Here is a 57,671-nt window from a genome sequence, read left to right as displayed (position 1 = left end):
CGCCTACTTTGGTGCAGAATCCGGGGTACTAGGGTAGTTGAGGAGTTTTAAGTTGAGGAGTTGAAGGCTGCCGCAGCGGCTTGGAAGTAAACATTGTCCAAGTCACTGCGGTAGCCCTCAACTCCTCAACTTAAAACTCCTCAACTCCTCAACCTTATTCTTTAAACTCCACCTCTATCCCCATCATATCCACTCCAGCTAATCGCATTTTTTGTTTGCCATGCACCTGATATCCTTTCCCCGGTAAATATTCTAATTCCTGCCAGGTGCTGGCCATGATACTTTTCAAACGGTTCTCAATGGCGATTTGTGCCACCTGGTTTTGATCAAAAGAAATGGCAATTTTTCGGGTTTTGAGCTGATCATCCAGGGCTTTATAGGTAATCGAACGGATTTCATTCCCTTCTTTAAGCGTATCCGCGCTGTATTTTTCCCGCCAGGATAATTTGTTGATGTCGGAATGGACGAATACGGCTAGTTCCTTTTCGTAGTCCAGTTTTTGATTGGATAAGACATCCTCTTTTTTGTTGTACTTGACCGTTTTGTTGGCTTTGGTTTGGGCACTGTTGAGTTGTTTGATTTCTGCGTTAAAGAACCCGGCGAGATCGAAAAAGTAAGGATCTTCCTTGGTGCCAGGCTTTTTTGTTGTTTCGGTGTTGTTGCAGCTCCAGATCAGGGCCAGGGCGAAAAAGAGAAGGATGTATTTTGGCATGAGTCGTTTTTTTTCACATAAACACTATTAGGTGTGTACTGGGTTTTGCCTGATGTCAACTAGTTTGTATTTAAGGTAGACCTTGGCACTGTAAAGACGCACGGCCGTGCGTCTCTACAGTGCCAAGGTTTGTAGCCTTGTCTTAAGGCGTTATCGCTCAACCAATACCTCACCCGTCATCTCCGCCGGAGCAGGAACGCCCATCAGGTTGAGGATAGTCGGGGCGATATCGCCCAATTTCCCAGCTTTCACCTTAGCACCAGCCGCTTGAGCACTGACATAAATGATCGGTACCGGGTTTTTGGTATGCGCCGTATTGGGCGTTCCATCATCGTTGATCATGTAATCGGAATTTCCGTGATCAGCGATGATGATGCAGTCATAATCGTAATCCAGGGCAGTATTGACCAACTTGTTCATGCAGGAATCAACCGTTTCTACTGCTTTCATCGCCGCAGAAAACACCCCGGTATGCCCCACCATGTCGGCGTTGGCGTAGTTGAGGCAAATGAAATCGGGCTGGTTTTGCACGATGTCGGTCACAATCGCGTCCGTTATGCCTACTGCACTCATTTCGGGCTGGAGGTCATAAGTAGCGACTTTGGGCGAAGGCACCAATAGGCGACGTTCACCTTCAAATGGCTCTTCCCGACCACCGTTGAAGAAAAAGGTAACGTGAGGGTATTTTTCAGTCTCAGCAATCCGCACCTGGGTTTTGCCCGCTTTGGACAATACTTCACCCAGGGTATTGCGCAGGTTGTCGTTTTGGAAAATGACGTCCACGTTTTGGTAGGTTTCATCATAACTCGTCATGGTGACGTAGTGTAGATTCAATTTGTGCATCCCAAACTCGGGGAAATCGGTTTGAGTCAACACCTGGGAGATTTCCCGTGGGCGGTCGGTGCGGAAATTGAAACACAGCAAAGAGTCTCCATCCTGAATTTTGGCCAAAGCCTGTCCTTGCGCATCCGTACACAAGATGGGTTTGATGAATTCATCCGTTTCGTTTACCGCGTAGCGCGCTTCGAAGGTTTTGATCACATCCGTCGTGGCTTCACCTACTCCATTGACCATCAAGTCATAAGCCAGTTTAACCCGCTCCCAACGTTTATCCCGGTCCATGGCGAAATACCGCCCAACCACCGAAGCCAACTTCGTCGCTTTATTGGCCGTGTAGTCAACAATTTCTTGCAAAAAGCCAAGCCCGCTCTTGGGATCACAATCGCGCCCATCGGTAAAGGCGTGGATAAATGCCTGTTTGAGGCCCTGCTCTTCCACAATGTCGATGATGGCCTTCAAATGGTTGATGTGTGAATGCACGCCACCGTCAGATACTAACCCTATAATGTGGAAAGGTTTGTTATTGTCTTTCGCGTATTGAATGGCCTTGAGCAAGGTGGGGTTTTGGTGGAGTTCCCGTTCCCGTACCGCTTTGTTGATACGCGCCAATTCCTGGTACACGACCCGGCCTGCTCCAATGTTGAGGTGGCCTACTTCCGAATTGCCCATTTGCCCATCGGGCAAACCCACCAATTCGCTATGGGTCACGAGGGTGGCATGGGGGTATTGTTGATATAAAGCATCTACAAAGGGAGTATTGGCTTGTGCAATAGCATCAGCGAAGGGTACTTGTCCTAAGCCCCATCCATCCATAATGACCAGAAGAACTTTTTTTGTGCTCATGTTTGGTTTATCGTGTAGTTGAATACCTATAAAAAGGATTTCGCGCCGAAATTAACACAAGCAACTGATAGTTAAAGCGCAGAAAGCCTTTTTCTCTCATAAAAACAATGCAAAGGATAAAAAAGGCGTTCTGTATTTGACTGTTCAAAAAAAAATTGTTACTATCACCCGACGATTGCGTCAAAAATGGGAAAACAAGCAGAAGTGCAAGCTTTCAAGATTTGCAACCAAAAGTGGAACAAATCAAAAAGCTCAAAACACTTCTAGCTGCAACCAAATGTGAAGGAGGTAAATCATGATGATGAAACTCTACTTTTTCAAGGTCGATCGTTCTCTTTAAAACTAACCGGTCGGCCTCAACCCATAAAAGGACGACTATGAAAAGCATGTTCATATTGCTGGTAACCCTGATGATCTGGGACCAGCAGCTCGCTCTCGACAGTATTACCAAAGCCATCAGCACGGGTAACGTGACTGCTTTGGAACCATACCTGGACAAATCGGTAGAAATTGCCATTTTGGAGCAGGAGAATGTGTACGGCAAAACTGAAGCCATACAAATTCTGAAAAACTTCTTTGGCAAAAACAAACCACAGACCTTCAGCCAAATGCACACGGGTCAATCCAAAGGTAAAGAAGCCCAATACAGCATTGGTAACCTGACCACTTCTGCTGGTACCTTCCGCGTATACATCTACGCAAGGGTGGAAGCGGATAAGTATTATGTGCAGGAACTGAGGTTTGATAAAGAATAAGTTGAGGAGTTGAGGAGTTTAGAAGTTGAGGCTACCGCAAGAAGCATTGACAATGTCTCTTGCGGTAGCCTCAACTTCTAAACTCCTCAACTCCTCAACTTTTACCTAAACTCCCAATTGTATTGATCCAACTGCTGCAAAGCCACAATTAGCAAGTCAGTACAATTTTGAATATCTGTCTTATTCGCCATTTCAATCGTTTGGTGGATGTGCCGCAAAGGGATTGAAATCGCTCCCGCAATTGCTCCTTTTTTTCCATAACGTTGTACTCCGGCCGTATCGGTGCCGCCCGCTGGCAAAATCTCGGGTTGCCAGGGGATGTTGTGTTGATCGGCAATTTCTTTCAGGTAGCGCACCATGCGGTAATCCGAAATCACACTTCCATCCAGAATTTTGATGCCGGCACCTTTGCCCAATTTGGTCACCGCTTCCTGTGCCTGAGCACCAGGGGTGTCAAAAGCAATGGTTACATCCAATCCAAATCCAAAGTCAGGATCAATACCATGAGCAGCGGAGATGGCCCCACGCAATCCTACCTCTTCCTGAACGGTAAAGACACCGTAAATGTCGTAAGGGACTTCTTTGCCTTTTAAGGCGCGCAGGGTTTCGAGCAGTATGAATACCGAAACCCGGTTGTCCAGCGACTTGCTGTTGACACAATCGCCCATCTCAATCAGCTCCCGTTCACGGGTCACCGGGTCACCAATCGAAACAATTTTCAGCACTTCCTCTTTGCGCATGCCCAAATCAATGTAGTAATCGGTAATAGGCACCACTTTGCTGCGCTCTTCGGGTTTCATCAGGTGGATGGGTTTGGAGCCCATTACCCCGATGACGTCTTTTTTGCCGTGTACAATTACCCGTTGGGAAGTCAGGGTTTTGGGGTCAAAACCACCGAGGGGATGAAAAAAAAGAAAACCTTCTTCATCAATGTGATTGACGATGAAGCCAATTTCATCGAGGTGGGCAGCAATCATCGCGCGTTTGCGTTCTTTCCCTCTTTTGACAGCAACGACGTTGCCCATGTTGTCGATGCTCACTTCGTCGGCCAAATCCTGGAGTTCTTTCAGCACCAATTGGCGGATGCGGTGTTCAAAACCCGGTGCACCGGGGGTTTCACAAATGCGTTTAAGCAATTGAACGTTAATCATAGTAATGTTTGTGTTATCCTCTCAATACTGCATAATGGTATTGAAAACAAGTTTTCTATCAAGTGAATACGTTTCAGATGGGACTATTTCAATACCGGGAAGAGAAAAGTGTCTATAGTAAGGATCAGTACTTATTTATGAACGAGAAAAAACGCTTCGAGCGCGTAAATTTAACCAAATTTGCGCGAGTTGTATAAGAACGGTAAAAAATCAATAAAGTTGAAAATAGCCATCAATGCCCGCTTTCTACAGACGGGTAACCTGGAAGGAATCGGCTGGTATACTTACGAACTGTGCAAACGTTGGGTGCAAAATCACCCCGAAGGTCAGTTTATTTTGATTTACGATCGTCCGCAGACCGAATGGCTAATCACCGGAAAAAATGTAAAAACGGTAGTGATTGGGCCCAAGGCCCGGCATTTTTTCTCCTTTTGGTACTGGTTTGATGTACAGGTTCCCAAAATATTGCGGCAGGAGCAAGTGGATGTTTTTTTTTCACCTGATAATTTTTTGAGCCTCCAAACCACCGTCCCTACGGTGTTGACCACCCACGACATTGCCCATTTTCATTACCCCCGGCAAGTTGCCTGGATGCATCGACCTTATTACCGCTTGTTTATCCCGAGATTTTTAAAAAAAGCCACCCATATCGTTTGTGTGGCTGAACACGGTAAAACAGACCTGGTTGCACATTATCAGGTTCCAGCAGAGAAAATTACCGTGGTTCCAAACGGCACCCGTGCCATTTTTCAACCCTTGAGCGAAGCAGAAAAAAAACAGGTGAAATCACGGTTTAGCGGGGGAGTCGATTATTTTTTCTTCCTGGGTGCCATCCATCCACGCAAAAACCTGCTGGGATTGCTGCGAGCCTATGAGTTGTTTCGGGAGAAAAGTGAGGCACCTGTAAAGCTTTTGATCGCAGGGAAGTTGGCCTGGCAAGTGCAGGAAATCACCGCTGCACATGCAGCCTCTACCTACCGGGATGACATCCTCTTTCTAGGTTACCTCCCCGAAGAAACAGCAGCAGAACTAATGGCTTCCGCCCTGGCTTTGACTTATCTTTCCTTTTTTGAAGGATTTGGCTTGCCTGTTTTGGAAGCCCTCTGCACTGACACTCCGGTGATTACCTCCAATACTTCTTCCTTGCCGGAAGTAGCTGGTGAGGCGGCTCTATTGGTTGATCCCTATGATGTAGAGGAGATTGCTGCGGCGATGTTGCGCATTTGGGATGAACCGGACCTACGGGAGGATTTGGTCAAAAAAGGCCAGCTGCAACGGCAACAGTTCTCCTGGGATAAAGCAGCAGTTGACATTTATAACATCTTGCAAGCAGTAAAAATGTAAAAACCATTCCACCGAAGGTGGGGTGCTAAACTCACAAAAAAATAACACCATGAATTTGCGGATCAAATACTTCCTTTTGATTCTCGTTTTGCACGGGGTGATCATATACCTGGCCTTCCGGGTGCTGTATGAAAACAAAGTTGTCTTCATCGCCTCCGAGCTTTTGGTGTTGGTATCGCTGTATTTTTCTTATGCCATATTCCGGGACGTACACCGCCCGTTCCAGTATATTTTATCGGGCATTGAGGCCATTCGTGATCAGGATTTTTCCATCACCTTTCGGCCCACGGGCAACCGCGAAGTGGACGAACTCATCGCCGTGTACAACAGCATGATCGAACAACTACGCGTCGAACGTACCCAATTGGCAGAGCAACATTATTTTTTGGAAAAACTGATCAAAGCCTCGCCTATTGCCATTTTGATCCTGGATTTTGACGACCATTTGAGTGAAATCAACCCTAAAGCTCAGGATTTATTGGGCTTGTCGCCTCTGGATCAGAGTTGGCACAATCGGCCACTGGCAACCTTGGCCCATCCACTTACGCCGCACCTGATCCCCTTAAAAAACGGCGACCACCAAACCATTGCCATCAACGGCATCGAAACCTACAAAGTACAGCGCTCCTTTTTTATGGATCGGGGTTTTCAGCGCCCCTTCATCATGGTGGAAGAGCTCAGCGAAGAGCTGCTTGCTTCCGAAAAAAAGGCCTACGGCAAAGTTATCCGCATGATGGCCCACGAGGTCAACAATACCGTGGGAGCCATCAATTCTATCATCGACAGCACAAAACGCTACCTGATAAAGCAGGAAGAAAATCAATTCTCCGCCGCGCTGGCCGTCGCCTATTCCCGTAATGAACGCCTCAATTTGTTCATGCGCCGCTTTGCTGATGTGGTCCGCCTGCCGCAGCCGCAGTTGGAGTACCGGGATTTTAATGGGGTCTTGCAAGATGCTATCACATTGCACCAACCACTGTTTGTGGAAAAAGGGGTGCAGCTGAGTTTTACATCTTCGCCACTACCTGTCCGCATCAAGGTGGATGTACAACAAATGGAGCAGGTACTGATCAACATCCTGAAAAATGCGCTGGAGGCTTGTATAGCTGGGCAACAGGTGGAAGTGGTTTTGGCAGCAAACAGTTTGAACATTCGCAACAATGGCGCTCCAATTCCCAAGGATCATGAGCACCTTTTATTTACCCCTTTTTTTAGCAATAAGACGGAGGGCCAGGGCATTGGGCTAACCTTGATTCGGGATATTTTGATGGGGCATGGGTGGAAGTTTTCGCTGAGGATGGAGGAGGATGGCTGGACTTGGTTTCGGATTTGGTGGGGGTAGCATTATTTATTTTTTATCCTTATCTTTATTGGCCATAATAGTGGGGCAAAAATAAATGTTCATTTTTCCTAAGCCATAGGATTAGATAAGACACTTAAATTGAACCGTTTACTCATCTAATCCTATGGCAAAATGAGCATTTATTTTTTTATCGCCCCATAAACGCTTCATTCATGACCATCAGAGAAGAAATCATCGAATCGATTGTGCCAGACTATGAAGCTGAAATTGAAAAGCCAAGTGGAAAAAATCATGCCCACATTCAAAGCCGCTTGATCATTGAGCTCGCTCAATTCGAGCATCTGTATGACGCATTGCCCGAGCTCGACCTGGAACTACCTGGTCGCGCCCGACCTGACATTTGTATTTACCCCAACCTCTCCTATGATTGGTGGGCCGAAGAACACAAAGTCAAAGAAACGCCCATCACCACCATCGAAATTCTTTCCTATCAACAAGGGGTAGAAGACCTGATTGACAAAGCCAAAAATATTTATTTCCCGGCGGGAGTGAAGTCTGCCTGGTTTGTGGAGCCTGCTTTTGGGATCATTCATGTGGTGATGGCGGATCGGGAGACGTTGACTTTTACGCGGAAGGAGACTTTGGAAGATCCGATGACGGGGGTGAGGATTGAGTTGGGGAAGGTGTTTAAGTGAGAGGAAATATTAGCACTTTGGAACTTGTGGGTAATGAAATTTGTACTTATATATTGATAGTAAGTTGTCTTTTTCTAAAAGCGGGATGGTTTTAAGTGTTTTGAGTCAACCGACCAAAATGCAACTAAGAATACCCCCCTAATAGAATAACAATATAAAAATAAAACAATTCAAGAATGATTGGCAAAGTACTTGTTCATAATATCGAGAAATATTTTCTTCCGAAATTCTCGGAAGCAAAGCAAGAGTTGGCCCAAAAAGATACTGCGAAGGCATCTAATGAAATTCTTCAAATTCAAAAACAAGGATTAGTAGTAGAAAAAGACATTTTATCTCGATTTGAAAAACTTCAAATATCTAACCAAATCAGCATTGATACATTTGAATCGATTAAAAAAGATATTGGGAATTTAAACGAAAGTTTCAAAATTTTTGCGATTAAGTCATTTGATGAACTTCAAGAGATAAACAGAAATGTTAAACATGGATTAAATGATATTAATTCAAGCGTTTTGCTTGTAAATAATTCTATTGTAAATTCGAGTAATCGAATTATTTCCCAAATTACATTACTCCAAAAAGAACTGTTATATGTACTTTCCAACCCTGGAGAAGTAATTTCAGGAGAAAAAAGAAAGAAAGCTCGGGAGCAAATGGAACAAGCCTACTCATCTGTCAAATTCAAGGAGGAGAATTTGGCAGAAGCAATTGCTCTTTATGTTAGTTCGCTTAAACATGAAATAGGCAGGTACGATGGATTAGCATGGTTAGAGTTGGGTTTTGCATACAGTTTTGTAAATGAAATTGATTATGCTAAAATTGCTTTTACAAACGCTATACGATACAGTGAGATCGGACGCAAAAACATTCTTTTAAAGATTGATGCATTAATCAATTTGATCGAAATTAATATATTCCAAAAAGAATTTGAGGAGGGGTATAAAAATGTGAAGGAGGCATTATCTCATGACCCACAAAACGCATCATTGTTGGTGCAAAAAGGAATTCTCGAAGTATGCTTGGATTTGAAAGAGCCCGCCATTAAATCTTTTCGATTAGCTTTAAATCTAAATCCTGAGTCCTTCCATAAAATCCTTAATACTGACGACAATCTAATACCAGGTGATTTTATTGAAAAGCTTACTCGAGTAATTAAAACTGAAGAAAGAATTAAACTAAAAGAAGAATATTTGAATTTTTTAAAATTAAAAAAAGCATTTGAAAGTATTTGGACTAAAGATAGCACAAATGAATTAATTCAAATAGTCAATAAGATAAATAAAGTAATGGAATTGCAAAATAATGCAGACATTTCAAGTATTATTGACCTGAAAGGCTGGAATTTTGAAGCTAATGCACTATTATCTAACCTAACAGATAAAACTGAAGAAATATTAAAAAATGAGTCTAGTCAAAATGAAAAAAACATTCAAGATAAGAAGGGAGAAATCGAAAAACTCGAGTATTTAGAAGCTGACGAAATTAGAAGGGAAAATAAGGATGCTGTATATCAGCTAGAAATGGCAAAAAAAAACAAGTACCTTAGACCAAGGTATTCAGAATACATTGAAAAATTTAACGACTTAAAAAAAGTATTTCCAATACTTTTAGTAGCAGTATGGTTTGTTTATATAGTTACAGAAACTGAACCTGAAGAATTATTTTTTGCCAAAGTTGTTGGTTTAATAATATTGGGAGGCATTGTGTATCTTCTTGGTCTGGGAGTTAGCCACATATTAAAATGGATTATCCCATTATATTTCTACTTCTATGATTTTTATATAAATGAAGCTGAAACAAAAAAAGCATTTGAGATGGACATTAAAGAACAAATAAAATCTCTTAAAACCCAAATCGAGAACAGGGAAAAAGATATAAAAGCTAAGCGAATAAATGAAAGGAAGCGACTCAGTTCAGAGTTAACTTCTCTTAGTCAAGAACGTGACATTCTAAATCAAATGAAAAGGCAAATGGATGAAATTAGAAAAAGAGAATGAGGGTTAACGCTAATGTGCACGAAGCCAATATTCCTTTTTTAATCTTCAAGACAATATACATCCAAAATTAGTTAATGATGTCATACCTCTATGGTTAAAATTGAAGCAGTTTTTCGACTTTCCTTCCCTATCTTTACCCCAAATCCAAACAATGACGCTCACTACACACAACACTTTCCCCACCGTAGCTGAACTGACCAGCACCTTTGCCGATTGGCTCGGTGAGTTGGTCGCTTCCAAAGACAGCTTCTCCATCGCACTCTCCGGCGGCCGTACCCCCATCTTCATTTTCGACTATTTGGTGGCCAACTACCGCGACAAAATTGAATGGCAAAAAATCAAGTTTTACTGGGGCGACGAGCGTTGTGTGTCTCCTGAAGATGAAGAAAGCAACTACCGCGCGGCCATGGAGCACCTTTTGTTGCCCCTCGGTATTCCCGCTGCCAACATCTTCCGCATCCAGGGAGAGGATGACCCGGCCGAAGAAGCGCTACGCTACGCACAAGTCCTGCGCGACACCCTGCCTATTGTAAATGGTGTGCCCAAACTGGATTTGGTGCTCTTAGGCATGGGCGCTGACGGCCATACCGCCTCCATTTTCCCCAATCGCCTGGATTTATTGGCTTCTGCGCGGGTATGTGAGGCAGTTACCCACCCTGAATCCGGCCAGTCCCGGGTGACCATCACCATGCAGGTCATCAACCGTGCCGAGCGGGTCGTTTTTTTGGTCACCGGTGCCGACAAAACCGAAAAAGTAAAACTCATTACCGGAGGCAAACAAAACGCCAAACTTTTCCCCGCCACCTACGTGAACCCATCCAGCGGACAATTATATTGGCTTTTTGACCAGGCAGCCAATCCAAAACCATAGCTTATTTGGCAAAAAACAAAAAACAGTATTTTTCTTAAGTTTGGATGATTATTTCCAAACAAGGTTGCTATATTGGGTCGGTTTCTAAAATTTATACAAACAATAAGCATTGCGACCTACAGACATAACCGATCCTGAATATTTCCACAAAGTTGTGGATTGTCAGTATGCCTGCCCAGCGCATACACCCGTACCGGAGTATATCCGATTGATCGCGGCGGAACGTTATACCGAAGCCTACATGGTCAATTGGGAGTCGAACGTTTTTCCTGGTGTATTGGGACGTACCTGCGACAGGCCTTGTGAACCCGCATGCCGCCGTGGCCGGGTTGATGAAGAACCCGTGGCAATTTGCCGCCTCAAACGGGTAGCTGCCGATAATAAAGGCGATGTGCAAGCCTGGCTGCCAGAAATTCCACTGATCAAAAACGGCAAAAAAATTGCCTTGATCGGGGGTGGCCCAGCTTCCTTGACCGTTGCCCGTGACCTCGCCCCGCAAGGTTACGAAATCCACCTTTTCGACGAACAAATCGCTGGAGGAGGCATGATGCGCAGCCAGATTCCAAGTTTTCGCTTGCCCGAAACGGTGCTCAACGAGGAGGTAAATTTCGTCCTCGACATGGGCATTCATACCCATTTCAAAACCTACGTTTCCAGTTTACGCGAAGTGCTCAACCAGGGCTACGATGCCGTGTTTGTAGGTACGGGTGCCCCCAAAGGCCGCGACCTCAACATCCCCGGCCGCGAAGAAGGCAAAGCCAACATCCACATCGGAATCGAATGGTTGGCCAGCGTAGCTTTTGAACACACCAATAAAATAGGCAAAAAAGTCATCGTACTCGGTGGTGGCAACACCGCTATGGACTGTTGCCGCACTTCCCGCCGCCTCGGTGGTGAGGAGGTAAGAGTAGTGGTGCGTAGCCCCTTCGCGGAGATGAAAGCTTCGCCCTGGGAGAAAGAAGACGCACTGCATGAAGACATTCCAATTTTGGACAACCACGTACCCAAGGAATTTGTGGTAGAAAATGGTCGCCTGGTTGGCATGCGTTTTGAAAAAGTCAAGGCCGTTTACGACGAAAAAGGCAAACGCTCTCTGGTACCAACGGGTGAACCCCTGGTATACATCGAAGCGGATGACGTGTTGATTGCCATTGGTCAGGAAAATACTTTCCCCTGGATTGAACGCGACCTGGGTCTGGAGTTCGACAATTGGGGAATGCCCGTAGTTTCCCGCAAAACCTTCCAGTCTACCCTGGATCAGGTGTTCTTTGGCGGCGATGCCGCTTTTGGCCCTGAAAACGTAATCACGGCGGTAGCACAGGGTCACCACGCTGCGGTGTCGATCGACCTGTATTGCCAGGGCAAGGATGTACAAGTGCGCCCTTCGCCGCTGACCAATTTGGTGAGCCAAAAAATGGGGATCCACGAGTGGATTTACGATAGTGTAGTAGTCAACGACGACCGCTACAAAGTTCCTCATGCGGAAAAGCAGAAGACCCTCAAAGATCGCAAGGTGGAGGTGGAATTGGGTTTCGCCAAGGATACGGGTTTTAAAGAAGCCCAGCGTTGTTTGAACTGCGATGCACAAACCGTATTTTACACCAATCGCTGCATAGAATGTGACGCTTGTGTAGACATTTGCCCTACTTCCTGCATTACGTTCACCACGAACGGGGAAGAAGCAGACCTGCGCACGCGGCTCAACGCCCCCGCCCTCAATCTTTCCCAGGACTTGTACGTTTCCGACCTTTTGCCCCAAACCCAAAGGGTGATGGTCAAGGACGAAGACGTCTGTTTGCACTGTGGTCTTTGTGCAGAGCGCTGCCCTACCGCAGCTTGGGACATGCAGAAATTTTTATATTCAACGAGTAAAGCCAGTAATGTATGCGGAGTGTTGCAGCTGTAAACGACTTTGTAGTACGTTTCGCCAATGTCAATGGCACCGGTTCGGCGAGTGCCAATAACATGTTTGCCAAGGCAGTGTTCCGCATGGGCTTGCCTTTTTCGGCCAAAAACATCTTTCCTTCCAATATTCAGGGTTTGCCTACCTGGTACGAAGTACGCATCAGTGAAAAGGGCTACCTGGGACGCCGCGACGGCATCGATTTGATGGTGTGTATCAACCCTCAAAGTTTGCCGCAGGACGTCAAATCGGTCAGCTCGGGAGGTTATTTTGTGTATGACAGTACCAAAATCCTGCACCCGGAGTTTGTCCGTGAAGACATCACCTACATCGGTATCCCGATGATGGAAATTTGCTTGCGCGAATACACCGATCCACGGCAGCGGCAATTGTTCAAAAACATGATCTACGTTGGCGCACTGTCGATGTTGTTGGACATGGATTTTGAAGTCTTCAAAGGCATCATTGCCGATGAATTCAAAAAGAAGGAAAAACTGATCGCCCCCAACATCCATGCCATGGAACTAGGGCGCAACTATGTGGCTGAGCATTACGAATACCCCTTGCCTATTCGGATGGAAACCCGCGACCTAGTGGGCGATAGCATTGTGATGGACGGCAACTCGGCCTGCGGGCTGGGAGCGGTATACGGTGGCGCTACGGTAGCCGCCTGGTACCCGATCACTCCTTCTACTTCGCTGGTACAGGCTTTTGAAAAATACGCCAACCGCTTGCGGATTGATAAGGAAACAGGTAAAAAGAAATTTGCGGTAGTCCAGGCGGAAGACGAACTGGCAGCCATTGGGGTTGCCATCGGCGCCAACTGGAATGGTGCACGCTCTTTTACTGCTACCAGCGGCCCTGGGGTATCCTTGATGAATGAGTTTCTGGGTTTGGCTTATTTTGCTGAAATCCCGGTGGTGTTGACCGACGTACAACGTTCCGGGCCTTCCACGGGGATGCCTACCCGCACCCAACAATCGGATATTCTGCTGGCCGCCTATGCTTCGCATGGGGATACGAAACATATCCTTTTGTTTCCAGCCAATCCTAAAGAGTGTTTTGAAATCCAGGCCTTGTCCTTCGATTTGGCGGATCGTTTACAAACACCCATCCTGGTCATGATTGACCTGGATTTGGGCATGAATGAACACCTTTCTCCACCTCTGAAGTGGGACGACAGCCGCAAATACGACTGGGGGAAAGTATACGATGCCGAAGACCTGGAGCGCATTGGTCAATTTGGCCGTTACCTCGATTCCGATGGCGACGGTATCACCTACCGAACCATTCCGGGAACACACCCCACCAAGGGTTCGTTTTTCACCCGGGGTACTTCACGCGATGAATACGCCCGGTACACCGAAGATGGATCGGTCTATGTGCGCAACATGAACCGCCTGCTCAAAAAATGGGATACTGCCAAAGAAATCATCCCACAGCCGGAGTTTTACCAGCAGGGCAACCAAAATAAAGAGGGAGTCATCTTCTTTGGCACCACCACCGATTCGGCGCTGGAAGCTCTGGATTTGCTGCGTGAAGATGGAATTGAACTGGACGCCATGCGCCTCTTGTCCTTTCCTTTCTCCAAACAAGTCGAAGACTTTGTACAGGCACACGAACGCATTTACGTCATTGAGCAAAACCGCGATGCGCAAATGCGTAGCTTGTTGATCAATGAATTAGAGGTGAATCCGGATAAGCTGATTCGCGTCCTGAATTTTGACGGCATGCCGATTACGGCGGCGTATATTCAGGGGGAAATAAAAGAGAAGTTGAGAGGTTGAGAAGTTGAGGAGTTGAGGCTACCGCAGCAACTTAGACGCGTTCTTGCCTAAGTCGCTGTGGTAGCCTCAACTCCTCAACTCCTCAACTCCTCAACTCCTCAACTTTTCAACTTACTCAACTTCTCAACTCTTTCATCATATGACTTACGTAAAACCTTCATTCCGCCACCCCGATCTGCCCAAAAACGATTTGGGCTTTACGAAAAAAGACTACGAGGGCGCCATTTCGACCCTCTGTGGCGGTTGTGGTCACGACTCCATTAGTGGTGCCATTACGCAGGCCTGTTTTGAAATGTCAATTGCGCCACATCGTTTGGCCAAGTTGTCGGGTATTGGTTGTTCTTCTAAAACACCCACCTACTTCCTGGGCAATTCGCACGGCTTCAACTCCGTACACGGGCGCATGCCCTCGGTGGCAACGGGCGCGAACCTGGCCAACCGTGATTTGATCTACATGGGGGTCTCCGGCGACGGCGATACAGCCAGCATCGGCATGGGGCAGTTCGTACATGCGATACGCCGCAACCTGAACGTGGTATACATCGTGATGAACAATGGCTGTTACGGGCTAACCAAAGGGCAAGACTCGGCGACAGCTGATGTGGGTTCGATCAGCAAAAATGGCATGAACCATTTCCAGGCCATCGACTTACCTGCTCTGGCACTGGAGTTGGGCGCTACCTTTGTGGCCCGCAGTTTTTCGGGGGATAAAACTCAGTTGATTCCATTGATCAAAGCGGCGGTTTCCCACCATGGTTTCGCCCTGATCGATGTCATTTCGCCTTGTGTTACCTTCAACAACAATATGGGTTCCACCAAGTCCTACGATTACGTTCGTGAACACATCACCACTGCCGATGTGGTTGACTATGTACCGCCGGGCGAAGAGATCACCATGGATTATGCCGAAGGTACTTCTGCTGATTTGACCCTGCACGATGGTTCCATGCTGCAACTGACCAAATTGGCGCCCAACTGGGACCCACGCGATAAAATGGCAGCAATGCAACGCATTTATATGTCTCGGGCCAATCAGGAAATTCTCACAGGTTTGTTGTACATCGATCCGAACACCCAGGATTTGCATGACATCATCGGTACGGTAGCCACTCCGCTGAATGAGTTGCTGGAGGAGGATTTGTGCCCGGGAAGTTCGGTGTTGGAGGAGATCAATCGGGGATTACGGTAAGTGACTCCCAACTCTTTGAAGTACACCAAAGCGACATAGTAGCACAAAGGACACAAAGGGGGCACAAAGGACACAAAGTTAGGCGTTGACGACCTTTGTGCCCTTTGTGCCCCCTTTGTGTCCTTTGTGCTACAAAATGTCCCATGGAGAAAAATACTTGGAGTCCTTTTTTTCGTTTTGCTTAAACATTGGGAAGCACACTACGTTTTACCTTGGTTGTACAACCTTCGCTACCCTTTTCACCCATGCAATTCGACTTCACACCAAAGAGCGGCCTCCTGCTCATTTTCTTCGTCCATGGCCTGGTTTTTTGCTTTTTGCTCCTCAAAAAAGGCTGGCAGCACCAGGACAAGGCCAGTCTGTGGCTAAGCCTGTTTGTTTTTTTGTGCGCGATGTACATTGCCCCATTTATGCTGGGCTATGCGGGCTGGTACTCCCGGGAGTTTAGCCGCAACATCATGTTTTATGTCCCCTTCCAACAATTGCTGCTCATCGGGCCGGTGATCTATTTTTACACCCAAAGTTTGTTGAACAAGTCTTTTAAACTCAGCAAAAAAGACTTTTGGCACTTCTTCCCCGCCCTGGCTTATTTTGTGTACACCCTTATCGTATTTGTCACCGATAAAATCATCCTGCATCAATACTACTTTTATGCCGATCAACAGGACAAGGACCTGGATCCCTGGTACCAAGTAGCGGGTTTGGTGTCGATGCTGGTGTATTTGTACCTGAGTTTGCGCTATTACGCGGTGTACAAGAAGCTGGCTTTTGAAGTGGTCAGCTTTGCCGATTCGATTTTGTTCAATTGGGTTCAACGGTACCTCCTCGCCTTGTTGCTGATTTCATTGTTGAGGGTCTTGTTTTTTATTTTGAACCCGGAATGGGGAGAATTTGGCAGTAAATTCTGGTACTACCTCTGTTTTTCCATTTTGTTCTACTACATCACCATCAGCGGCTACGCCAATTCGGTGCAATCGGTGATTGCCGTGGAGGCGGCACTATCCGATCAGGAAGCACCTGTTCAGGTGCAAGAAAAGGAGATCAAAGAACCTAGCGAATTGGTCAATTTACCAGAGTGGAAGGAAAAAGTTGTGCAAATGATGCAAACGGAGCGGCTGTTTGAAAACCCCAACCTCACCCTCACTGATGTTGCGGACAAACTCAAGACCAACCCCAAGCAGGTGTCGCAAATCGTGAATCAAGGCTTCCAACTCAACTTCAACGACTTCGTCAATCAATACCGTACCGAGGCCATCCTTGAAAAATTTCAAAAGGGGGAACAGCGCCAAAAAACCCTCCTGGCCCTCGCCCTGGAATGTGGTTTCAATTCCAAATCCACGTTTAATCGCGCTTTTAAAAAAAGTACCGGCCTCTCTCCACAGCACTACCTGAAAAATCAGGGCTAAAATGGGTGCCAAATCTGGATTTGAAGCGCCGGAGAAACTGTTCTGCCTGATTTTTGGGGCTTGAATTACAAAAACAGGATCATGAAAAGTTTTTTCTTCACCCTTTTTTTATTGCTGGCACCTTTCACCCGTGGTATTGCCCAAAACATCGACGTTGCCAAAAATGATCAATTGCTGGAATCCAAAATCAAGGCTGGCGCACCGGGTTTGGCGCTGGGCATTGTTAAAAATGGCACCATCGTGTACGAGCGATACCTGGGTCTGGCCAATTTGCAACACAAAATGCCTGTTGATTCCCAAACCCGCTTCAACCTGGCTTCGGTAGCCAAACAGTTCACGGCCTTGTGCGTACTAAAACTGGTTTTGGAAAACAAACTCTCCCTCGAAGCCGACATCCGCCAATACTTGCCGCAAATGTATCCCCAGCTCAAAGCCGCCATCCCGCTCAAAACCCTGCTCAATCATTCCAGTGGCGTCCGGGATTTTTATGACTTACTTAGCATCAGCGGGAAGCCCTGGTGGCGACAGGAAGGCCTGGACAATGAGGATGCGCTGGCTTTGTTGCTGAAGCAAAAAGAGCTCAATTTCGCGCCAGATACCGAGCATTGGTACAGCAACTCCAACTATACCCTGCTGGCGGAAATTGTCACCAAAGTGAGCGGAACCCCCTTTCCAAAATTTGCCAAACAGTTTTTTGAAGACTTAGGTATGCCCAATACCCAATTTTGCACGAATTACATGGCAGTAATTCCTTTTCAGGCGCTGCCCTACAACGACTGGGGTGACGGCAGCTGGCAGCAATATCCCATGATGACCAATCTTTATGCGGATGGCTTTTTATACACCACGTTGAAGGATCAATTGGTGTTTGAACAAGCCGTTCAAAATGCTGCAGCCAAAGCCAATTCATTGTTGAACCTGAGCCAAAAACCAATCCCCAACACCCGAATTCAAAGTTATGGCTATGGCCTGGAATTCAGTCCGATCAATGGCTATCCTGCAGTGCATCACTCCGGGAGCACGGGCTCGTACAATGCCCAAACCCTACGTTTCCCGGGCGAAAAATTGAGCATCATTGTCCTGAGCAACAATGGCAACTTGTGGAGTGGAGGGATTGCCCGGGAAGTGGCTGCCCAAATTTTGGGGCGTAAAACAGTCGAAATCCCTTACCCCACCCGACCAGCACAAGTACAAACGGCATCAACACCCAGCGATTTAGTCGGTCAATACCGCAGCTCAGAAAACAACATCATTCGGATTCAGCTCAAAGAAGGTCAATTGTACTGGCAGATGGACAACAACAACCCGCGCAAACTGATTCAGGAGGAAGGCAATTTATACCACTGGGACATTGATGAAGACTGGAAAATTGCCTTCAACAACCGGCCTGATTCGACGAGTACTATGGTGCTCTATACCAAGTCGGATCAGCCCGAGGTGTTTAAAAAACTTCCTCCTTTCGCTCCTTCAGATGCTTATTTGCAAGCTTGTGTCGGCAAGTATTTTAGTGCTGAGCTGGACCTGGCGTTTAGCATCAAAATGTCAGCAGAAAAGGGTTTGATTTTTAAAAGGGAGGGGGCAAAAAATGAAATCAAAATCGAGGTAGTACAAAAAGGAGAGCTCCTGGCATCGGATTACAAAATGAGGCTGGAAACCGGGGCCAATGGACGGGTGATGGCGATTTTGCTGACCTATAATCGGGTGAGGAGTTTGCGTTTTGAGAAAGTGGAATGATTCGTTTGTCCAGGATGACTGTTTTTTGAATCTCAAATAATTTCCGTTATTTGCGATTCTAACCATTGTACCTTAAGCATGCAAAAGTTCCTACTCATCCTAATATTTTGTGGCCTCTTCGCTTGCCAAAGCAAAACCCAGCAGGCTACTGAACCGGCCATTTCGCCCAACGCTGAGCGCTTTTTCGACCAGCACCCTGCGTACCGGGTCAGTGGTCTCGAAACCCGTCGCTTCAAATTGGAAGACATTGAGCCGATGATCAAGGCGCTGCCAGAACCTTTTAAGGTGAAGCTGGCGGGAAAATCCTTCCAGGACCGCAACATCTACCACATCAGCATCGGCACCGGGCCAGTTAAAGTGCTGATGTGGTCGCAGATGCATGGCGATGAATCAACGGCGACCATGGCGCTGATGGACTTGTTTCAGTTCCTACAAAAAAAGGATGAACTGGATTCGGTAAGGCAATTGCTTTTGTCAAAGTTGACCCTGCATTTTATCCCCATGCTCAACCCCGATGGGGCCAACCGCTTCACCCGGCGCAACATGCAGGGGATCGACATCAACCGGGACGCCATGCGCCTGCAAACGCCCGAAGGTCGCATCCTCAAAAAGGTGCGGGATGAAACCAAAGCCGATTGGGGCTTCAACCTCCACGATCAAAACATCTATCTCGGTGCCGGCGTCGGCCCCTATCCAGCTTCAATCTCGGTATTGGCACCAGCCTACAATTATGAAAAACAAATCAATGAAACCCGGGGCGACGCCATGCGCCTGATTGGGGTAATGAACCAATTGTTGCAACGCCACATCCCGAAACAAGTCGGCCGCTATGACGATGCCTTTGAACCCCGCGCCTTTGGCGACAATATCCAAAAATGGGGCACCCGTACCATACTGATCGAGAGTGGAGGTTTGAAAGGCGACCCCGAAAACCAGATGCTCCGCCGCCTCAATTTTTCCATCTTTCTGACTGCCTTGGAAGCCATTGCCAACGGACGGCATAAGGATTGGGATTACAGCGCCTATGAGGGTTTGCCCGAAAATCAGCCCAGCGGCATGCAGGACCTGATCGTGCGCAAAATTCAGGTTACTCGTACCGACAAAACCTACAAGGTGGATTTGGCTTTCCGCCGCGAAGAAGTGAATTATGACAACAGCCGCAAGTTTTTCTACCGCTCCAACATTTCTGAGATGGGAGACTTGCAGAACACTTTCGGGTATGATGAAATTGACTTGGAGGGTTATCAAGCTGTTCCTGGCAATATTCGACCCGGAGTAATTACCTGGCAAGAGGCGCAAAAGCTGGATCACCTGGCCTTGCTTCGCGAAGGCTTTACAGATGTGCAGGTGAGCAGCTGGCCGGAGAGTTTGGAATTGAGTAAGTTGCCCGTTTTGTTGATTCGCCCCAAGAGCAATCCGGCAAGTCCTGGAAATTCGGGCTCGATTAACTTGGGCTCAAGTGGTTCGATTTTATTGCAAAAAGATGGAAAAACAGAGTATGCAGTGGTGAATGGTTTTTTGCATAAGGTGTTGTGATTCAAACCTAATAGTTATATTATTTTTCTTTTGAACCACCTTAGGCACCTTAGAACACCTTAGAGGAAAACTTTTTCCCCTAAGGTGTTCTAAGGTGCCTAAGGTGGTTCAAATTAATCCGCTGCGAAGCTGTAAAAGCATTTAAATCCTGAAAGTGGTTCAACTTACCACCTCAAAGTACCCCACCGGCACCTCCTCCACCAACCAAACCCCATTATCTGATTGGTAAAAGTTATGGCCGATGGCATGCATTTTGCCCGCAAATACTTTAAGCACAACGACCCGGCCATGTCGTTCGCCCACTTTTTCTGCGGTTTCAATATCCAGGGAGAGGTGCACCTGATGGCGTTTTCCTTTGATGATGCCCACATTGAGGATGGCGGGTAAAAAGCGGTCGGCCGTACCATGGTACAAAATGTCCGGGGGCACTTGTGGGCTGTAGCCCAGGTCAACATCGATAGAATGGCCCTGACTAGCCCGAATTTTCAAGCCATCAGGACTAAAAGCAAAACGTTGTTTATCGTTTTCCTGAACTACTTCGAGTAGGGCGTCGATGGAAAGATCCTGGCCTTTTTTGGCAAAGGCATCCAAAAGTTCAGCTATGCTGCACCAGCCATTTTCATCGAGGTGCAAGCCATAAAGCTCGGGTTGGTGCCGCAGCAACAGCGAAAGTTTTTTGCTGAGCCGCGTTTGTACTTGGGTGTTCATTTTATATGATTCACTAGCTAGGTAATATACCACACTCGGGAGGGGCAGGCGATTTTTGTCTCTTTATTTTTTTGGCCTGCTGCGTTGCAAATGCTCGCCGTAGCTTTGGCTACGTCTGCGCTTTGCGCCTTGCATGCCAAAAAAATAAATTTGTCAAAATTTCACCTGCCCCTCCCGAGTGTGGTAACTAAAAAACGATCAAAAACTGGATTAAGTTCCTTGTCTGGTTTTGATTTTTGGCTTAAGCTGTTTGAACCAGCTCAAAAACTTTCTGGGCAAAACGCTGAATTGAGGCATCCTCCCAGGCCAATAGCTCTTCAATTGGGATCCAACGAAAGGATTTTTCATCAAATTTAGCGGGTAAAATCAATTTAAACAAGTAGCGCAGATCGTGGTGCGGGTGCGCTGGAAAATCAGCCCGTGCCGGAATCAGGTGCACATCTACATCAATTGGCTCCCCTTCACCAAAAACGCTAATTGCCGTTACACTCAAACCCGTTTCCTCCATCAGCTCCCGAATAGCTGCCTGTAAGGTATTGAAGTCCTGATCTGGCTCCACATGGCCTCCGAACTGCAACCAACGATCCAATTTTTGATGGTAATGAAAAAGGATGTCCTGCTGTTTCTGATCCATTAAGATGGCAGAAACCGTAATGTGGCCAGCGGGGAGTTGGGGATAAAAGGGGTTATCCTGGCTTTGAATGAAGGCCATCACTTCCTGTACATGGGCCCGCTCAACCTCATTTGCAGGATGATAAGCCTTTAAAAAATCCAGGGTAAATTGTTTTTGCTGTTCCACCCGCATCATACGTTACAAGTTTTTTATCTTTCTGATGTAAAATAAGGATAAAAATTCAGCCTCCGTTTAAACCATAGCCACAAATCCGAGTCAAATCTTTCAAACCAACAAAATCTGATGCCGCAGGCCAAAACCAGTGACGACGAAATCCTGGGACTCATGCGAAACCCTAAAACCCTGGAACGTGGGTTTCGGCTACTGATGGAAACCCATCAAGAGCGGCTGTATTGGCAAGTGAGGCGCCTGTTGAACGACCACGACGATGCCAACGATGTCTTACAAAACGCCTTGGTGAAAGTGTTTCGCAACATCGGGCAGTTTGAAGGAAAATCGGGCCTGTATACCTGGTTGTACCGCATCGTAACCAATGAGGCCATCACCTTCCTCAACCAGCGCAAGCGGCGGAGTTCGACCTCAATTGACGATGCCAACATCAACCTGGCCAATCGTTTGCAGGCCGACTCGTTTTTTGATGGAGACGAGGCCCAGATTCGCTTGAAACAAGCCCTAGAAACCCTGCCAGACCGCCAGAAGGAAGTATTCAACTTGCGGTACTACGAGGAAATGGGCTATGAAGAAATGTCTCAATTGCTCAATACTTCGGTGGGGGCGCTCAAGGCATCTTTTCACCACGCGGTCAAAAAGGTAGAACAGTTTTTTGCAACATAGGGGTAGTTAAAATACATCCGTTTTTTGCCCCACTGCATTAGTTTATTCAAGCTCAATAGATTTTATGTCCAAACTAGCTTGTGTACATAAAGTCTAACCAAAACAACAAAGAATGAAACGCCCTGATGAGGATATCCGTAAAGAGTTGGAGGAACTGTCGCCTCACTTACTCAAGCTGAAGGAGCAAGGGGATGGTTTTCGCCTACCGGAAGACTATTTCCAGCGCATGCAAAAAGAGGTACTGGAAAAAGTACAAGGCAATTCTCAAATTGCTCCTGACAAAAATATTGGCTGGCTGGACCGTTTTTTTGAGCCCCTCCAGCTTTTGTTCCAACCCCGTTGGGCACTTGGTTTTGCAACTATTGCCCTGCTCATCACCTTGGGTGCCGTTTGGTTGTATCAAAGTCAACCAGTGGCAGAATCTGAACTAAGTGCGGAATTGGCCAAACTGGACCCCGAATCACTGAATGCCTATATTCAGGCGAATTTCCACGAATTTGACACCGAAACCCTGCTGGAATTCGCTTCCAATCAGGAGAATCAGCCCAGCTTTGAAGATTTAACGCCCGAGGACCTGGATCAATACCTGGATGATGTCATTCAGGAAATGGATGCTGAGGCCCTTAAGGAATTACTCTAACCCGGAAAAAGATCACAGCAACATGAAAAAATGGATCGTAGCGTCGGTTTTGTTTGGGGCTTTTCTGCTGGCTTTGCCCCAAAAGGCCCAGGCACAGGACCGGATTCGCGCCCTTAAAGTGGCGTTCATCACGGATAAATTGAAACTCACTCCCGAAGAATCGGAGAAGTTTTGGCCAGTATACAACCAATACGAAGCGGAACAAAAAAGGATTCGCCAAAAATACCGCTCCGAGCAAGACCTCAACACTTTGAGCGACCAAGAGGTAGAACGTGCCGTACTGGATCGTTTTGAGATGGAAGAAGAGCTCATCAAACTCAAACGCGACTATTTTCAACGCATGAAGGGTTTTATGGCCGTTCGGAAGATTGCCCTTTTGCAACGCAGTGAACAAGAGTTCAATAAGGAATTATTGCGGCGAGTCCAGGAAGCAAGAGGGAAAAAGTAGTGAAGTAGTCCTCCGCACCACCCCCCGGCACTTCGGCTACGCTCAGTGACCGGTGCGCGGTGCAGAGGACTACTTCACTACTTTTATTCGCAAAAAAATAATACACAAATATTTTAATAAGTCTGGCCTTTGGCATTTTTTTTGTTCGTATATGTCAAAAGATAAATAATTCAAAACAATAAACTATTAAAGGACAAAGACTTAGACCTATTTTACCGTTCCCTCAAAAACAGCTACCGTTCCATTAATGGTCTTCACTTACTCGGACTAAAGTTCGGAGATGTCAATGCCTTTTCGTTATCTTTAGCAACAATCTGCTTAAAGACTACAATTGTACCTTATGAGTAATCAGGCGCTGATCGATTTAGTTACCGAGTATGAAGCCATGTTGGAACAAGGAGAGTCCCTTTTTTTGGACCAAGATGCTTACCGACATTTGATTGATCACTACCTCAGCGAAGAGATTTTTGATCGGGCAATGGAAGTCGTCGAACGTGCCATTGACAGTCATAGCTATACCGTTGAGTTTTTGCTGCGCAAAGCAGAAGTTCTCATTCAAGCCAACCAGGAATACCTAGCATTGGACGTGCTGACCCAGGCAGAAATTTTGGCCCCCAACGAACCTGAAATACTGCTGCTGCGGGCACAGGCACTCACTTATCTGGGCGACCATCAAGCTGCCCATGAGCAATTGGGGCATCTACCCGATGAGCTCGACCCCAACATCCTGGCTGAATCGCATTTCGTGCGGGCTTTGATTTACGAACACCAACATGAATACGAAGCCATGTACCTGGCGCTGAAAGCAGCGGTAATCCACGACTCAGAAATGCGGCACGGCCTCGAAAAAATCATGACTGCCGTACAGCACGTCCGCAACTACGAGGAATGTGTGACCCTGCACGAGCAAATCATCGACGAGAATCCCTACTCCTCTGTAGCCTGGTACAATCTAGGGCTTTGCCATACGCATCTGGGCAACTACGAGGATGCCCTCGAAGCACTCGAATTCTCCTACCTGGCCGACGATACCTACGAACTCGCCTACCGCGAAAGGGCTGACCTGGCTTTTGAACTGCAGCGTTACCCCTTGACCTTTGATATTTGTGAAGAGATTCAGGACAACTTTGGTGCCGACGCTGATTTGTTGTTGCGCATGGGCCAATGCCAATTGCATATGGGCCATTCACAAATAGCCAAATCCTTTTTGAAAAAAGCCCTGGAGTTGGAGAATCACCACGATGAGGTTTTTTTCCACTTGGGCGAAATTGCAATAGCCGAACAGCAATGGGAACTCGCAGCGCACTACTGCAAAAAGGCCATCGAAATTGACGACAATCGCGAGGAATACCACGCCAGCCTCGCTCAAGCTTACACCCAACTCGATGAGCTGGAATTGGCGGAAACCCACTACTGCCAGGCAACCGACATTGCACCAGAAGCAGCTGAGTATTGGTTGCAATATGCCTTGTTTTTGATGCTGACTGGTCAGGAAGACGGCGCACTAGAAATTCTGGACATGGCGGAGGAAAGTACGGTAAGTCCTGAACTGAGCTACTGCCGCATTGCGTGTTTGTTCCGCATGGGCGATCGTCAGGAAGCACTACTCCAGCTTAGTGAGGTGCTGGAGGATGAATATGCCAGCCACGAGCTATTGTTCGATATGATGCCGGAACTGCGGAGGGATGCAGCTGTACTCTCTTTAGTAAAAGCCTTAGAGCAGTGATAAATGAGAAATGATGAGTGATTAATTCTGGTTGCTTTACCTATTCATCACTCATCATTTCTCATTCATCATTAATCACTCCTTCCCCCACTCAGTCCCCTCTTTTCCATCTTTCAGCACAATACCCACCGCTTTCAAGGTGTCGCGGATTTTATCTGCGGCAGGCCAATCCTTGCGCGCCCGTACATCTGCACGCATGTCGATGATCAGGTGCATCAAGCCATCTATGGTTTTGAAACTATCGTCACTACCAGCGGCAGCCTCGTCCTGCAGACCAAAGATGTCGAACAAGAAGGTATGGAAAGTCGTTTTTAGTTCGTTGAACGTTGCTTCACTCAAGCCTTCCATGCTCACTTGACCTCCTTTCCAGCTGTTGACCCGGCTCACGATTTCAAACAAACGCGCCAGTGCTTTAGGTGTGTTGAAGTCATCATCCATCTCTTCGTGGATGGAACTGATCCACTCCTTCACTTCCTGGTCTTGCGCGCCTGTAGCACCTCCGCTGAAGGGCAATGTTTGCAGGGTGGCATAAGCTTCCATCAGACGGCGATAACCTTTCTCAGCGGCTTGTAGCGCCTCGTCGGTCAAGTCCAGGGTACTGCGGTAATGCGTTTGCAACATGAAAAAACGCACCGCCATCGGGCTGTATCCTTTCGTGATGTGGGGACTATTGCCAGTAAACAACTCTTCCGGCATAATGGAGTTGCCATCCGACTTGGACATTTTTTTGCCATTCAGCAAAAGCATATTGCCGTGCATCCAGGTTTTGGCCGGGGTGCAACCACAAGCGCCGTAGTTTTGCGCCACCTCGTTTTCGTGGTGAGGAAACTTGAGGTCGTTGCCCCCACCGTGGATGTCAAAAGTTTTGCCCAGGTATTTGGTGCTCATTGCCGAACATTCCAGGTGCCAGCCCGGGAAACCCACCGACCAGGGTGAATTCCAGCGCATCAGGTGCTCGGGATCAGCCTTTATCCAGATCGCAAAATCAGCAGAGTTGCGTTTTTCGTCCTGCTTTTTGAGGTTATCGCGTGATTCCGAGATGAGGTCTTCAATTTTCCGACCCGATAACTCTCCGTAAATGCCACTCTTTTCCGCAAATTTCAGGGTATCAAAATACACCGACCCATTGGCTTCATACGCGTAGCCATTGTCGAGGATTTGTTGCACCATTTCGATCTGCTCGGGAATATGCCCGGTTGCCCGTGGCTCCAGGCTGGGAGAGAGCACGTTAAAAATGCGCATCATGTCGTGGAAACCCACTGTGTACTTGTGCGCGATTTCCATTGGCTCCAGTTGCTCCAGGCGGGCGCGTTTGCCCAGTTTGTCTTCACCGCCCGTATCTACGTCGCCTTCCAGGTGGCCAACATCGGTCACGTTGCGCACATAGCGCACCTTGTAGCCCAAGAATTGCAGGTAGCGGTAGACGATGTCGAAGCTCACAAAAGTGCGACAGTTGCCCAAATGAACATTGCTGTAAACGGTAGGACCACATACATACATGCCAACCCGGCCAGGAAGAATGGGTTGAAATACTTCTTTCTCTTTAGTGAGACTGTTGTAAATTTTTAGTGCACTGTTCATTGGACTGTTTTTTGCAGCGGCAAAAATATAAAAATGTGTTTGACTTGCGGCAAAGAGAAGTCGATCAACTCAAAATTGGTTGCTTTTTAGCGATTTTTGAGATTTGGATCAGGTTTATAACTGAATTACCGTAATGACAGGCCGGTGGTCGGAAAAACTGACCTTACCCCGCTGACAATAAAGGGGAGTGAATTTAGGGTCGGTAAACGTATAATCGATGCGCAAACCCGGAATACGCCCCGCGTAAGTGATGCCCAAACCCGAACCAGCCGCCAAAAAAGCATCCTGCAGGTTTTTACACATCCGGTGATGGGTATAGGATTGGGGAATATCGTTAAAATCACCACAAACGATCACCGGATAAGGGCTGTTGCTCAAATGCGCCAACAACTCTTCCACCTGGCTGGCTCGCTCCTGTGCCGCGCGTTTGAATCTGCCCAGAATACTTCTCACCCGATTCCAGTTTTCTTTTTCCCTTAAATCGGGTGAACTGGTTACCTTATCGGTCAAACCCGTGATGGAATTGGATTGTAAATGCACATTGTAGACCCGGATAATGCGTTCACCGACCTGTAAGTCCGCATAACGATAGCCATTGGTACTACCAAAAAACCGCACCTCGGAGCGCAAAATGGGATAGCGGGAAAAAATGGCCAGCTCTTCGGTTTTTTTCCAAACAGCATGGTCCAGTCCATTGTGCAGGCGAATTGCGTCCACGTAAGTAGAGCCTGTTTTGGCGTGGTTCACAAATTCCTGCAAACACAAGACATCGGGTTGGTATTGGTAGATTAGTGCTTGAAGTTCTTCTGGATTGGCTGGAGTACCTTTTTTATGAAAATTGGTAAAACCGTATACATTGAAAGTCATGGTTTTGAGCACCGTTGCGCCTTCGGGACTTGCACTACCCGGATGAAAGCCAACTAAACCCGCGAAGTGATTCCAACCTACCAAAATGACCCCCAGCGACATCAAGGCTTGCCAACGACGCTGAAAAGCCCAATAGAGCATAAACAGCAAATTAACAACCAATAAAGTAGGGTAAACCAGACCAATGAAAGCAAGTGGCCAAAAACGTTGTGGGCTGACGTAAGGGGCGAGGTAAGTCATCAGGGTAAAAAAAACAACCAGCACATTGGCCCAGCGAATTAGTTTTTGCACGATACCATTGATTTTTCCAAGACAGAACCAGTTATTTCTTACTGGCATTGAACAAAAACTCTTTCTCTTCGGTACTCAAACTCTCGTATCCAGACTGCTTGATTTTGTCGAGTATGGCGTCCAATTGTTCCTGATGGCTCATGTTGTCGTAGCGGGGAGTTGCACTACTACTGCGCTTTCCTGAGTCTTGTCGGCTACTACCCGCAGTAGTTTTTTCTCGTACTTTAGGATTTTTGTAAGCTACTTTGGGCCCGCGTTGAGGGGGGGTACCGTTTCTCCAGCGCGACCAAGTGGCATCCCACCAGTCGAAAAAACGCATAAACGGGAATGCGAAATCGTTGCCTTTGCGCAATTGCCAGGCGTATATAAAGCCAAAAGTATCCCCGCCAAGGTGGGCAAAAAGGCCTCCTGAATTGCTATCACCCATGGCGATAAACGCTAAGTCCAGGAAAATCAGGGTCACTACGATGAACTTGAGTTTTACATCTCCAATCAGCAACAAACGCACCACATAGTCGGGTGCAATGACCCCCGAAATGACGATGGTTGCCATTACGGCTGCCGAGGCTCCCAATGCGGTAGCGGGTTCCGCACCTAACAATTGGGGATTGAGTACATTTTCAAAAATAAAAAAGCCCAGCGCACCAGCCAATCCCCCCATGAGGTAGATGGGTAAAACCCGCTTATTGCCCAGCAAGTCGCCTACAATCCGGCCACACATGTGGTAAAAAAGCATGTTCCACAAAATATGTCCAAATGAAAAATGGCTGAACATGTTGGTGATGATCACCCAGGGATGGGTGAGTACAAACCACCAATCTGAAGACATGCAGAGGTAGTCCAAAAAATGACCAAAGGTCGTATTGTCTGATTTCCAACCATTAAAAAGGTACAATCCGATATTGACCAGGTTAATGCCTACAAACACAGCAACGTTGACCAGGATGATGCGTGTCACCGCATTCCCGTAGTTGAATTCCCGCTTTAAATCCTCCCAGATCGACCTTAGCATGATGTATCCTGCTTATAATTCAGTCCAAAAATAAAACGTTTTATCCTCATTTGAAAGGCCAGAGCCTTGCAAATATGCGGATTATAGCCGAGTACCGTATTTCTCCCAATAAACGATCAAAAAATAGCCAAAAATTGCCCCTCCGATGTGTGCAAAATCCGCCACTCCCCGATTGCCTCCAATGATGCCAAATCCCGTCAGTATCGCATAACCGAAAAAGGCCATTATCAAATATTTTGCGGGTATTCTGATCGGAAGTAAAAAAATACCAATTGGCTCGTTCGGATAATTCAACATGAATGCCATCATAACGCCAAAAATCGCCCCGGAAGCCCCTAGCATTGGCGTATTTTGGGCTCCAAAGGATACTCCACCCCAATAATAGAGTTCCAGGTATTTCATCCCAAGATACAATAGCATGGAACCAAATCCGCAAAACAAATAGAAAAACAAAAATCTCCTTTCACCCCATAGCATTTCAACCATTGTCCCAAACATGAATAAACCCAACATGTTGAACAACAAATGCCCGATGTCTCCGTGCATAAACATGTGGCTTACCAGTTGATAGGGACGGAAATAGGGCGAAGTTGGAAAAAACAAAGCGAACATGTATCGCTCCCAATCTCCTAATTCAGCTGTTCCGCTGAGCAATGAGCCAGTCAGTTCTCTAGCTGGATCCCCCCAAACCAACAACGTAACAAAAAAAACTAAAACGTTGATGATCAACAAATGTTTAACCACATCGGTAATGCGCATCATGATGTACGATTATTCAAATTGTTTTTGTAAATCTTCTAACTCGTAGGTTACGAAACATTTTTTGCCAAAAGGACTGCGGAAAGGCATGGCACAGGCAAACAACTGATCGATCAAGGCTTGCATTTCCACCTCGTTGAGCAGTTGCCCACGTTTGATGGCTGCGCTGCGTGCCATCGAGCGTGCCAGACTTTCGCGGGTGTTCAGCTGGAGTTCCAGTCCAATTTTATGTTGTTCCAATAAACTTTCGAGGATACTTCGCTCACTGTGTTTGCCCGCCAGTTCAGCAGGCAGGCCATTGACCACAAAAGAGTTCACCCCAAACTCTTGCACATCAAAGCCCAGTGGCTGTATTTCTGACAAGAGGTCTTTGAGCAGGGTGGCATCGTTGGGGCTAAAATTCAGCGTGATCGGAAAAAGTTGCTGCTGGGTAGAGCCTTGGCGTGTTTCCATCATGCTCAGGTATTGCTCGTACAGGATGCGTTCATGGGCAGACTGCTGGTCGATGAGCATGTAGCCAGATTTGATTTGGCTCACGATGTAAGTGCCTTGGAGCTGGTAGGGGGCTTTGTGCTGTTTGGCAAAAGCCTCATCAGTCCCCGTACCAAGGGTGGTTTCTTCTGATTCCCAGGAGCTACCGATGGTCAGGGTTTGGGTATTTTCCTCCTCGCTTTCACTGTTTGTAGTTCCTAAGGGTTCTTCATCAGTGCCCCCCAGGTCTTTGTACAGGAGTTGCCAGTTGCGTAGGTTGTTGTCTTCGCGGCGTTGTACTGGGTCATTGTCTCGCCCGGCCGAAAAGGTTTTCGACTCGTCGTTTTGCCAGGCCCCGCTGTTGCGCGCTGGGGTGATGAAGGGCCTATCCTGTTCTTGTTTGGCCGTGATGTAAGGGAGTTTAAGCCCGGATTCCTGTTCGAAGTCCAGACTAGGCATCACCCCATATTGCCCCAAACCATGGCGCACGGCTACTTTGAGGTAATTGTACACCAGGCGATCGTCTTCAAATTTGATCTCCTGCTTGGTAGGATGGACATTGACGTCGATGCGAGCCGGGTCGATGTCCAAAAAGAGCAGGTAAAAGGGGTACATTTCTTTGGGCAAAACCTCCTCATATGCGCTCATCACCGCATGGTGCAGGTAACTGCTTTTGATGAAGCGGCTATTGACAAAGAAGTACTGCTCCCCGCGCAGTTTTTTAGCAAATTCCGGTTTGCCCACAAAGCCTTTGATCTGGATGACGTCGGTATCTTCATTCACAGGCACCAGACGGGTGTTGATGGCATTGCCAAAAACTCCGGTGATCCGTTGCCGCAAGTTGCCCGGAGGCAAATGAAACACCTCAGAACCATTGTGGTGCAGGGAAAAAAAGATATCGGGATTGGCCAGTACCACCCGTTCAAATTCATCGAGGATGTGCCGAAACTCTACGGTATTGGCTTTGAGGAAATTGCGCCGGGCAGGTACGTTGTAAAAGAGGTTTTTGACCGAAAAACTGGTACCCGCTGCGGTTTGGCAAGGCTCTTGCGATTTGACCCGCGAGCCTTCTGCGTGCAATAATGTGCCCATTTCACTGGCGTGCCGCCGGGTGCGCAACTCCACCTGGGCTACCGAAGCAATAGAGGCCAGTGCCTCCCCTCGAAAACCCATGGTGCGAATGGCAAACAAGTCGTCGGCACTGCGGATTTTGGAGGTCGCGTGCCGTTCAAAGGACATCCGGGCGTCGGTTTCTGACATGCCACAACCATCGTCGATAACCTGAATCAGGGTTCGTCCGGCGTCTTTTACAATCAATTTGATGTTTTTGCTGCCTGCATCTACCGCGTTTTCCATCAACTCTTTGACTACCGAAGCAGGGCGTTGAATCACCTCGCCGGCAGCAATTTGGTTGGCAATCGAGTCGGGCAGTAGCTGAATCACATCAGCCATATGTATTGAGTCTTTTTACGCTTAGTTAATCTAGGGGCAATAAAAAATAAATTGTTCATTTTGCCAAAGGATTAGATAAGTAAACGTTTCATTTCAAGTGTTTTACCTAATCCTTTAGCTCAAGAAAAATGAACATTTATATTGCCCCACTGCCTAATGCCAAATTTAAACAATTTTTGGTAGGGAAAAGGTTCGGAAGAACAAGAATTTAAAATTCCCATCCATCCAACTTGGGGGGCTTGTAGGTCAGTTTGGTGATGGCGCGTTGTTTCTGGCGGTTCAAAATCAAACGGCCCAGTGCAAAATGTGCAGGCTCATTGGCCAAGGGGCTGAGGGCAAAGTGGATTTTCCCTTCATCGATGTCGAGGCGGTACATGTAACTCAGCAACAAGTCTTTATTGGACTCGATCATTTCGGCTACCCGATTGGCAATGGCTTCGAGTAGCTCGGCCTCGCTGAGGGGAGTCGTTTGGGTCAGCCCGAAATCCTGAGCCACCAGGGCTTTGGTTTGTTCTAAATATTCCTCTTCCATATTGAAAGGAGTAAATGGATTAATTCGGAGCGCCGAAGGCCAATGATTTCTGAGGTGCCTCTTAAGTGCCTTTGGTTTCTTAGGTGGTGAAATCATCCTCGCTTTGGGCTCCGAAACAATAACGCAAAAAACACCGCCGTAAATATCCCCACCCCACCCGGTACCAGCCAAACCACCGACCAGTTGATCGTCTTCCCCAGGGTATGCCAATTCACCACCTCACCAGCGATCAAAGAGCCTATAAAAGCCCCCAATCCCGAGATGATCAGCGCGATAAAGCCCTGTGCCGTACTCCGCAAAGATACCGGAACTTTTTCATCGATGTAAATTTGTCCGGCCAATGCCGTAAAGGACCAGGCTAGGCCATGCATACCCAGACCTACCCAAACCATAAGAGGCAAGTCTATCCCCCCCCAGGATAACAACAGGTAGCGAATGCCCCAGGCCAAAATCCCCATTAAAATCACTGGTTTCAGGCCAAAGTAGTGCCTTGCATAGGGCAAGAGCAACACAAAGCCAATCTCCGTCGCCTGCCCAATCGACATCATCGCTGCCGCGTTTTTAAAGCCCTGGTCCTTCAAATAAGCATTGACAAAGCTGTAATAAAAAGCATTGGGAATACAAATCAGGGTCAGGGCAATCAGCAGTACCATAAAACTGCGGTCCTGAATGAGCTGCCTCCCAGTGGCCAAAAGGCTGGCTTTTTCCTTTTTACCCAGCGGCGGAGTGGATGGCAAGGTCAACACATAGATGCTTTGAAAAATAGAGGCCGTAGCCGACAAACGCAAGGGCAAGGTGGTGGTCTCCAGATCCAGCCCGCCTACACACAAGCCCGTGGCAATCCAGCCCAAGGTGCCCCATACCCGCAAGCGTGGATAATCTCGTGCAGGCTCCGGGATATTGTGAAAGGTCATGGCTGTAGACAAGGCAAAGGTGGGCATGTAGCATATGGCGTACAAAAACATGACCGGGTAAAAAAAAGCAAAGGTATCCATCGTACTGAGGGCAAACATGAGCAAGCCGCCCGTAAAGTGCAAGGTGGCCAGGATGCGCTCCAAGGGGAAATGCCGATCGGCCAAACGCCCCGCCCAAAAGGGAGAAACCATGGCAGCAATGGCCGTGGTGCCATACACCAATCCTACTTCGCGACCGCTGAAGTGCAGGCTTTGTAAAAGATAAGTTCCAGTGGTTACCGTCCAGGAGCCCCAAATGAAAAATTGAAGGAACTGGAAAAGGGCGAGACGAAGGTAGAGGGTGGTTTGCAAGGTGGTGGTTTTTGCGGGGCGAAGGTAGGAGATTTTTGGGAATCAGAGGTGAGCTAGATGAGTTGTACCTTAACCCAAACTTCGTTTATTTGCCCAAAACAACAATGCCCAATCAAACGCACCCGCGCCTAATTGGACATTGTCTGGCAACTCGTGCCGTATTCACCTAAGTCAAGCTATTCTAGCTCAACTTCTGCTTGATCTCAACAATTTCGTATGCTTCAATCACGTCACCTTCTTTGATGTCGTTGAAGTTTTTGATCGACATACCGCATTCCAAACCGGATTTCACTTCACGTTGGTCTTCTTTGAAACGTTTCAAGGAAGCGACCTCGCCGTGAGCACCTTCGCGGGTTGGGAATACTACGATACCATCGCGTACCACGCGGATGTGGCTGTTCCGGGTAATTTTGCCCTCGGACACCAAACAACCGGCAATGGTTCCCACTTTGCTGATCTTGTACACCTCGCGGATTTCCACCAAACCAGTGATTTTTTCTTCCTTGGTCGGTTCAAGCATCCCTTCGATGGCCGCTTTAACCTCTTCAATGGCTTCGTAGATGATGGAGTAAGTTTTCACTTCCACCCCTTCACGCTCGGCTACCTTACGCGCACTGGCAGAAGGTCGTACCTGGAAACCAATGATGATGGCGTCGGAAGCCGAAGCCAGCAAGATATCCGCTTCGATGATCTGACCAACGGCCTTGTGGATCACGTTGACCTGTACCGATTCGATCGAGAGTTTGATCAAGGAGTCTGCCAAAGCTTCTACCGAACCATCCACGTCCCCTTTCACAATCAGGTTCAACTCCTTAAAGCTGCCCAGCGCCAAACGACGACCAATTTCGTCGAGTGAGATCCGCTTGGTAGCCCGGTTGGCCTGTTCGCGGGTAATTTGTGAACGTTTGGAGGCGATTTGACGCGCTTCCTGGTCGTTTTCGTATACTTTGAACAAGTCACCCGCCTGTGGTGCACCACTCAAACCAAGTACCATAACTGGAGTAGCTGGACCTGCTTCGGTTACCCGTTTGCCGCGCTCATTGAGCATGGCCCGTACCTTACCTGAAAATTCACCCGCTACGAAGGTATCCCCTACTTTGAGAGTACCGTTTTGTACCAGCATCTTGGTCACATAACCCCGGCCTTTGTCCAAGGTTGCTTCCAGTACCGTACCAGCAGCACGGCGGTTCGGATTGGCTTTGAGTTCGAGCAATTCTGCTTCCAGGAGGATTTTCTCCATCAGTTCAGGAATGCCATGACCGGTTTTGGCCGAAATGTCCTGGGATTGGAATTTACCGCCCCAGTCTTCCACCAAGATGTTCATGTTGGCCAATTCTTCCTTGATCTTTTCAGGGCGTGCACCGGCTTTATCCACCTTGTTGATGGCAAAAACCATGGGTACCCCGGCAGCTTGTGCGTGGCTGATGGCTTCACGCGTTTGAGGCATGATGCTATCGTCCGCTGCGATGATGATGATGGCTATGTCAGTTACCTTGGCACCCCGCGCACGCATCGCCGTAAAGGCTTCGTGACCCGGTGTATCCAGGAAGGTAATTTTGCGGTGGTCTTCCAGTTCTACTTCGTAGGCACCGATGTGCTGGGTGATACCCCCGGCTTCACCCGATACCACGTTGGCGCTACGGATAAAGTCGAGCAAGGAGGTCTTACCGTGGTCGACGTGACCCATTACCGCGACGATTGGGGCGCGGTTCAGCAGCGTTTCCGGAGCATCCGGTGCTTCGATTTCTTCACCAACCTGGTCTTCTACGGAGATGAACTCTACCTCGTGTCCAAACTCACTGGCTACCAATTCGATGATTTCCGCATCGAGGCGCTGGTTGATGGATACGATTACGCCCAGGCTCAAACAAGTGGTGATTACTTCGGTCACTGCCACGTTCATCACACTGGCCAACTCGGATACCGAGATGAACTCGGTTACCTGCAGTTTGCCGCCTTCGGCTTCTTGTTCCAGGATTTCCTGGCGTTCGCGGAAACGATCCCGTTTATCACGTTGCAACTTTTGGCGCTTTTTCTTTCCTCCACCGGAAAGACGAGCCATGGTTGCCTTGATTTTTTCTTCTATCTGGCGTTGAGATACTTCGCCGTTGTTTTCTTGAGGTGCAGGACGATTTCCAGTGCCACCGCCTTGTTGATTGGGGCGTTGCTGTGGTCGGCGATCGTTGTTGTTATTGTTGTTGCCACCGCCGCCGCCTTGTGGATGTGGGCGTTGGCCTTGGCCACCACCGCCACCGCGGTTGTCACCTCCCTGGTTCTGGCCTTGACCTTGTTGGCCTTGACCACCACCACCTTGGCCTTCCTGGCCAGGGGTAACCTTTTTGCGTTTGCGTTTGCGTTTTTTCTTTTCAGCTTCTGACAGGGCGTTGCCAGGAGGATTGGTGCCTCCGCCTTCAGTTTGTGGGCGGCGGTTTTGGCCGTCAGGCGTGTTGGGTTGGCCACCATTGTTGGGGCGATTGCGGTTGTCGCCGCCCCGATTTTCACCACCCCCACGGTTGTCGCGGTTTTGGTTGCCACCTGGGGTGCTACCCCCACCTTGGCCTTGGGTTGCAGGGCCACGATTTTGCTGGCCGGGCTGGTTGCTCCCACCCTGGCCTTGGGTTGCTGGACCACGGTTTTGCTGGCCGGGTTGGTTCCCCCCTTTGCCTCTGCCTTGGTCTTTGCCTTTTTCCGGCTTTTTGCCGCGTGGGCGCTCGAACTTATCAGTATCGATTTTGCCCAAAATTTTAAGTCCACGCAATTCGGGGGTTTCGGCCCGAAAATTATCTCCGCTATTGCCATTTGTTGCATCAACCTCAGTCGTTGGAGGTGTTTTGGCATCTTCAGGTGTAGCAGCAGTTGGAATCTCGCTAGAAGGAGGAGTACTAATCACGGTCGCTTGTGGTTCGAGAGGCTTTTCTTTGGCTGGCTCGGGTGTTCGTTTTTCTTCTACTGGAGCAGCAACCTCTTCGCGTGGAATGGACTTCTCCTCAATGGGCGCAGGAGTATCTTCCTTGCGCTTGTTGGCAGGTTCATTACTGGGCGTAGTTTTTTCAATGCGCTGCTTGAGCCGCTCGCTCAAGTCAATCTTACCCAAAACAACCGGCTTTTGCAATTTGAAGCGGTGGCTTTCACTCTCCACTTCGTTTTTGGGTTCGCTGTCTTCTTCGCTTGATTTCTCTTTAACGGGCGTAGTGTGCTCCGCTACTTCCGGCTTGGGCCGGACAGAACCAATATTGACATTTTTGGCAGCGTCTTTGATTTCGATTGACTTTTGAAAATGGCGCGTCAATTCATCGTACATACCATCGGTAATCTTGGCGTTGGGCTTGTTTTCAATATCAAAGCCCTTACTATTGAGGTGTTCCACAATAGTAGCCGTACCGACATTTAAGTCCCTAGCAATCTTAACTAAAACTCTTGACATTCGAAAAATTTAGAAAACTGGCACAAAGATAAGGGAAAACCATTGAAAGTAAAGCAAATCCGATTTTTCCACAGATTATCTTTGAAAAAATATACTTCAATGACTTTCCCTTGCCCAACGAGCCTAGTTGTACAGCAACATAAGACTAAGTTAGGCTATAAAGTTCCCGAAAACGGAACTTAATTATTTTCTCCTTCTTCAAATTCAGCGGCCAGAACGCGTAGGATTTCATCAACCGTTTCCTCTTCAAGGTCGGTGCGGCGGAGCAATTCAGCTTTGCTGAGGCTCAGTACACTGCGGGCAGTGTCGCAACCAATGGCCTGGAGGGCTTCGATGATCCAAGGTTCAATTTCGTCGCCGAATTCGTCGAGATCCACGTCGTCGATTTCGTATTCGTCAGTATTGTTGCGGTAAACATCAATTTCGTAGCCAGTCAATTGGCTGGCCAGTTTGATATTGGTTCCACTTTTGCCGATGGCCAGGGATACCTGGTCTGGTTCGAGGTAAACATCCGCGTGGTTGGTTTCGGTATTCAACTCAATGCGGCTTACTTTAGCCGGGGTGAGGGCGCGCTGGATGTACAAACTTGCATTGTTGGTGTAGTTAACAATGTCGATGTTTTCATTGTTCAATTCCCGCACAATGCCATGAATCCGTGAACCTTTCATCCCTACGCAAGCCCCTACGGGGTCGATGCGGTCGTCGTATGATTCTACGGCTACCTTGGCGCGTTCGCCAGGCAGGCGTACAATTCTTTTGATGCTGATCAGGCCATCTTCAATCTCGGGTACTTCTGCTTCCAGCAATTTTTCCAGGAAAGCATTGTCGGTACGCGACATCACCACGATGGGGGTGTTGTTGCGCAATTCTACCCGGCGAATGATACCTTTGACCATATCTCCTTTGCGGAAGAAGTCGGCTTTGATGGTTTCGGTGCGGGGCAATACGAGTTCGTTACCGGTAGCGTCGTCGACCACCAAAAATTCTTTCTTCAGGATTTGGTGAATTTCCCCTACAATTACTTCGCCGATGCGCTCGGAGTAGCTCTTGTATACCTCGTCTTTTTCCAATTCCATGATTCTGGAAATGAGCGTTTGACGGGCAGCCATGATGGCACGGCGACCAAAGTCTTCCAATTGCAGGCGTTCGTAACACTCTTCGCCAATTTCGTAGTCTTCGTCAATCGAGAGGGCTTCGGAAATGGAGATTTGCGCACGGTCGTCGGTAACCTCACCGTCGGGTACAATTTCGCGTACCCGCCAAAGTTCCAAGTCACCGTTTTGTGTATTGACAATTACGTTAAAATTGTCGTCTGACCCAAATTTCTTCTTGATCAGGGTACGAAATACATCCTCCAGTACCCGCGCCATAGTCGGGCGGTCTATGTTCTTCCCAGCTTTAAATTCCGAGAAAGTGTCTACCAGATTCATTGCAATAAAAGTTTAGGAGTTGAGAAGTTGAGAAGTTGAGGAGTTGAGAACAGCACTTCGGTTTTGGACCGCGACCATTCTCAACTCCTCAACTCCTCAACTCCTCAACTTTATTAAAAACTGAGCTTCACAACTGCCTTGACAATATGCTCAAAGGGAATCACCGTTTGGATCGTCCCTTTCATGTTCTTTTTCCCTTCTTTCCATTTGATCTCTTCTTCCAGAACAATGGATTCGGGGTTCACGGTTTTCAGGATGCCGGTTTTGCCTTCGCCTTCGCTGAGTTGTACTTCGAGGGTACGGCCAAGGTTGCGCGTATACTGCCGGGCAAACTTCAGTGGACGAAAAATTCCTGGTGAGGAAACATCCAGCCCATAATCTTCGCCCAACCAGCCATTGGTATCCAGATGGGATTCCAAAAAGCGGTGGATGCGTTGGCACTTTTCCAGGGTAATTCCCGAATCGCTATCGACAAAAACTTCCAGCTGTTTGCCGCCTTCCAGTTTGATTTCGACTGTGAAACAATCCGCGAATTCCGGTTCCTGAAATTTTTCCTGTAAGAGTTCTTCAATCTGATCGGTAATCATATTATTTTCATTGATCCTGCTTGTTTGTTTTTAAGCAAAAAAGCAAAGTACAAGCCCTTATACACGCAAAAGAGGGAACCATGTGTGATTCCCTCTTTTGAAGTGTTTTTTCCAACTTGGGTGCAAATATAAGCAATGTTTTTGATTCTGAACAGTTTTTGTGCGACTAGGGTTTAATTTTTTATTTTTCATAGCTTTCAGAAAAAAATGAAAAATAAAACCCTATTAGTAAAACCAGGGTTTTGTAATTTTGTTCTTTTGCAAAGCAAACCATTGTCCATGCATACAGAAGAATTATTGCAAAGAGCGCTGCGCTTCGATTTTTTGTCCGCCGAGGAAGGCCAGTTCTTGTTTGAACAAGCCCCTACGGCCGACTTGATGTACGTAGCGCACCAATTGCGGCGCAAACAAGTGCCGGGCAATCACGTCACCTGGATCATCGATCGCAACTCCAATACGACCAACGTATGTTTGGCCAATTGTAAATTTTGTAACTTCTACCGCCGTCCGGGGCACGGAGAATCCTATGTGACTTCGATAGAAGAGTACAAGCAAAAAATTGAAGAGACCTTCGCCTTTGGTGGAGAGCAGCTATTGCTACAAGGTGGCCATCACCCGGATCTGGGCTTGGAGTATTACACTGGATTGTTTCGTGAGCTCAAATCCCTGTATCCCAATTTGAAACTCCATGCTTTGGGGCCGCCTGAAGTGGCACACATCACGAAGTTGGCAAAGTCGACGCATTATGAGGTGTTGAAAGCTTTGAAAGAGTCAGGATTGGATAGTTTGCCGGGGGCTGGGGCTGAAATTTTGGACGACCGGGTGCGTCGCCTCATCTCCAAAGGCAAGTGTGGTGCTCAGGAATGGCTCGACGTCATGCGGGCTGCGCACCAGTTGCACCTTACCACTTCGGCCACAATGATGTTTGGCCACATCGAAACCAACCTGGAGCGGATGGAACACCTGGTCAAAATCCGCGAGGTGCAAGCCGAAAAACCAGCTGATGCCAAAGGTTTCCTGGCCTTCATTCCCTGGCCATTCATGGATGAGGACACCATCCTTAAAAAACTCAAACGCGCCCGCAACACCGTTACTGGTGATGAATACGTACGCATGATTGCCATCAGCCGCATCATGTTGCCCAATGTGATCAACATCCAGGCTTCCTGGCTAACCGTGGGCAAACAAGTAGCGCAGATCTGTTTGCACGCTGGTGCCAACGATTTTGGCAGCATCATGATTGAAGAAAATGTGGTTTCGGCTGCTGGTGCGCGTTTCCGCTTTACCGCTCAAGGCATTCAGGACGCCATTCGGGAAGCGGGGTATGAGCCCAAATTGCGCAACCAGCAATACGAGTTCCGGGAATTGCCGACAAATATCCGCCAGCAGGAGTTGGATCGGGTCGAGATGATTGTAGATTAGTCTAATACCATAATACCATGTTTGTAACCCTGATCCAGGCACGACTAAACTGGGAAAACCCGGAAGCCAACCGCGCTTATTTCAGCGAAAAACTGGCGGCACTACAGGAGCCAACGGATTTGATTGTATTGCCTGAAATGTTTACTACGGGTTTCAGCATGAGCCCGGAAACCCTGGCCGAACCAATGGATGGGCCGACCATGCAGTGGCTAGCGGAGCAAGCACGCAACAAACAGGCGGCCATCACCGGGAGTTTCATCGCTACCGAAAACGGCCAGTATTTCAACCGCCTCGTTTGGATGCAGCCCGATGGGCAACTTTACACCTACGATAAGCGACACCTGTTTACGCTAGCCGGGGAGCATGAGCATTACACTCCAGGTCAAAAACATTTGATCGTGGAGTGGAAGGGCTGGCGGATTATGCCCCTGATTTGTTACGATTTGCGCTTCCCGGTGTGGAGCCGCAATACCCAGGGGTATGACTTGCTGTTGTACGTAGCCAATTTCCCGGAGATTCGAAGTTATGCCTGGCAGCAGTTGCTGACGGCCCGTGCCATTGAGAACCAGGCATATACTATAGGTGTAAATTGTGTCGGTACCGACGGCAAAGGCATCCAATATTCTGGCGATACCGTACTGCACGATTATGCGGGGGAGGTCTTGTACCGGGTTTCGCACACGGAGGATGTGTACACCGCTACCCTATCCAAAGCAGATCAGGATCGTTTTCGGCAAAAATTTGCTTTCTTGCAGGATCGCGATGCCTTTAGTTTTAACCCTTAAGCTCTACACGGATGCGCTGGATCACCTGGCTACTCGGCAAAGAATGGGATCAACCCTTACCCAAAGGCAAGTTCAGCGAACTGCGCCCGGAGATGTTGATGATCACTTTGCGCAAATTGCAAGCGCGGATTGCAGAGCGTTTTCCGGAGGCAGGTTTGGGTAAGGTGAGCAAAGAGTTGACGGAATTGGGGCAATATGGCATCCACATCTACCCACGTTTGCACCAACCGATGTGGGCATTGCGCACTCTGACAGCTGTTTCCATCCTTGTTCTCGTAGTAGTCGTTTCGGTTCTGGCCTGGCAAAGTGTGCAAAAACTGTCCAACGAGACCAACGGCTGGAGCGATTTTTTACAAGGGCTGGAAGCGGGCATCAACGAGATCATCTTTTTATCCATCGCCATCTTCTTTTTGGGGAGCATCGAAATGCGCTACAAACGTAGCCTTGCCTTGCGTTCGCTGCATGCATTGCGCAGTTTGGCCCACGTAGTCGACATGCACCAATTGACCAAGGACCCGGCCATTATTCTGGCAGGTACCAGTTTCAAACCGACGGAGTCTTCGCCTCAGCGCACCATGACGCCCTATCAATTGACCCGCTATCTGGAATATTGCTCGGAAATGCTCTCGCTGACCAGCAAATTGGCGGCCTTGCACGTACAATTCCTGGATGATCCGGTGGTGTTGGACGCGGTGAATGACATAGAGTCTTTGACGCAGGGCCTGTCGAATAAGATTTGGCAGAAGATTATGATTCTGGATTTGGCGGGACCGGAGAAAGATCTCTAGTTGCATTTTTGAAAAAACACCACCAGAAACACGCCCAACCAAATCAAGCCTTTGATCAGGAAAAAAAGGAAACCGCCGATGCCGAGGCGTTTGAGCCAAAGTTTGGTCTTGGAAGGTGTTGTGCTGGACATAAATTGAGGTTTTAGAACAACCAAAATAGCAGAATTCGCCCAAAACAACAACAATCCCCTGGAGGAATATCACACATTCGCCACCGCATCCCTCCCACTCCGCATGGCCGCATCCAAAGACGCATTCAATAGCTGATCCCCTGCCAAGATGATGTTGTTGTTCAGCGCATACTGCGTACTTGGGATGGCATAACGCAATTCCTCCACAATGGGTAAAGACTCGGGGATGTGAAAGGTTTTGAGGTGGGTCAATTCCAGATCAGCCCGATTTAGTACTTTTTTCAATGCTGCACTTACTGTTTCCGGCGTCGCAATGGTATCCGATTTGAGTGAAACCGAAATCAACACCTTCCCCGCCGGAGCATAAGCCGCCGACACCTCACTCAACACACAAAAACTGTTGATGGGGTTATCTCCATCGGCAATCAGACCAATAAGGGGAGCCTGGAGGGGACTGAAATTGGCAGCAAAATAAAGGTTGTAAGTGCCCTGATAGGCTTGAGTTTGGCCACGTAGGCCCGGAATCAAATTCGTGGGATTGCCAGTAACGATGACCTTATCGAAATCCAGCCGTTCGCCAGTCTGGGTGATCAGGTAGTTTTCCTGAATTTCTTGTACGGGCGTGTTGAAACGGAATGTGCTCTGTTGGAGCTTTGCCTGAAGTTGTTTAACCACTTCCTCCATTCCTTTGGCGGGGATGGCGGCATACCCTTTGCCAAACATTTTGAACACAAAGCGAAACATTGTAGCAGGGGTGCTCAGGTCATTTTCCAAAAAAATTCCCCCAAAAAAAGGCCGGAAGAATTGCTGAATGATCCGCTCACTGAAACCGTATTGGCGCAAAAAATCGAGGGTGGATTGGGGGCTCCCATCAAAAATTTGTTCGCGGGGCGTACTTTGTAATTGGCGGTTAAGTTGCCAGATTTTGATTTTGTCCCACAGCGATCCAATTGGCGAAAACAGCGCCGTCCAAAGTTGGGATGGATCGCGTAGGGGGTCAGAAAAGCGGAAAGAACGCCCGGCTGAATAAATCGCTGCACCGGGTTGAAAGTGCCGCAAATTGAGTTTGTCCAAATCGAGGTAACGCTGCACTTCGGCGTAGTCCGTGAGCAAGACCTGGAAGCCATGATCGAGTAAAAAACCATCTATCTGATCCGTTTTAACGCGCCCACCAGCCCGATCGCTTGCTTCCAAAATCAAGGGTTGGTAGCCTTTTTCTTCACAGTGCTTTGCGGCGATCAGGCCTGCTACACCTGCGCCAACGATGATGATTTTTTTCTCCATAAGATTTTCTAAATGTAATCTTTATTGCCGCTTAGGTGATTTTTGAGTGCCTGAGGTTTCTAAGGTGGTGAAAAATGCTTCTCTACACATGTTCTTTTTCACCACCTTAGAAACTTTAGACACCGAAGAGCCACTCAAGAAAGGCTAGTAAGCCCGCTCGTCGCGCTTTTCCATGTAGTTGATAAATGCACGATTCACCACTTTGTTCCCGCCAGGGGTAGGATAATTTCCAGAAAAATACCAATCACCATTGTTGTTGGGGCAAGCCTCGTGCAAACCCGCTACGCTCTGGTAAATCACCTCAATTTTAGGCTTAATGCCTTTTGGGGTAACAATCTTGGCGATCTGTTTGGAAATTTGCTCGTCGGTATACAGGTCGTAAAGGCTTTGTACCTCATTGCGGATCAATTCCTTAGGCAAGTTTTCTTGTGCCTTACAACGCTGGTAAGCCTCATCCAGCAAGTGTGCCCGCTTGTCCTGCTTCAGCAATTCCACCAACGCTTTGAAAGCTACAAACTCACCCATTTTCGACATGTCGATGCCGTAACAATCCGGGTAGCGAATTTGGGGCGCGGAAGAAACCACGATGATTTTTTTCGGGCGCAAGCGGGAAGCAATTTCAATGATGCTGTCCCGGAGTGTAGTGCCCCGCACAATGGAGTCGTCCATCAGCACCAGGGTATCCTGATCGTTGTGCACCAGGCCGTAGGTGACGTCGTATACATGGGAAACCAAACGGCCCCGGGCAGTGGTATCCGCGATGAAGGTGCGCACCTTTTCGTCCTTGACCACCAAGCGTTCGATGCGTGGCTTTTGCGCCATGATTTTTTCAATCTTCTTGGGCTTCAGCTTGCCTTCTTCGAGCGCTTTGATCAGTTTTTTCTCCCGAATCGAGTCCAGGTTTTCGTACAAACCTTCGATCATGCCCATAAAGGCCGTTTCGGCGGTATTGGGAATGAAGGAAAAAACAGTATTTTCAAAATCGTAATCCACGGCTTCCAGGATGGGCTTTACCAACTGATTGCCCAGCTTTTTGCGCTCCAGGTAAATGTCGCGGTCGTTGCCACGGGAGAAGTAGATGCGCTCAAAGGAACAGCAGTGCCGTTCGCTGGTGTCGGTAAAGGGCAACTCTTCCACCTTACCGCCCTTTTTGATGATCAGGGCATGCCCGGGGGTAACCTCTTTGACACTGCTGATGTGCACATCCAGTGCAGTTTGAATGGCTGGTCGCTCTGAAGCCACCACCACAATTTCATCATCGTGGTAATAAAATGCGGGGCGAATGCCATTGGGGTCGCGCATCACAAAAGCGTCGCCATGGCCGATCAAGCCACACATGACGTAACCGCCGTCGAAGCGTTTGCTGGCACGGCGCAATAGGCGCTGAATGTCCAGTTGTTCAAAAATATAATCGTTGATCTCCATGTTGGTGTAGCCATCGGGCTTGAACCAGGTGTGGAGGCGTTGTACTTCGTCATCGAGAAAGTGGCCAATTTTTTCCAAAACCGTAACCGTGTCAGATTTTTCCTTGGGGTATTGGCCCAACTCTACCAACTCCTGGAATAATTCGTCTACGTTGGTCAGGTTGAAGTTGCCGGCCAGGAGGAGGTTCCGGTTGATCCAGTTGTTTTGGCGCAAGAAAGGGTGACAGGTTTCGATGCTGTTGTCGCCGTGGGTGCCGTAGCGCAGGTGGCCCAGGAGCAGCTCACCGACGTAGGGGAGATTGTCTTTCATCCAGGGCGCGTCGCTCAGTTGCTCGTCGCTGAGGTGGCGGAAGTGTTTGCTCCAGATTTCTTCAAAAAGCTCGGTGAGGTAGTTGTTTGGAGTAACGTTGCGTTTGCGGCTGATGTATTTGGTGCCCGGCTTGGGATCCAGTTTGATGGTGGCAACGCCAACTCCGTCCTGGCCTCGGTTGCGTTGTTTTTGGAGGAGTAGTTTCAGTTTTTCTAGCCCGTACAGTGCAGTTCCGTACTTTTTTTGATAGTATTCCAAGGGCTGAAGTAAACGAATGAGAGCAATACCACATTCGTGTTTGATAATCTCGCTCATTGTATGTGTTGGTTGACGAATTCGGCCGCAAAGGTACGGTAGAATGTGGAGAATAACAGCGGCGGATTGTGCTTAGTTGAGTTTGGGTAAAAAGTTTATCGCTACATTATTCAGCTGGGTGAGTCTATCAATGGCTTTCTTTTTTCAAAATCCGGCGTTTGAGCCACCAAATTAATACACTAGTAATCAAAAGGGTAAGTGGGAAACTCAGAAAATCTATCGTGGTATGCCAGCCGGGAACAATGCTGATGGCAAAATCGTTGCCCCAAGCTAATCTGGTTAAAAAAATGGTCAGCATTACAAGCAATTGAAAGTTTCTAAAAAACTTGTTGTTCCTAAACCAAGGCCAAAAATTGAAACAAAACAATAGCGGAGCCAATACATCCACACCCAACATCCAGTTAAACCAGGGACTGTAAAGCCTAGCTTTAAAAGCCATTAGTTCAAAGATGTACCCAGAAATTACGGGTAAAGCAATGTGAAAAATTTCAATGGCGGTCAGTGTGAGCCCCACATAAGCCAGGATTTTCCAAAGCCCCTCATAATAAGTGTGGATACCTTTAATCCGAATTTTGAACCAGAACGCAATGATGAGGTGGAGAAGCCAGGTAAGGAGAACGGTGATGGCAATAGGGGAAGTATCGAGGAGCATGTTGAGGTTTTGTTTTTGGTCAACAAGTCAGCTATTGAGGTGCAACAAAAGCAGGAGTCATCTCAATTTATTGGAGAACGAACCGCGAAAGCGGTTGAATTTTGAATAGCCCCGGTCGTCCGGGGTCAATCGGCAGCAGAAGGTTTCGCAACCGCGGATGCGGTTGAATTTCTTCCTCAATTGAGTTCAACCACTGCCGTGGTTGCAAGCAATTTGGCCCTACTATTTACCCCGGACGACCGGGGCTATTCAAAATTCAACCGCTCCGCGGTTAGATTTTAGCCCGATTTTGAATTTTCAAAAATTCGGAATGACTCCTAATTTATGACTTGAATTGAGCAAAGATTAAACTTGCTTTTTGCTCAACCCTATTTCCTAGTCGTTTTTCTTTGCTTCCTTAGCCGCTTTCTCCTTGGCCTTCATCTCCATTTCCTTCATTTTTTCGGCTTCTTTTTTGGCATCTTCTTTTTCTTTGGCCGCGTCTGCTTTGGCGCGCTCTTTTTCTTTTGCTGCTAGGGCTTTGGTTTTAGCCGCTTCTTTTTTGGCCTTTTCCTTGGCTTTAGCTGCGTCTTTTTTGGCTTTCTCTTTTTCTTTGGCGCTCAGCGCTTTGTTTTTTGCGGCTTCTTTGGCTGCATCCGCTTTTGCCTTGGCCGCTGCCTCTTTTTCTTTTTGGGCCAATCGAGCCGCTTCTTCTTTTTCTTCGGCAGCTATTTTGGCGGCTTCTTCTTTATCCTTGGCGGCCTCTTTTTTGGCCTCAGCAGCTTCTTTTGCCGCTTCTTTTTTCTCCTTTTCACTCATTCCGCTTTGTGCTTGCGCCTGGAATTGAAAGGCAGCAAAACTAAGCACCAAAAGCAATAGTAACTTTTTCATCGCAAGATGTTTTACGGTTATTAGGATGTTAAGTGGTTGAACAGCATTAATCGACATTTTTGACTTGATCTTTTGAATTTCATCTTCCTTATTTTTTCATTACAATACGTTGCATTGCGCTTCAAAAATAAGTCGTTGAAACCCAAAATATCTGCGTCAAATTCTGTCGATTAATACTGTTCAACCACTTACATTGACGAGTGAAATATAGAAATAATTATCAAATAAAAGTTACAGTTGCGGATAGCTTTCTGAAACTTGTTTGGCAAAAGCCAGCAGTTCAGCTTCTTGAAGTTTTCCAGCCATAAACTGCAAACCTACGGGCAGGCCCGATTCGTGGGTGCCTACGGGGAGGGCAATGCCCGGGATGCCGACCATATTGGCCTGTACGGTAAAAATATCCGCCAGGTACATCGCCACCGGGTCTTCCAGTGACTCCCCGAGGTTCCATGCAGGAGTGGGCGCAGCGGGCATCAACAAAAAGTCGTATTCCGCAAAAATGGCGTCGGTTTGTTCGGTGATCAAACGCCGAACTTTCTGTGCCTTGGTGTAATAGGCATCGTAATACCCTGAACTCAATACAAAAGCACCCAACATGATCCGGCGCTTGACCTCTTGTCCAAAACCTTCCGAGCGCGACTTTTTATAGGTTTCCTCCAAGGTTTTGGCATTTGGACTGCGGTAGCCAAAGCGAATGCCATCGTAACGCGACAAATTGGAAGAGGCTTCGGCGGTGGTCAAGACGTAATAAGCAGGAATGATGTAGTCGAGGTAATCAAAAGGGACACTTTCTACGGTATGGCCTTGCGCTTTAAGCCAGTCGATCATGCGCAGACACTGGGCCTGAATGCCCGGATCCAGCTTGGGATGGTGTACTGCGGTATCAAAATAAGCTATTTTCACTGGACCTTTTGCACCCAAAAGCTGACTATAGGCCGGAACTGGATTTTGGCTACTGGTGGCATCAAATTCATCCGGCCCTGCGATGATTTCCAGGGTCAGCGCAATATCATCCACGTTGTGACCCAAAATTCCAATCTGGTCAAAGGAAGAGCCGTAAGCTAGCAGGCCGTGGCGGGAAATCCGACCATAGGTAGGCTTCATACCAATGACGCCACACAAGGCAGCAGGTTGACGCACCGAACCACCCGTATCGGAACCCAAGGCCAAAAGACAAGTGTCGGCTTGTACCGAAACCGCCGAGCCGCCTGAAGAACCGCCGGGGACTTTGGTTGGATCGGCAGCATTGCGCACCGGGCCATAATAAGAGGTTTCATTGGTGGAACCCATCGCAAATTCATCGCAGTTGGTGCGCCCAATGATGATGGCGTCTTCCGCCAAGAGGCGTTCAACGGCAGTGGCCGAAAACAGGGATTGGAAGCCACTCAAAATTTTGGAGCCCGCCGTAACGGTATGTCCCTGGTAACAAATCACGTCTTTGATGGAAACAATTGCGCCGAAGAGCCGACCCACCTGAGTCGGATTTTCACGGTATTTTTGTTCCAATTGCCGGGCTTTTTCCAAGGCTTCTTCTTCAAATACTTCTACGTAAATGTTGAGTGCTCGGTTTTCCTCAATTTTATACAAATAATAATGTACCAGGTCTACCAAGGTAGTTTCCCCGCTCTGAATGGCGTTTTGAACTTGGGTAAGCGTTGAAAAGCGCGGCATGTTGCTGTTGAAAGTTGGTTTCGGGAGGCAAAAGTACCCGTTTTTTGGGGAATTGGGAAGGAAAGTTGAAGAATGGTGACGGGGCACGGCGTTGGGTAAACAAATTTCATTATTTGGTGCCTCTATGACAGAGGTGTATCTTAAGTGCCTTAGGTTTCTAAAGTGGTAAAAAAACCTAGCGGAACATATTTTCACCACCTTAGAAACCCAAGGCACTTAAGATATACCTCTGTCGTTTAAAAGCCATTTTATCCCTAAATTTGACCTTAGCCTTTTCATCACCACAAAACACCACTATGCCAAAACACTACAAACCAAACTTATGCTTCCTATTCCTGAGCCTCTGGGCCATCAGTATTTCTGCCCAAGCCCCTACCCTCGCCGATACCCTCAAAAAAATTGACGCCATTTTTAGCACCTGGAATACCAAGGGCCCTGGTGGCGTCCTGACCGTAGTACGCCGTGATCAAACCCTTTACAACTCCGGCTTTGGCATGGCTGATTTGGAGCACAACATTCCCAATACCCCCGAAACCGTGTTTGAGGCAGGTTCCGTTTCCAAACAATTTACGGCAGCGGCCATTCTGCTATTGGTGCAAGACGGCAAGCTCAGCCTCGACGACGACATCCGCAAATACCTCCCTGAAATTCCCAACTACGGCCCCACCATCAAAATCCGCCACCTGATGACCCATACCAGCGGCTTGCGCGACTGGGGCTCGGTAGTAGGTGTGGGCGGATGGCCGCGAGGCAAACGTACCTACACCCACGCGCACGTGCTGGAGATTTTGTCGCGACAAAAACGCTTGAATTTCCCGCCGGGCGATCAGTACAACTACTGCAACTCGGGCTACAACCTGATGGCCATCATCGTGGATCGAGTCAGTGGGATGGCTTTTGCCGAGTTTTGCAAGCAGCGCATTTTTGGTCCTTTAGGCATGAAAAACACCCAATGGCGCGACGATTACCGCAAAATTGTGCCCAATCGCGCCATTGCCTATTCCGGTTTTGGCAACAACTTCCTGCAAAACATGCCCTTTGAAATGGTGCACGGTAACGGTGGCCTCCTGACCACCACTGGCGACCTGATGCTTTGGAATCAAAACCACAAAAGCCAGATCGTGGGTGGCAAAGCCCTCTCAGAATTGCAGCAAACCCGCGGCATCCTCAATTATGGCGTGACCATTGGATATGCAGCAGGATTGAATATTGGGGATTTTAATGGCTTCAAGGAAATCAGCCACAGTGGTGCCACCGCCGGATACCGGGCCTGGCTGGCTTATTATCCGGCGCAGGATTTATCGATTGCCTTTTTGAGCAATTCGGCGATGGTTGGCCCCGTGGATGTTGGGATGAAGGTGGCAGCCGTGTTTTTTGGAGAAAGAACTTCCAGTGAGCCGATGTTGGGCACGATTGTTCCTGATGAAGCTTCCCTCCAAGCTAAAGCTGGGCTCTACCGTTGCGTGCGCAACGACAACGTCACCGAATTGGAGGTAAAAGATGGCCTGCTACGCACCAAAGGCGGGCAGGTTTTGCAGGCGACCAAGGAGAATACCTTCTTTCAGGGCAGTACCCGCCTGGAATTTTCGGGCAACAAATACATTGCCTACAGCACCAACGGCGACACAGTGAGCTTCCAGAAAAAAGCGGCTTTCCAGCCCAGCGAGAAGGACTTGTTGGCTTTTGTGGGTACTTACCGCAGCAGCGAAGCAGATGCAACCTACGAGGTTCGGATGAAAAATGGGGCGCTGGAAACTTTTTTGCTGCCGGATTTGGATCAAAAACTGACACCTTATTACAAGAACACCTTCAAGAATGAGCAGGGGGAGTTGCTGGAGTTTGTATTTGATAAAAAGGGGAAGGTGACGGGTTTTAAATTTACGACGGGTCGGGCTTGGAACATTGAATTTGTGCGGGTGAAGTGAGTGCCCGCTTGAAACTAGTTTTAGGTGACCTATCTTTTATAAGTGATGCATGATCTCTAAGGTGCCCCTTCGGTGCCTGTGGTTTCTTAGGTGGTGAAAAAAATCATTGCTTCACCACCTAAGAAACCACAGGCACCGAAGGGGCACTGAAGGCCAAAACCTCTTTCAAGGACCTATGGCAAACCGAATATTTGGTTTTGAACTCCTCGTTTTAAGCCTTGCCCTGTTCATCAGCGCCTGCCAACCCAAACCGCAGGTGCACCGCGCATTTTACCATTGGCAAACCAATTTGTCGATCAGCCCAACTGAGCAAAAAAGCTTACAAAAGCTTCGAGTTTCAAGATTGTACGCCAAGTTTTTTGACGTAGACTGGGACGAAGGCCAAGGCCAAATTGTCCCTCTCGCCAGCATTCAAATCGATACCGCCGGGTTGAAAAAGCTGGAATTGGTTCCCGTCATTTACATCACGAATCGCACCTGGGGGCACGTAGAAAGTGAGTCACAAGTGGAGACTTTGGCACAAAAGATCATTGCCAAAATCGACGCTTTGGCCAAGCCCCTGGGTAAGCCAAGCCTATCCGAAATACAAATCGACTGCGATTGGACGGCCAGCAGCCGCCGGGTCTATTTTGCTTTTTTGGAAAAACTAAGCGAAAAACTGGCACAGCGCAAGTGCTTACTTTCCGCCACCATCCGCTTGCACCAATACAAATACCCCCACCGCACGGGTGTTCCTCCCGTGAGCAGCGGTACACTCATGTTGTACAACGTGGGTGAACTGGAAAGCTGGGAGGAGGAGAATTCCATTTTTTCCCAATCAGCAGTTGAGGCTTATGCGCCTTTTCCAAAGTATCCCTTGCCGCTGGATGTGGTGCTGCCAGCCTTTAGTTGGGGCGTCTTGTTTCGGGAGGGAGAGATGATTCGACTGTTGAACGAGCTGCGGGTAGAAGACCTACGTGGCGATGCCCGTTTTGAACAGATCGATCCGCAGCGCTTTCGCGTGCAAAAAAGTACTTATCTCAAGGGGCATTATTTGTACCAGGGCGATTTGCTGCGGATTGAGACCTGTGGGTATGCGGAGCTGTTGGCAGCGGCGCGGTTTGCTCGGAAGCATTTGCCAGGTGCGGGGTTGCATTGGGTGGGGATTTATCATTGGCATGCTGGCTTGAACAAAATAATCAAGGAGAGTGAGTTCGAGGATGTTTTTGCGGTTTTTTAAACTTGTTGATTGCGCACAAACGCCTCTGGTTGGAATTGTTGTTGACATTGAGCATAGTAAAATGATCAATGTCAACAACAAATCAAGATAAATAGACTTATCCCAACCGATATCCTCAATACCCTTTCGGCTTTTTGATCTTCAACTCCGCAAAAAGCTTTTCAAAAAGCTTCACATCCTGGCGGTGCTCTTTGAGGTAAGCAAAGTCTTCCTGCAACAAATTTACCCAACTGTACCCGGGCCTAACCATATCCCTCAGGTGTGCTTTATGAATGTCCAGGGCGCTTTGGTAATCCTGCGTTAGCAAATACATGTGCGCCGAATTCATCAGCATGTTGAGGTCTTCGGGGTAAACCTGCGCGCCCCGCTTGAAAAAAGCCAGTGCTTGCGGGTAGTTTTTATTCTCGAAAAAATACCAGCCAATCTCGCCAAACAGTTCGTTTTTCAACTTGAGGGTGTCCAAACTGCCAATTTTGGTGGCATTGGGAAATACTTTGCCATCCACCGTGCGGGTATAGCCCAGGATGTTTCCTTTGTCGTCTTTCAACATTTCTTTTACCGCCGAGAATTCTTCATTGTAAAAACGAGTGGGACTGGTAAAATGCATTTTTACGGGCATGCGGTTTGCGTAAAAATGGTATTCATTGTCTCTTTTGCCTATAGCGGCCCAGGTATCGTCGTAAACATAAATGCCCTCGTAGTTTTTTATGACCTGATCGTAAACCTCAATACTTTTTTCGGTTTTTCGCTTTTGTGGTTCCCGGTAAAAATTCTTCCAGTTGTAGGCTTTGGCAACACTTTGGATCACATCGTACATGATCTCTCCATTGTCGCTGTTCACAAAGATAGCTACACCATAGCCCCCTTCCAGGCTACCGTAAAATTGTCCGCGAAAACCGTCATTGCCCGCGCCATGTTCAAAATATTTGGCCCCATTGAGGTCATTGATAAAAGTACCCATGGCTGCTGATTCGTTGTGGTAAGGGGTCAGGTGCAGTTTCACCATTTCCGGACTCAACACCTTGGAGGGCTTGCCTTGGTAGGCTAACTGCATGTCGATGATGTAATTGCACAAATCGCTGGGCGTCATCCACAAACCCGCCGCAGCCTGCTCAGGATAAACGTGGAATTTGCCCAAAAGCGGTGAACCATCGCTGAGGTAGGCGGTGGCACACAATTGACGCTTGTTTTTTGCGGGCGGCTGGGCATAGGTGCTGTTGACCATTCCGATGGGTTTCAACACATTTTCGTACATCCAGGTAGCGTAGTCCTGCTGGGTCAGGTCGGTGAGGATCATTTGAGCGATGGTCGTACCTCCACCGGAATACTGGTACTTCAAATCGGGTTCAAATAAACTCCGCACCGCTGGGGTGACTGCCGGAGATTTGCCATCCAGGACCTCGATCACTGTGGGTATGTCCCCTTTGATGTTGTGCCCCGGAAAGCCATGTGTGGATAATCCTCCGGTATGGCTCAACAGGTTGGCCAGAGTGATTTTTTTGCCTTTTGACAAGGAATCGTAAGGAAATTTCCAGGATTTTAAATAGGTATTGATGTCGGCGTAGAGGTCGAGTTTTTTCTCCTGTGCCAGTTTTAAAATGCCCAAAGCATTCAATGTTTTGCTGATGGAACCGGGTTCAAACAAGGTTTCCGTAGTCATTGGCCGTTTTTCAGCTTCATCGGCCCAGCCGTAACCTTTTGCCCAGGCGATTTTGTAATCCTGAATAACCGCAATGCTCAAGCCTTTGACCTTGTTTTTAGCCATCTTTTCGGCAATGGTGCTGGGGCGGGCATCGTTCAGGATAACCTGCCCAGTAATGTTGTTCTCCACCTCTTTGATCTTGTCGAGGGTCTCCTGGGAGTATTTGTTTTGGGCAAAAATAACCATGCAGAAGAGCAGGGTAGCGAGGGTTAAAATAGTGGTTTTCATGGTGTGGATGATTTAAGAGATTCTAACATAGCATCTCTTATCCCACAACGTACGGCGATTTTGGGAGAGGACTTGTTACGGAGTTGTGAAAACCAGGGATTTTGGGGTGAATTTTATTAGCCTTTAAGAGTTTATGCTCAAATGCCAGCCAGGGAAAGGTTTTACCGTTGCACAATTTGGCCCACCGTCTTTACCCGTTCCCGGTACTTTCGTTTCCAGAACCAGAGAAGAATCAGCCAACAGTTGTTGGATGGTTTCAGCGGAAATGTCTCTCAAAGGGACTTTCAAGCGACGCGTCCAGACCGAATCGAATTGCCCAGCAGCCGTACCGATGTCAACATAAATGAAACGTTCACTCGATGGTCCTTGAACATAGGGGCCTTTGAAATCCGGCAAAGCGGTTTGGGTTTCTTTAACTGAAATTTTAAATTCAAAGGATAAATCCTTGTCACTTGATCTTTGCTTTAAAATGGTTTCGTAAGTGTTTCCGCTGCCTTTTTGAATGGCAAAGTCAACTCCCGAGGGAGGGCTTTCCAAGATGATTCTTATGGCTATTTCTTGATTCATTTTATTAGGCTGTTGTAGTCAGGATTCTGACCGTGTTTAAAACTCTAGGTTTGTTCTTCAGGCTCCTTCGACACCTAAATTTACGATTAAAGTTGCTGTTTAAACAATTCCCAGGTGCCCGTGCAATCATAGTACTCAATTTCTCCATTCTCCAATACATACTCCGTAGTGATTGTCCAGTCGCCTTCAAAATGGTTGTCAATCAATAGTCCGTAATAATGGATTTCGGGTGAAGGCAAATCATCCGATACCCTCGTGTTACCAGTTTCATCTATCTCCAAACACTTTGGGTATTGCTTAATAAAACTGATGATGTCATCGTCAATAAAACCACGGATACTTGCTGGGGTGTCAAATACCTTTTTGCCTTCATCGTCCACACAAATACCATTGATGATTCCATCGATTAAGGTCCACTCCACTTCAAATGGAACCGATGTCCCTTTTATATGGTCAGGGTAGGGTTCTCCGTAGATGAAGTGTCCTTTTAATTTTTCTTTCATGAGGGAGTTGGATTTTTAAGGGTTGAGAACTGAGGTTTATTCTACTTGTGTATTCATTGCAAACCTCATGGCATAGCCAATGGCTCTGTTATTTTCTTGTCCAAATTGCTGGTCCACCTTGTCCAATTTCAAGTTTTAAATATTTTCTTTTCTCTAAAAGTCGATCAAGTGATTTTGATATTTCTTTATTTATGTTTTCTCTGTCACCCATTGCTAATTCAAAAAGTACGTTTTCAGAAAGCAACGTGGTTGATGCATTGTTTTTAAAATGGCCAAGGTTTTCAAAGTTTTTTAGTTTAATAATGTCCTCGTTTGGAACACAACATGCTTGGAATTCAATAATTTTCCAAAATGCAACTGCTGCCTGTCGGTCGGTTTTGAATTCTGTTATTTTTAAGTCATACGACAAGTTTGGATATTGTCCTATGGTGCCATTGTAAAAATTGAAAGTCTGCTCTTTCAGTTTCCCTAAACTGTTGTTTTGGTAATGCTTTATATCATCTATCACTTTAAACTCTGAATGATCTGTCAAGATGTTAATGACAAGTTGATCAAATAATTTTGAGCTTCCCGTCAGACTGTCCGTGCTGTTGATATACTGCTCTAATTTAGTCAATTCGTTTTCTGTCTTGTTGCTTTTGCAAGCTACAAAGGTCAAAACAAAAATAGTCAGTAAAAAGGCAAGTAGGCGTGTCATTTTACAATTGGCTATTACACGAAAATCTGGGCACTCATTACTCTCGTTTGCTAAAGATAAACCAAGCGTACTGATTTTCCAACGCGCTGAGATTTTTAATACTAACATAAGTTCTGGGTTTTTAAATGGCTTGAACACAAAATTATCATCCATGTATTCCCATTAATCACATCCAACATATTGTAGCCGTCTGTTTCAACGGGTGGCCCCAAGTACCCCCTCCTCTCACATCTAACATCCTTCCAGAGCGCACATCAATCATTGGATGCAAGCCACTAGAAGGATGTTAGATGTGAGAGTAGGGGGTACATTTAAGCCCGCCGATAAAGCGGCGGGTTACAAGATTTCAGATGCATTTGAGCTACAAACCCTCAGGTTGCAACATTTTACAACTCCCTGATGATTTTGATTACCTGTTCAATCCAGTTAGAATCTTCATCCAGGGCAATATCCGGGTTGATCCCGACGTCTTCGTACTTCAACAATTTTGCCGGGTTTTTCATATCCGTTACATAAACCTCAAAATGTTGGCTGGGCAATTTTTCCCGTTTCCCGTAATTGCTTCCGTAGCTCAACATCCCTTTGGTTGCCTGCCCAAGAGTCGTGGTATTTTTAAATTTTTTCAAGCGCAAGGTGAGGATTTCGGCCTGGCTCAAGGTTCCATTGTTGATCAAAATAAAAACATGGCTTTTGGGGGTGTATTTCCGGATGAGCTGGACGTATTTACTGGCCATTCTCCTCGCACCACCTTCACTGTTTCTCAGGTCTAAAATGAGATTTGCTGCGGTCAGGGAATTTTTAATCGAATCAAGGAAGATAGCTGACTTTTCCGCGTTCGAACGATCAACCTGAAAAGTCCTTACGACCAGGTATTGGATGTCGTCAGCTACTTGTTTTAACTCAAACTTGGGTGCATTTTTAGGTAAGTTGACAAAGTCAAGTTGTTGCAGCCTTTTTGAATAAATACTTTGAGCATAAGAGCCGTAGAAGTACGAGTTGACCAATTCCTGATTTTGATATTTTTCAATGGGCTGAAGCATGAAGTTTTTAGTTAGCGGGTGTCCGTATATGGCTTTGAACAAGTTGGGACCATATTCGTAAAGATGTATAGCAACCTGCCCTTTTTGCCATAAAGGGACCACTGATTCCAGTACCACCCCGGTGTACTCCTTGTTGCTGCTCTTGAACAATCCAACTGAATAATATTGGCCATAGTGATAAATACCCTCAATGGAATCAAGAGACTTTGCGGCTAATGCTGATTTTAAGGAATCCAGATTGCCCACATATTTGGGGTAATCCTGGAATTCTTTACTTGTAATGAATTGCTCAATACGCTCCTGGTCTTTGAAATTTTCATCATCAGGAATTTGGTAAAATGCAAGGTGATTGTCCTTCAAGGGGAAAATCAGTTGTGCCAGCTTGTAGAAATAGTTGTAGCCATTCACTTTACTTGCCGTATCTGAAGCCAAGCGATCATAGAGATCATTGTAGAGGGCCAATTGTTTGCCCTTTATTTGTGATTTGTAGGAGGGCGTCTTTTGCAAGATGGTTTTTAAGGCACTCAAGTCCTTCAAATAAGGATTGGTTTGTGCACGCAACCCCAAAGTCAAAAAAATGATGGTCAGCGCAAACAGTAGTTTCATGGTTGGGTAGGAATCATTTGGGTTATTGGCAACAGGAATATGAAGACTGGACAAAATAGTGTTCGGAAATTACCCTCTTCACCCAGCTTCGGCAATCTCCTTCAACAATTTCAAAACCGGATTTTCTTCACCCTGTGGTTCTTCCTGAACCGCATTAGGCCGTTGGTCTTCCTGCACAATTTCCAGTTTGGTCAGCCCATTTTCGCTACTCAGGTGATAGTTCATCGTGAAATAATTTTCAGGTTTGTCTTCCACTCCTGGCCTGGGGGCAAACAAACTGTAGCTCACCAATTCGGTGGGTTTGAAGGCCAAAACTTTCCCCCATTGTTCGAATACCTTGTCTTCCCAGGTGGTGCTGAATTTGATGTCGCTACCAACTTCCCAGGTGGTCATCAAATCGCTGCCATATTGCCAAAGTTTCACCCATTCCGGTTGGGTAACTGTGTCCCAAACTTTTTGAATGGAGGCATTGATGGTAATCGTTGAAATATTGGTTGCCATATTATTGGTTTTTACGTTGAGGCCCGGCCAAAGGCGGCTAATGGCCTATCCATTATTTTTTATTTAGCTTTTGTAGAAAAACGCCAAATGTTTCATTCTTTTTTTAACCCCTTTATTCTTCATCGGTTCAAACTTGTATAGCTCAAGATTATTCTTTCTCACCACGACCCGAAATGGTTGATTCATTTTGTGCGTAAGGTGATAAATGGTGGCGAGTTCGGCAAGGTCTTCAAACCAACTGGCCATTCCATAAAGAGAGGCAAAGGGTGTTTTGCGTAGGGCTTTGTAAATCTCTGGTGCCAGG

The 57,671-nt window shown here is 47.4% G+C and carries 50 protein-coding genes (2 of these 50 cut by a window edge); 22 read left to right on the top strand and 28 right to left on the bottom strand.

All coding sequences use genetic code 11. The features are described from left to right. Positions 1–32: the 3' end of a RagB/SusD family nutrient uptake outer membrane protein gene (locus ACO08K_RS17935; protein ID WP_421797788.1), read on the top strand. Its footprint begins 1,681 nt before the window's first position; the window shows 32 of its 1,713 coding nt (coding positions 1,682–1,713); its start codon lies beyond the left edge, outside the window; its stop codon occupies positions 30–32. Between the two features lie 122 nt (positions 33–154). Here ACO08K_RS17935 and ACO08K_RS17930 read toward each other — a convergent pair whose 3' ends face one another. Next, positions 155–712, bottom strand: a complete 558-nt coding sequence (locus tag ACO08K_RS17930) for a hypothetical protein (protein ID WP_421797787.1) — start codon at positions 710–712, stop codon at positions 155–157. Between the two features lie 150 nt (positions 713–862). Next, a complete protein-coding gene (gene gpmI / locus ACO08K_RS17925) occupies positions 863–2,395 on the bottom strand; it encodes a 2,3-bisphosphoglycerate-independent phosphoglycerate mutase (RefSeq protein WP_421797786.1) in 1,533 nt (510 codons plus the stop codon). A gap of 377 nt (positions 2,396–2,772) precedes the next feature. On the opposite strand from gpmI, the gene ACO08K_RS17920 reads away from it, so the two are divergent. Then, complete coding sequence (locus tag ACO08K_RS17920; protein WP_421797785.1) at positions 2,773–3,150, top strand: DUF4783 domain-containing protein; 378 nt, start codon at positions 2,773–2,775, stop codon at positions 3,148–3,150. Positions 3,151–3,251: 101 nt separating this feature from the next. On the opposite strand, the gene ACO08K_RS17915 is transcribed toward ACO08K_RS17920, so the two are convergent. Continuing rightward, a complete protein-coding gene (locus tag ACO08K_RS17915; RefSeq protein ID WP_421797784.1) occupies positions 3,252–4,301 on the bottom strand; it encodes a M42 family metallopeptidase in 1,050 nt (349 codons plus the stop codon). A gap of 219 nt (positions 4,302–4,520) precedes the next feature. Here ACO08K_RS17915 and ACO08K_RS17910 point away from each other — a divergent pair, with 219 nt between their 5' ends. From ACO08K_RS17910 to ACO08K_RS17860, 11 genes are all read left to right on the top strand, one after another. After that, entirely contained in the window at positions 4,521–5,645 is a 1,125-nt protein-coding gene (locus ACO08K_RS17910; protein WP_421797783.1) for a glycosyltransferase family 4 protein, read from the top strand. A 49-nt stretch (positions 5,646–5,694) separates the two neighbouring features. After that, positions 5,695–6,987 carry a sensor histidine kinase gene (locus tag ACO08K_RS17905; protein WP_421797782.1) on the top strand — a complete coding sequence of 431 codons (1,293 nt, stop codon included), beginning with the start codon at positions 5,695–5,697 and terminating at the stop codon, positions 6,985–6,987. A gap of 173 nt (positions 6,988–7,160) precedes the next feature. Continuing rightward, positions 7,161–7,643 (top strand): Uma2 family endonuclease, encoded by a 483-nt coding sequence (locus ACO08K_RS17900; RefSeq protein WP_421797781.1) that lies wholly within the window; start codon positions 7,161–7,163, stop codon positions 7,641–7,643. Between the two features lie 176 nt (positions 7,644–7,819). After that, positions 7,820–9,640, top strand: coding sequence for a tetratricopeptide repeat protein (locus tag ACO08K_RS17895; protein WP_421797780.1), 1,821 nt, complete (start codon positions 7,820–7,822; stop codon positions 9,638–9,640). A 151-nt stretch (positions 9,641–9,791) separates the two neighbouring features. Next, positions 9,792–10,511 (top strand): 6-phosphogluconolactonase, encoded by a 720-nt coding sequence (pgl, locus tag ACO08K_RS17890; protein ID WP_421797779.1) that lies wholly within the window; start codon positions 9,792–9,794, stop codon positions 10,509–10,511. Positions 10,512–10,620: 109 nt separating this feature from the next. Continuing rightward, a complete protein-coding gene (locus tag ACO08K_RS17885; RefSeq protein WP_421797778.1) occupies positions 10,621–12,417 on the top strand; it encodes an FAD-dependent oxidoreductase in 1,797 nt (598 codons plus the stop codon). Then, the gene (locus tag ACO08K_RS17880; RefSeq protein WP_421797777.1) at positions 12,396–14,201 is read left to right on the top strand and encodes a 2-oxoacid:acceptor oxidoreductase subunit alpha; all 1,806 of its coding nucleotides are present in this window, start codon (positions 12,396–12,398) and stop codon (positions 14,199–14,201) included. The genes ACO08K_RS17885 and ACO08K_RS17880 overlap by 22 nt, the downstream gene beginning before the upstream one ends. A gap of 139 nt (positions 14,202–14,340) precedes the next feature. Beyond that, complete coding sequence (locus tag ACO08K_RS17875; protein WP_421797776.1) at positions 14,341–15,390, top strand: 2-oxoacid:ferredoxin oxidoreductase subunit beta; 1,050 nt, start codon at positions 14,341–14,343, stop codon at positions 15,388–15,390. Positions 15,391–15,635: 245 nt separating this feature from the next. Next, positions 15,636–16,796, top strand: a complete 1,161-nt coding sequence (locus ACO08K_RS17870; protein WP_421797775.1) for a helix-turn-helix domain-containing protein — start codon at positions 15,636–15,638, stop codon at positions 16,794–16,796. Between the two features lie 81 nt (positions 16,797–16,877). Continuing rightward, the gene (locus tag ACO08K_RS17865; RefSeq protein ID WP_421797774.1) at positions 16,878–18,530 is read left to right on the top strand and encodes a serine hydrolase domain-containing protein; all 1,653 of its coding nucleotides are present in this window, start codon (positions 16,878–16,880) and stop codon (positions 18,528–18,530) included. Between the two features lie 78 nt (positions 18,531–18,608). Beyond that, the gene (locus ACO08K_RS17860) at positions 18,609–20,066 is read left to right on the top strand and encodes a M14 family zinc carboxypeptidase (RefSeq protein ID WP_421797773.1); all 1,458 of its coding nucleotides are present in this window, start codon (positions 18,609–18,611) and stop codon (positions 20,064–20,066) included. A 159-nt stretch (positions 20,067–20,225) separates the two neighbouring features. Here the strand turns inward: ACO08K_RS17860 and ACO08K_RS17855 are convergent, their stop codons facing one another. Continuing rightward, entirely contained in the window at positions 20,226–20,774 is a 549-nt protein-coding gene (locus ACO08K_RS17855) for an RNA 2'-phosphotransferase (protein WP_421797772.1), read from the bottom strand. Between the two features lie 241 nt (positions 20,775–21,015). Beyond that, on the bottom strand, positions 21,016–21,582 hold the full coding sequence (locus tag ACO08K_RS17850) for an NUDIX hydrolase (protein ID WP_421797771.1): 567 nt from the start codon (positions 21,580–21,582) through the stop codon (positions 21,016–21,018). Between the two features lie 108 nt (positions 21,583–21,690). Between ACO08K_RS17850 and ACO08K_RS17845 the strand changes: the two genes are divergently transcribed. The 4 genes from ACO08K_RS17845 (at position 21,691) to ACO08K_RS17830 (ending at position 25,056) form a co-directional block, all read left to right on the top strand. Further along, complete coding sequence (locus ACO08K_RS17845; protein WP_421797770.1) at positions 21,691–22,242, top strand: RNA polymerase sigma factor; 552 nt, start codon at positions 21,691–21,693, stop codon at positions 22,240–22,242. Between the two features lie 112 nt (positions 22,243–22,354). Then, on the top strand, positions 22,355–22,882 hold the full coding sequence (locus tag ACO08K_RS17840) for a hypothetical protein (protein ID WP_421797769.1): 528 nt from the start codon (positions 22,355–22,357) through the stop codon (positions 22,880–22,882). A 22-nt stretch (positions 22,883–22,904) separates the two neighbouring features. After that, on the top strand, positions 22,905–23,330 hold the full coding sequence (locus ACO08K_RS17835; RefSeq protein WP_421797768.1) for a hypothetical protein: 426 nt from the start codon (positions 22,905–22,907) through the stop codon (positions 23,328–23,330). A gap of 340 nt (positions 23,331–23,670) precedes the next feature. Continuing rightward, complete coding sequence (locus ACO08K_RS17830) at positions 23,671–25,056, top strand: tetratricopeptide repeat protein (protein ID WP_421797767.1); 1,386 nt, start codon at positions 23,671–23,673, stop codon at positions 25,054–25,056. 75 nt (positions 25,057–25,131) lie between these two features. On the opposite strand, the gene cysS is transcribed toward ACO08K_RS17830, so the two are convergent. From cysS to rimP, 10 genes are all read right to left on the bottom strand, one after another. Beyond that, positions 25,132–26,637, bottom strand: coding sequence for a cysteine--tRNA ligase (gene cysS, locus ACO08K_RS17825; protein ID WP_421797766.1), 1,506 nt, complete (start codon positions 26,635–26,637; stop codon positions 25,132–25,134). A 114-nt stretch (positions 26,638–26,751) separates the two neighbouring features. Beyond that, positions 26,752–27,795, bottom strand: coding sequence for an endonuclease/exonuclease/phosphatase family protein (locus ACO08K_RS17820; protein ID WP_421797765.1), 1,044 nt, complete (start codon positions 27,793–27,795; stop codon positions 26,752–26,754). A gap of 31 nt (positions 27,796–27,826) precedes the next feature. Continuing rightward, the gene (locus ACO08K_RS17815; RefSeq protein WP_421797764.1) at positions 27,827–28,807 is read right to left on the bottom strand and encodes a rhomboid family intramembrane serine protease; all 981 of its coding nucleotides are present in this window, start codon (positions 28,805–28,807) and stop codon (positions 27,827–27,829) included. A gap of 81 nt (positions 28,808–28,888) precedes the next feature. Next, positions 28,889–29,569, bottom strand: coding sequence for a rhomboid family intramembrane serine protease (locus ACO08K_RS17810; RefSeq protein WP_421797763.1), 681 nt, complete (start codon positions 29,567–29,569; stop codon positions 28,889–28,891). A 9-nt stretch (positions 29,570–29,578) separates the two neighbouring features. Further along, positions 29,579–31,489 carry a DNA mismatch repair endonuclease MutL gene (mutL, locus tag ACO08K_RS17805; RefSeq protein WP_421797762.1) on the bottom strand — a complete coding sequence of 637 codons (1,911 nt, stop codon included), beginning with the start codon at positions 31,487–31,489 and terminating at the stop codon, positions 29,579–29,581. 208 nt (positions 31,490–31,697) lie between these two features. Further along, positions 31,698–32,021, bottom strand: coding sequence for a hypothetical protein (locus ACO08K_RS17800; RefSeq protein ID WP_421797761.1), 324 nt, complete (start codon positions 32,019–32,021; stop codon positions 31,698–31,700). A gap of 92 nt (positions 32,022–32,113) precedes the next feature. After that, on the bottom strand, positions 32,114–33,286 hold the full coding sequence (locus ACO08K_RS17795; RefSeq protein ID WP_421797760.1) for an MFS transporter: 1,173 nt from the start codon (positions 33,284–33,286) through the stop codon (positions 32,114–32,116). A gap of 181 nt (positions 33,287–33,467) precedes the next feature. Next, entirely contained in the window at positions 33,468–36,710 is a 3,243-nt protein-coding gene (gene infB / locus ACO08K_RS17790; protein WP_421797759.1) for a translation initiation factor IF-2, read from the bottom strand. Positions 36,711–36,889: 179 nt separating this feature from the next. Then, entirely contained in the window at positions 36,890–38,140 is a 1,251-nt protein-coding gene (gene nusA, locus ACO08K_RS17785) for a transcription termination factor NusA (protein WP_421797758.1), read from the bottom strand. A gap of 113 nt (positions 38,141–38,253) precedes the next feature. Beyond that, complete coding sequence (gene rimP, locus ACO08K_RS17780) at positions 38,254–38,727, bottom strand: ribosome maturation factor RimP (RefSeq protein WP_421797757.1); 474 nt, start codon at positions 38,725–38,727, stop codon at positions 38,254–38,256. A gap of 279 nt (positions 38,728–39,006) precedes the next feature. Here rimP and mqnC point away from each other — a divergent pair, with 279 nt between their 5' ends. From mqnC to ACO08K_RS17765, 3 genes are read left to right on the top strand one after another with little or no spacing between them, the layout of a single operon-like run. Then, positions 39,007–40,149 carry a cyclic dehypoxanthinyl futalosine synthase gene (mqnC, locus tag ACO08K_RS17775; protein WP_421797756.1) on the top strand — a complete coding sequence of 381 codons (1,143 nt, stop codon included), beginning with the start codon at positions 39,007–39,009 and terminating at the stop codon, positions 40,147–40,149. 17 nt (positions 40,150–40,166) lie between these two features. Further along, positions 40,167–40,934 carry an amidohydrolase gene (locus ACO08K_RS17770; RefSeq protein WP_421797755.1) on the top strand — a complete coding sequence of 256 codons (768 nt, stop codon included), beginning with the start codon at positions 40,167–40,169 and terminating at the stop codon, positions 40,932–40,934. An 11-nt stretch (positions 40,935–40,945) separates the two neighbouring features. Further along, on the top strand, positions 40,946–41,722 hold the full coding sequence (locus ACO08K_RS17765) for a hypothetical protein (protein ID WP_421797754.1): 777 nt from the start codon (positions 40,946–40,948) through the stop codon (positions 41,720–41,722). On the opposite strand, the gene ACO08K_RS17760 is transcribed toward ACO08K_RS17765, so the two are convergent. The 6 genes from ACO08K_RS17760 to gatA form a co-directional block, all read right to left on the bottom strand. Continuing rightward, the gene (locus ACO08K_RS17760; RefSeq protein WP_421797753.1) at positions 41,719–41,853 is read right to left on the bottom strand and encodes a hypothetical protein; all 135 of its coding nucleotides are present in this window, start codon (positions 41,851–41,853) and stop codon (positions 41,719–41,721) included. The genes ACO08K_RS17765 and ACO08K_RS17760 overlap by 4 nt on opposite strands. 69 nt (positions 41,854–41,922) lie before the next feature. Then, positions 41,923–43,137, bottom strand: a complete 1,215-nt coding sequence (locus ACO08K_RS17755; protein ID WP_421797752.1) for a protoporphyrinogen/coproporphyrinogen oxidase — start codon at positions 43,135–43,137, stop codon at positions 41,923–41,925. A gap of 144 nt (positions 43,138–43,281) precedes the next feature. After that, on the bottom strand, positions 43,282–45,186 hold the full coding sequence (locus ACO08K_RS17750; RefSeq protein WP_421797751.1) for an amidophosphoribosyltransferase: 1,905 nt from the start codon (positions 45,184–45,186) through the stop codon (positions 43,282–43,284). Between the two features lie 127 nt (positions 45,187–45,313). After that, the gene (locus ACO08K_RS17745) at positions 45,314–45,838 is read right to left on the bottom strand and encodes a hypothetical protein (RefSeq protein ID WP_421797750.1); all 525 of its coding nucleotides are present in this window, start codon (positions 45,836–45,838) and stop codon (positions 45,314–45,316) included. 375 nt (positions 45,839–46,213) lie between these two features. Further along, entirely contained in the window at positions 46,214–46,708 is a 495-nt protein-coding gene (locus tag ACO08K_RS17740; RefSeq protein ID WP_421797749.1) for a hypothetical protein, read from the bottom strand. Positions 46,709–46,939: 231 nt separating this feature from the next. Continuing rightward, positions 46,940–48,379 (bottom strand): Asp-tRNA(Asn)/Glu-tRNA(Gln) amidotransferase subunit GatA, encoded by a 1,440-nt coding sequence (gatA, locus tag ACO08K_RS17735; RefSeq protein WP_421797748.1) that lies wholly within the window; start codon positions 48,377–48,379, stop codon positions 46,940–46,942. 296 nt (positions 48,380–48,675) lie between these two features. Between gatA and ACO08K_RS17730 the strand changes: the two genes are divergently transcribed. Continuing rightward, positions 48,676–50,304, top strand: coding sequence for a serine hydrolase domain-containing protein (locus tag ACO08K_RS17730; protein ID WP_421797747.1), 1,629 nt, complete (start codon positions 48,676–48,678; stop codon positions 50,302–50,304). Between the two features lie 175 nt (positions 50,305–50,479). Next, complete coding sequence (locus tag ACO08K_RS17725; protein ID WP_421797746.1) at positions 50,480–51,523, top strand: hypothetical protein; 1,044 nt, start codon at positions 50,480–50,482, stop codon at positions 51,521–51,523. 115 nt (positions 51,524–51,638) lie between these two features. On the opposite strand, the gene ACO08K_RS17720 is transcribed toward ACO08K_RS17725, so the two are convergent. The 7 genes from ACO08K_RS17720 to ACO08K_RS17690 all read right to left on the bottom strand — a co-directional run. Beyond that, positions 51,639–53,453 (bottom strand): serine hydrolase, encoded by a 1,815-nt coding sequence (locus ACO08K_RS17720; protein WP_421797745.1) that lies wholly within the window; start codon positions 53,451–53,453, stop codon positions 51,639–51,641. Between the two features lie 123 nt (positions 53,454–53,576). Then, on the bottom strand, positions 53,577–54,020 hold the full coding sequence (locus tag ACO08K_RS17715) for a DUF5990 family protein (RefSeq protein WP_421797744.1): 444 nt from the start codon (positions 54,018–54,020) through the stop codon (positions 53,577–53,579). Positions 54,021–54,106: 86 nt separating this feature from the next. After that, positions 54,107–54,523: a hypothetical protein gene (locus ACO08K_RS17710; protein ID WP_421797743.1), complete on the bottom strand. Its 417-nt coding sequence runs from the start codon at positions 54,521–54,523 to the stop codon at positions 54,107–54,109. An 88-nt stretch (positions 54,524–54,611) separates the two neighbouring features. Beyond that, on the bottom strand, positions 54,612–55,373 hold the full coding sequence (locus ACO08K_RS17705) for a hypothetical protein (RefSeq protein ID WP_421797742.1): 762 nt from the start codon (positions 55,371–55,373) through the stop codon (positions 54,612–54,614). 233 nt (positions 55,374–55,606) lie between these two features. Then, positions 55,607–56,866: a S41 family peptidase gene (locus ACO08K_RS17700; RefSeq protein ID WP_421797741.1), complete on the bottom strand. Its 1,260-nt coding sequence runs from the start codon at positions 56,864–56,866 to the stop codon at positions 55,607–55,609. A gap of 78 nt (positions 56,867–56,944) precedes the next feature. Continuing rightward, positions 56,945–57,367 carry an SRPBCC family protein gene (locus ACO08K_RS17695; protein WP_421797740.1) on the bottom strand — a complete coding sequence of 141 codons (423 nt, stop codon included), beginning with the start codon at positions 57,365–57,367 and terminating at the stop codon, positions 56,945–56,947. 63 nt (positions 57,368–57,430) lie between these two features. After that, positions 57,431–57,671, bottom strand: the 3' portion of a protein-coding gene (locus tag ACO08K_RS17690; RefSeq protein ID WP_421798321.1) for a hypothetical protein. 524 nt of this gene lie beyond the right edge of the window; 241 of the gene's 765 nt are visible here — the last part of the coding sequence; its start codon lies beyond the right edge, outside the window; its stop codon occupies positions 57,431–57,433.

Source organism: Haliscomenobacter sp., assembly GCF_965225875.1.
Taxonomy (GTDB): domain Bacteria; phylum Bacteroidota; class Bacteroidia; order Chitinophagales; family Saprospiraceae; genus Haliscomenobacter.
This window is presented reverse-complemented; position numbering and strand designations above follow the sequence as displayed.

Coding starts and splice junctions, on each gene's coding strand:
- ACO08K_RS17870 (WP_421797775.1), top strand. CDS start 15,636: ATGCAATTCGACTTCACACCAAAGAGCGGCCTCCTGCTCATTTTCTTC.
- ACO08K_RS17860 (WP_421797773.1), top strand. CDS start 18,609: ATGCAAAAGTTCCTACTCATCCTAATATTTTGTGGCCTCTTCGCTTGC.
- infB (WP_421797759.1), bottom strand. CDS start 36,710: ATGTCAAGAGTTTTAGTTAAGATTGCTAGGGACTTAAATGTCGGTACG.
- ACO08K_RS17720 (WP_421797745.1), bottom strand. CDS start 53,453: ATGAAAACCACTATTTTAACCCTCGCTACCCTGCTCTTCTGCATGGTT.
- ACO08K_RS17920 (WP_421797785.1), top strand. CDS start 2,773: ATGAAAAGCATGTTCATATTGCTGGTAACCCTGATGATCTGGGACCAG.
- ACO08K_RS17815 (WP_421797764.1), bottom strand. CDS start 28,807: ATGCTAAGGTCGATCTGGGAGGATTTAAAGCGGGAATTCAACTACGGG.
- mqnC (WP_421797756.1), top strand. CDS start 39,007: ATGCATACAGAAGAATTATTGCAAAGAGCGCTGCGCTTCGATTTTTTG.
- ACO08K_RS17855 (WP_421797772.1), bottom strand. CDS start 20,774: ATGAACACCCAAGTACAAACGCGGCTCAGCAAAAAACTTTCGCTGTTG.
- ACO08K_RS17905 (WP_421797782.1), top strand. CDS start 5,695: ATGAATTTGCGGATCAAATACTTCCTTTTGATTCTCGTTTTGCACGGG.
- ACO08K_RS17880 (WP_421797777.1), top strand. CDS start 12,396: ATGCGGAGTGTTGCAGCTGTAAACGACTTTGTAGTACGTTTCGCCAAT.
- ACO08K_RS17840 (WP_421797769.1), top strand. CDS start 22,355: ATGAAACGCCCTGATGAGGATATCCGTAAAGAGTTGGAGGAACTGTCG.
- ACO08K_RS17835 (WP_421797768.1), top strand. CDS start 22,905: ATGAAAAAATGGATCGTAGCGTCGGTTTTGTTTGGGGCTTTTCTGCTG.
- ACO08K_RS17695 (WP_421797740.1), bottom strand. CDS start 57,367: ATGGCAACCAATATTTCAACGATTACCATCAATGCCTCCATTCAAAAA.
- ACO08K_RS17770 (WP_421797755.1), top strand. CDS start 40,167: ATGTTTGTAACCCTGATCCAGGCACGACTAAACTGGGAAAACCCGGAA.
- ACO08K_RS17705 (WP_421797742.1), bottom strand. CDS start 55,373: ATGGATGATAATTTTGTGTTCAAGCCATTTAAAAACCCAGAACTTATG.
- ACO08K_RS17850 (WP_421797771.1), bottom strand. CDS start 21,582: ATGATGCGGGTGGAACAGCAAAAACAATTTACCCTGGATTTTTTAAAG.
- ACO08K_RS17765 (WP_421797754.1), top strand. CDS start 40,946: ATGCGCTGGATCACCTGGCTACTCGGCAAAGAATGGGATCAACCCTTA.
- nusA (WP_421797758.1), bottom strand. CDS start 38,140: ATGAATCTGGTAGACACTTTCTCGGAATTTAAAGCTGGGAAGAACATA.
- cysS (WP_421797766.1), bottom strand. CDS start 26,637: ATGAACAGTGCACTAAAAATTTACAACAGTCTCACTAAAGAGAAAGAA.
- gatA (WP_421797748.1), bottom strand. CDS start 48,379: ATGCCGCGCTTTTCAACGCTTACCCAAGTTCAAAACGCCATTCAGAGC.
- ACO08K_RS17715 (WP_421797744.1), bottom strand. CDS start 54,020: ATGAATCAAGAAATAGCCATAAGAATCATCTTGGAAAGCCCTCCCTCG.
- mutL (WP_421797762.1), bottom strand. CDS start 31,489: ATGGCTGATGTGATTCAGCTACTGCCCGACTCGATTGCCAACCAAATT.
- ACO08K_RS17810 (WP_421797763.1), bottom strand. CDS start 29,569: ATGATGCGCATTACCGATGTGGTTAAACATTTGTTGATCATCAACGTT.
- ACO08K_RS17760 (WP_421797753.1), bottom strand. CDS start 41,853: ATGTCCAGCACAACACCTTCCAAGACCAAACTTTGGCTCAAACGCCTC.
- rimP (WP_421797757.1), bottom strand. CDS start 38,727: ATGATTACCGATCAGATTGAAGAACTCTTACAGGAAAAATTTCAGGAA.
- ACO08K_RS17725 (WP_421797746.1), top strand. CDS start 50,480: ATGGCAAACCGAATATTTGGTTTTGAACTCCTCGTTTTAAGCCTTGCC.
- ACO08K_RS17755 (WP_421797752.1), bottom strand. CDS start 43,137: ATGGAGAAAAAAATCATCATCGTTGGCGCAGGTGTAGCAGGCCTGATC.
- ACO08K_RS17900 (WP_421797781.1), top strand. CDS start 7,161: ATGACCATCAGAGAAGAAATCATCGAATCGATTGTGCCAGACTATGAA.
- ACO08K_RS17710 (WP_421797743.1), bottom strand. CDS start 54,523: ATGAAAGAAAAATTAAAAGGACACTTCATCTACGGAGAACCCTACCCT.
- ACO08K_RS17800 (WP_421797761.1), bottom strand. CDS start 32,021: ATGGAAGAGGAATATTTAGAACAAACCAAAGCCCTGGTGGCTCAGGAT.
- ACO08K_RS17865 (WP_421797774.1), top strand. CDS start 16,878: ATGAAAAGTTTTTTCTTCACCCTTTTTTTATTGCTGGCACCTTTCACC.
- ACO08K_RS17745 (WP_421797750.1), bottom strand. CDS start 45,838: ATGCTCCTCGATACTTCCCCTATTGCCATCACCGTTCTCCTTACCTGG.
- ACO08K_RS17740 (WP_421797749.1), bottom strand. CDS start 46,708: ATGAAAAAGTTACTATTGCTTTTGGTGCTTAGTTTTGCTGCCTTTCAA.
- ACO08K_RS17700 (WP_421797741.1), bottom strand. CDS start 56,866: ATGAAACTACTGTTTGCGCTGACCATCATTTTTTTGACTTTGGGGTTG.
- ACO08K_RS17895 (WP_421797780.1), top strand. CDS start 7,820: ATGATTGGCAAAGTACTTGTTCATAATATCGAGAAATATTTTCTTCCG.
- ACO08K_RS17730 (WP_421797747.1), top strand. CDS start 48,676: ATGCCAAAACACTACAAACCAAACTTATGCTTCCTATTCCTGAGCCTC.
- gpmI (WP_421797786.1), bottom strand. CDS start 2,395: ATGAGCACAAAAAAAGTTCTTCTGGTCATTATGGATGGATGGGGCTTA.
- ACO08K_RS17845 (WP_421797770.1), top strand. CDS start 21,691: ATGCCGCAGGCCAAAACCAGTGACGACGAAATCCTGGGACTCATGCGA.
- ACO08K_RS17875 (WP_421797776.1), top strand. CDS start 14,341: ATGACTTACGTAAAACCTTCATTCCGCCACCCCGATCTGCCCAAAAAC.
- pgl (WP_421797779.1), top strand. CDS start 9,792: ATGACGCTCACTACACACAACACTTTCCCCACCGTAGCTGAACTGACC.
- ACO08K_RS17750 (WP_421797751.1), bottom strand. CDS start 45,186: ATGAGCGAGATTATCAAACACGAATGTGGTATTGCTCTCATTCGTTTA.
- ACO08K_RS17930 (WP_421797787.1), bottom strand. CDS start 712: ATGCCAAAATACATCCTTCTCTTTTTCGCCCTGGCCCTGATCTGGAGC.
- ACO08K_RS17915 (WP_421797784.1), bottom strand. CDS start 4,301: ATGATTAACGTTCAATTGCTTAAACGCATTTGTGAAACCCCCGGTGCA.
- ACO08K_RS17830 (WP_421797767.1), top strand. CDS start 23,671: ATGAGTAATCAGGCGCTGATCGATTTAGTTACCGAGTATGAAGCCATG.